Source organism: Rufibacter ruber, from assembly GCF_014138425.1.
Taxonomy (GTDB): Bacteria; Bacteroidota; Bacteroidia; order Cytophagales; family Hymenobacteraceae; genus Nibribacter; species Nibribacter ruber_C.
This window is the reverse complement of sequence record NZ_JACJIQ010000001.1, coordinates 461,103-518,773: the sequence shown is the minus strand read 5'-3', so window position 1 is coordinate 518,773 and position 57,671 is coordinate 461,103. Positions and strand designations below refer to the sequence as shown.

The window sequence follows — 57,671 nt, the reverse complement described above, 5'->3', positions numbered from 1 at the left end:
AACTGTGAAGACCCGCAGGTAGAGTAACAAAAAGAAACAGTTCGTTTTAGAGCAGTACTTTCTCTAAAACGAACTGTTTCTTTTGCCTTACCCATAGCTTGTCTTACCGGCCTGGGGTGCGTGTCTGGCTATTTACCGGGAATATCAATATACCAGACTTTCAGCGTACCGGGGGTGGTATCTGTCAGTTGGGCAAAGAAGCTTTTCTTTTCTGACCCGGGCTCCGGCACAAAGTCATAGATCAGGATCTTACCGGCTACGTTGCTGGCCATCACCCTAGAGTTCAAATCTTTTGCGCGGTAGTCATACGGGTCATGGGAGCCTTTGAGTTCAAAGTAATTTTTGTGGTCGTCTCCTTTCACCTCTTCTACTTTCTTTGCCAGTTTCCCCAAGGCACCTAATTTGCCCGTGATGCTACTCTCCAGCGCCTGGAACTGTTGCAGGTCAGCACTAGAGACGTCTACAGACACGGTATCTGTTTGCTGAGCATCTAACGGGGTAAAATAAAGAAGCTCCTTTTTCAAAGGGTCATACCGCTGCCAGTAGGTAAGGTAAGGGCGGGACGTACCCTGCGCCGTGAACCGGTAAGGGAAATACCCGTAGTTGTTCAGGATGTTCGCCAGATTCAAGCCTTTCCTCTGACCTATGTACGATAGGTTTCCCTGCTCCTGGGTCAGCTTCACCACCGTGACCGCGTTGGGCTTGTCTATTTTTCTTACTCCTGTGAATTTGTTCTGGGCGTCATAGTCAATCAATACAAACTCTGCCACCGTCACCGCTTCTTCAGAAGGCTCTCCCCCACCACTCAGGTCTGTAACTTTCAGGGCTTTGGAAGCAATTGCCAACCCGTTCTTTGACTGTTCCCCGGCCAGGTCACTGTCACCGCGGCGGTAGTTCTCCCCAATCAAGGTATAAGAGCCGTCTGGTTTCACCACCAGGTCATGCATAAATGTTTTGGTTTTGCCTCCCCACATGGCCGCCGTGCTTTTGTCTTTCACCACGTTTTTCACCTGGTCCCAGTTGGTATAGCTAAAGTCTAACGTGCCGTCTGGCTTCATCTGGGCGGCAAAGAAACCGTCTGAGTTGGCCTTCTGCACTTTGGGAGAGTCAAAATACATTCCGCCGGTCACAGCACCGCCGTTGGGGGCCGGTTTTACAAACGTGGCAAACCCAAAGGCTTTGCCGTCTGCACTTTTAAGGTCCTGTGATTTCAGCAGGCTCCCCGTAGCCAGGTCAAAGGCCGCCAAATGGTACTCAAAATAGTCACTGGCATCTGCGTCTACATACTCCAGCACGTACAGGCGGTTGCCAGACAGGGTGTAGTCAACCGGGTAGATTTTTTTCTTCTCAGGAATCTGCAGCTGGCTGTACTTACTTTCCAGTTTCTCATCAAAGCGTTCTACACTGTAGCCAAACTTTTTGTCCTTCACATAGTTGATTACCAGAAAATCTGCAGCGCCAACCGGTTCAATGGCTGAGGATCTTCCTGCCGTACGGTAGGGCAGCTTCTCTATTTTCTTAGTGGCAATTTCTTTCCCTTGCTTATCTACCACCTTCATGGTGCGGGTTCTGGCCAAAGGGTTGCTGTAAATGACCATGAAGTTGCCCCCGTTAAAGGCCACATCATCTACAGTCTCATTGGGCGAAAGCTCCAGCACAAAGTCTGAGGCAATTTTTAACGGATTATCCAGAATGTAGAGGTGCAGCAATTGCTTGGCAGTTTTCCCAGATCCCTTAGCCCCTTCAATGAACTGCAGGTAATACCCGTTTTTGTCTAACGGCTTCAGCCCTTCAAAGCCCTGCCGGGTAACATTTTTTAACTCTAAGGTCTGTGCGGCAGTGGTGTTAGAGCCAACACAGCCCAAGAACAGCAGCAAACCAAGCACCAGGTGCCCTGCTTTTTTCTTTCTCATAAAATTCAGTGATAAGGGTTTAGAGAATTAAATATTTCCAATAAATGTAAGAAAAATTAAATCAACAGAAACTACCCTTTCCATATTTCTCTCTGTTGCAAATGGCTCTGGTCACCAACACATGCCCCTGTTTCTGTTTTTGACCTGTTTTTACAAAAACAGCTCTAAAACAGGAACTTGGCTTGCCCCTCAGGCAGGAAACTGACCCAGACAGTTCTGATACAATTCTGCTTAGTGCCCCCGCCTGCTTTGATCAGTTTGTGAAATTTGCCCAAGACCTGTACTTTTCATGCATGAAACCCATCATCACTCCTCAGGAACTCCTGGGGCTATCCAAGCAGCCTCATCTGGTATTGGTAGACGCCCGCACGGGCCCGCAGGCGGCTACCCAATTCATGGCTGAACATCTAGCCCACGCAGTGTACGTAGATCTGGAGAAAGACCTGGCGGCTGTTCCGGACAACGCCGCCCACGGCGGAAGGCACCCATTGCCTCCGGTGGAGGCCTTTGCCGCGCTTCTGGGCCAACGGGGGATTTCCCCCGAGACCCACGTGGTGGTCTATGATGACAAAGGCGGTGCCAACGCGGCCGCCCGTTTCTGGTGGATGCTCAAAGCCGCCGGCCATACGCAGGTGCAGGTACTAAGCGGAGGCATACAGGCCGCTCTGACAGCAGGTTTCCCCACTGGGCACGGACCAGCCACCAGCACCGCCCTGCCCTCCTACCCCTTTACCCAGTGGCAGCTCGCTACCGCTGACCTGGAAGAAACGGCACAGGCCAGCCAAGACCCTCACCGGTTGGTCATTGATGTGCGGGATGCCTACCGTTACTTAGGCGAAAGCGAACCCATTGACCCGGTAGCCGGTCATATTCCCGGGGCGGTGAATGTCCCTTTGACGGAAAACTTGCAGGAAAACGGCCAGTTTCAATCCCCTGAGGCACTTGCAGAGAAGTACCAATCACTACTGGGCGATGTGCCCCCAGAGCAGGTCATTGTACATTGCGGCTCCGGCGTAACCGCCTGCCACACCCTTTTGGCCCTGGAAAGCGCCGGTCTAACGGGTGCCAAACTCTATGTAGGCTCCTGGAGCGAGTGGTGCCGCAACGGAAAGCCTATGGCCGTGGGCGAAGAAAAATAATCTTCCCCTGTGAATGCTCCCTTACGGCCACAAACCCTGCAAAACCGTTGCTGTTATTTGTGCTTTGTTTTAAGGGAATCAGTGGAGCGGGTATCTACTCCTCATTTGAAGGACAGCAGAAAACCAAAATCAATCATGCTTTGCCCCGCGAAAGAATAAGTTATCAAAGGCCTCTTTTATACCTTAGTGCCTGCAACTGACTAGAGCATTTACAACTGCCGGGCCAAGGGTACTTTGGAAAGTATTTCACCTTTCCCTGATTCCTGTTTTCGGGCTATTTTTCTGAAAACAGCCCGAAAACAGGAATCAGGGAGACATTGCGAAGGGACTTTTTCAAAACTTGAAACAGCTTCTTCGTTTAACGTTTACAGCAGAAATGGGAACAATCTTTTTCTAAAGAAGCCCTTTTTGTAGAGCTATGCAGCGCACCGTGAGAAGAAGCAAATCCATTTTTTCTGTGGCCCTGTTGCAGCGTATAAAAACAAATTTGACCATGCTCTTACAGCACCCTTTTTTCACGTATGAAGATGTGTAGCGTTTTTCAGTTTTCTGCATTTAGAGGCTCCTGGCTGGCGCAAGCGCACACTTGTGCCCACGTTTTGGGGCTACTTTCACAAAAACAGCCCAGAAACAGAAACTTGCTTACCCTAAAGACGCTTTCGCCAGGGACTAAAAGAAATCTCTAAACAACATCTTATGCTTGATTTCAGATTAACCTCACCAAATGTTTGCCTTTCTTTCCTGATCGTACTGCTGTTCTCAACCATTGCCTGTGAGCAGAAAAAACCAGAGACGCCTGCAGCACCTGCGCCAGTGGCCCCGCCTGCCCCTCCTGTTCTTTCTGATTCAACCGCCCCAGACTCCCTGGCGGCCTACGCGAAGGCCCACCCCCATGATACCCTTGTCCTGATCAGTACCCCCAAGGGGGACATCAAGATCAGGCTTTACCATGACACCCCGCTTCACCGGGCCAACTTTGTGCGGCTGGCCGACTACGGCTTCTTTGACAAAACCGTGTTCTTCAGGGTGGAGAAAGACTTCATGATTCAGGGGGGAAGGTCAGATTTCCAGGATATGAAAATTGGGGTTTACCGCATCCCCGCCGAGATCAAACGGCACCACTTCAACAAGCGCGGCGCCGTGGGCATGGCCCGCTACGGAGACGACCAAAATCCGGAGCGCATGTCTTCTAACCGAGACTTTTACATTGTGCAGGGCCACCCCTACAGCGATTGGGAGCTGCAGTCTACCATCAAAGAATTCAACCTGCACATGACGCCCGAGCAAAAGAAAGTGTACCGCACCCAAGGCGGCGCCCCCAATCTGGATGAGCAGTACACGGTTTTTGGTGAAGTGGTGGAAGGAATTGAGGTGGTAGACAGCATTGCCGCCGTCACTGTAGACCAGCAGAAATGGCCGGTGAAGGATGTAGGGATGAAAGTAAAGGTGATTAGGTAAATTCCGTTTCTGTTGGCAGGCTTGCCCAATACCTTCCTTTTTGGCTTTTGTTCCTTTGGCGTTTAACAGAGTTTGATAGTCCACGGCTGCTATCTGTCATTCTATTGCAGTGCAGGATGGCCTGGCTAAAAAAGGGGCCTCTTCTCCTGCAGGTACGCGTGGTCTGCTGTTCCGCTGGCGGTGGCGGTTGCTGCTTCCTGAGTTTGGCAACTTCCAATTGCCGCCGCTGCCGTGGACAGCCTGTTGCTCACTGATGTATTGCTGCTGAAATGCGTTATTCGCTGTTCCCTTGGCGGTGCTGTTTAATGCTGCAGGGCAGTACGTAGTCTGTTAATCCCCTGGCTTTGGCGGTTGACGCGGTGGTTTAGTAGCTGCATTGTTTCATCTTTTCCGGTAAGCGCTCACGGCCGCGGGGCCCCGTCCTGCCGGTTCGCACTGCTGTTAAAACTAGGCCCTCCGGCCTTGCCTTCGGCACCGTATGAACAGAGGCGCTCACCCCCAGGACTGGTTTAGATTCCTCTCCTGTAACTGCTTGTGCTGTTATGTCTGCCTCTGCAGGTAACCGCTGCTGATCCGCTAGCCTGAGATGAGCCCGTGCTGCGCACATCAGCCAGAGGCAGAAGTGCTAATTAACAGAGGTGCCACTAGCAGAAGTGTTGTTTACTTATTGCTGCTTGTTTGCTGCTTTCTCTGGTTCAGGTTTCCAACCTGGACCTATGGTGGCGGAAGCTTTCAGCTTCCATGAGGCGGCAGCCTCACCTCTGCCCTCTCTAGCTCCTCTATGGCGCGGAAGTTTCTTCCGTGCCTTCTAACGCTACCTGGTTTTCCGCCTTGGACGGGGCGAAGTGGGATTCTCCCCACAGCATTCCCCAATCAGGAATTTTAGGGAGCGGGCGAGGCGAATAAAGGAAAATTCACCTACCACTTCACGCATGGCTGAGGCACGGGCCTATGGATTAGATCTGTACAGATGGCAGATAACTTCAGGCTCATGCACCTCTGGCCCCGCGGGACCACCTGCTCAGTAGGCCCTCCCAGGCTGCCGTGCTCTCACGAGCGTCTGCGTCAAAGCCTACCTGCTGGCGCATAAAAAAACGCACCCCGTTGCTGAGGTGCGTTTTTGACTTGTTTTCTGAAAATCAGCCCTAAAACAGAACTACCAGATGTTCACGCGTTCCGCCTCTGGGCGGTACATTTTGTTGCCTGGGCCACACCCGAAGGCTTTGTAGAACTGTGGCATGTTAGACAACGGACCGTTGATCCGGAACGAGGCCGGGGAATGCGGGTCTGTCAACACCTGCTGGCGCAGGAACTTCTCCGTGGCGTTGGTTCTCCAAATCTGCGCCCAGGCCAGGAAGAAACGTTGCTCTGGCGTGAAACCGTCAATCTTGCCTATATTTTTGTTGGCAATGGCTTTTTGCAGTGCCGTGAAGGCTATGTTCAAACCGCCAATGTCTGCAATGTTTTCACCCATAGTGAGTTTCCCGTTCACAAACACGCTGTCTACCGGTTGGAAGGCACTGTACTGGCGGTCTACCAGATCTGTACGTGATTTGAACTTGGCTTTGTCCTCAGCGGTCCACCAGTCCCGCAGGTTGCCTTGCGGGTCATACTGGCTGCCCTGGTCGTCAAACCCGTGGGTCAGCTCGTGGCCAATAACCGCCCCCATGCCCCCGTAGTTTACAGCGTCATCGGCTTTGGGGTCAAAGAAAGGCGGCTGCAGAATTCCGGCGGGGAACACAATCTCGTTCATAGACGGGTTGTAGTAGGCATTCACGGTTGGCGGTGTCATGCCCCACTCCGCGCGGTCAACCGGTTTCCCCAGCTTGTTCACGTTGTCCAGGAATCCCCATTTGGAGGCGTTCAGCACGTTCTGCAGGTAAGAGGCGCGGCTCACCGTCAGGCCCTGGTAGGTTTTCCAGGTATCTGGGTAGCCAATCTTTACCGCAAAGGCGTTCAGCTTGTTCAACGCCTGCTGCTTGGTGGCCTCGCTCATCCACTCCAGGTTTTTCACGTGTTCCTGAAAGGCGGCGCGCAGGTTGTTCACCATTTCCAGAGCCTTGGCCTTGGCTTCTGGCGAGAACGCTTTCTCTACGTACTCCTGGCCCAGGGCCTCGCCCACGGTGGCATCAGTCATGCGCAGCACGCGCTTCCAGCGGGGTTGCATTTCCTTGGCACCGCTCAGGAACTTGCTGTAGAAGTTGAAGTTCTCCTGTACAAACGCCTGTGGCAGGTAGGCCGCCGAGGTGCGGGCCAGATGCCAGCGCAAATACGTTTTCCAATCAGACACCGGCACCGCCGAAAGCATGGTGTTCGCTTCTTTCAGGAAGGCCGGCTGCGCCACAATCACCTCTTTGGCACCGGTCACGCTCAGGTTCTTCAGCAGGGTGGGCCAGTTGAAGTTAGGCGACAGCTTCTGCAGTTCGGGCACCGTCATCTTGTTATAGGTGGCGTGCGGGTCACGCTGCTGCACCCGGGTCATGGAGGCCTTGGCCAGCCGGGTTTCCATCTCCAGCACCTTGGCCGCATTCTTTTTGGCTGCGGCCTCAGTGTCTCCCAACAGCTGGAACATGTTGGTCATGTGTTTCTGGTACTCGGTTCTGATCTCCTGAGAGCGGGCATCATCTTTCAGGTAATAGTCACGGTCTGGCAGGCCCAGGCCGCTTTGGGTGATATTGACAATGTACTGCGTACTGTTCTTGTCATCCTGCCCCACATAGAACCCAAACACACCGCCACGGCCAATGGTCTTCAGGTGCGCCATGGTGGTGAGCAGGTCTGCGCGGTTCTTCATGGCATTGATGCGGTCCAGCTCTGGCTTCAGGGGGGTGAGGCCGGCTCTTTCAATGGCGGCAGAATCCATACCGGCGGCATAGAAGTCACCCACCAGTTGGGTAGAAGACCCTTGGGCGGTATTGGTCTGGGCTACGGCCGACTGTATTACCTCGCGGAGGGTGGCATTGTTCTGGTCAGCCAGCTCATTGAAGCTGCCCCAGCGGCTCTCAGAGGCGGGAATTGGGTTGCGTTTCAGCCATCCGCCATTGGCGAAAAGGTTGAAGTCCTCACAGGGCGAGACGCTCCGGTCCAGGTTGTTCATGTCCAGCCCAATGCCTTTGACCGCAGGTTCAGACGCAGTCACCGCCGCAGATTCTGTGGCAGAGGCAGATTGCTGCACGGCAGGCTTACTACACCCAAAGGCTACCAGCCCGGTGAGGGCAGAAGCCAACCACATGTTTTTGGTTTTTTGCATATCGTGTTTGAAAGTTTTGTTTAGAATTCTCTGCCAGGCAGAGGAATGGCAATTTACACAAAAGCCGCGGCAATGCCTGAAGAAAAGCGAACATGCGTTTGCCCCGTTTGCTTAGGCCTGGGCCAGGCTGAAACAAGCGGGGCAAACGTTTAACGGGTCACAGGGAAACGCCGTTTTAGGCCTGTTTTTCTCAAAACAGGCCTAAAACGGCGTTTGATCCGTATCCTTCCACTCATAGAACGTGGCGAACGGCTTGGGCTGCAGCGGCTCCCCAATGGCACGGGCGTACACCCGTGTAAAGCACGCCCCAAAAAAGAAGATCATGGAGGAGTAGAAGATAAACAGCAGCAGCACCACCACAGAGCCGGAGGTGGCGTAAATAGAGCCCAGGTCACTGTTCACCAGCAGCCGGGCCAGCACCAGTTTCCCAATCAGAAAAAGAAGCGCCGTAACGGCCGCCCCTACCCAGATGGCCCGTTGGGGCATATAACCGAAAGGCAGGTACCGGAAGATAATGGCAAACCAGGCGGTCTCCACCACCAGGCCCACCACGCGGTTCACCACCTGCATGAGGTGCAGCTGAAAATGCTCGTCTAAAATAGTGTAATGGTCGTTGATGAAGGCAAAAGAAGCGTCAGTGACCAGCGAGGCCAGAAACAGCAGACCGCTGGAGTAGATGATCAGCAGGGCCCTGAACCGGTTGCGCAGCGCGTCTTTCAAATGGCCTTGGCCGCGCAGCCTGATGCTCCAGAGCTGGTTAATGGAGTTCTGGATCACGCTGAACAAGGTGGTGGCCACAAACGTGAGGAACAGAAAGCTCAGCACCGCCGCCCAGCCGTTGCCCTGCAAATCCAGGAAGTTGGTCAGGATCAGCTCCACCTGGCTCGCCACGTTCTCCCCCACCACGGCCGACATGTGGTCAAACAATTCGCCGGTGATCAGGGCGTCATTAAAGACAATGCCCAGCACAGACACCAGCAGCAGCAGAATGGGCGGCAGGGAAAACAAGGCGAAAAAAGCCGCCGAGGAGGCGAGCCGCAAAGGGTCATTCTGCCGGAAAAGCAGAAACGCTTCTTTGAAAAGGACCAGAAACGGCTGAACCCGTGACAGAACGTGGGTAGGCATAAGAGCAATCATCCCGCCCTATACGTAATCAACGAAATTCTGGCTGAAGTTTTCGCCGCCAGCAGACGGTGCTTTTCCTGTTTTGGGGCTGTTTTTCTGAAAACAGCCCCAAAACAGGCATCACTTCAAGTGCCGCACCATCAGTTTGAGCTGCAGCCGCACAATATCACCCATAGACTGGCACTGGTAAAAATCCTGGTTCTGGTGGTGGGCGGCCAGTTCATGCCGCAGCTGCTGCACCTTCTCAGGGGTGGAGATCACGTCTTTACGCAGGCAGTCAATCAGGTCCTTGAGCCGGTAGCGCGCAGACCTGATGCGCCGGAACAGCAGGGTGCGCTCCTCGTTCTGGTACTGCTTCATGGTTTCTGTGTGCAGCCAGCGGGTACACAGGGCTACTATGGGGTTGTTGTCTTTGAAATACTGGGGCAGGTACATGCTCTTTCGGCCTTCATAACTTTCCTGGTCAAAGTCAATGGGCCGCACGCGGTACTGCTCATCCTCAAAATCTGGCGTCACCACCACCACGTAGTTGTACGAGCGCATATCACCCAGCAGCAGCGCAAAGCACCGCTCATTGAATTTCACAAACTCCTTGGCTATGCGCACCTTGTTCAGGTTGGGGCGGTCCAGGTAGCTCTTGATGAACTCGTCGCCGGGAATGCCGGCAATGTGCTCCTCAATCAGGGAGCCGTCCTGCACCAGGTAGTTGATGCGGTTAGGCGACAGCACGTGCTCCAGCTCCAGGCCGTAAATACGGGAGGCGTCTGCCTTCTTGAAGTAGAAGTAGTCATAGTTATCATTGAGCAGGTTCACTATCCTGATCCGGAACGGGTTAGAATTCCCGAAGGTGCAGTAGTCTACCCGCTGCACAGACAGCTGCTCCAGCACGCTCTCACCGCCCCCAGACTTGAGCTGCACGTAAATGCGCAGCAGACCGTTGTAAATCAGGGGCATCTGGCTCTGGTCATACACCACCGTCTGCCAGAGCGTATCGCGGCCGTGGCGGTCAAACAGCGGGTAGGCATCTGAGAAGTGGAGCAGGTCCTGGTAGCTGATTGGCAGGGGGGCCGCCCGGTCATATTCCCGCAAATAGCGCCGCAGCCGCTCATTGACCGGGTAAAACTGCTTCTTCTTTGAAATTTTGTTGGGGTCTGGGGTGTGGGGCATGAATTCAGACAATATACAGGGAAACATCAGGGCCAGCAACGTTACTGTTCTCCATCAGCGTGTTCACAACCCTTTCTGCGCTTACCGGCCCGGTCACAGAGACGGTACCCGGCGGCGGCAGGGTATGAGAATTGCGGGCAATGAAGGCAATTTCAGGAGAGGATTCCTGTTTTGGGGCTGTTTTCCGGAAAACAGCCCCAAAACAGGAATCCTCTCCACCAGCACTACAGCAACTCTTTGGCCGGGTCCCAGAACAGCCTCTTAAACTCTACCACCTGGCCGTCTTTCACCTCCACCCCTTCCTGCTCCAGGTATTCCTGCATGGCGTTGGGTGCGTCATAGTGCTGCCTGCCGGTGAGCAGCCCGTTGCGGTTCACCACCCGGTGCGCCGGCACCCCGTGCTGGGCATGGGAGGCAATGAGAGCCCAGCCCACCATTCTGGCCGAGCCTTTTGAGCCCAGGTACGCGGCAATGGCGCCGTAAGATGACACCCGCCCCGGCGGAATAAGTTTGACCACTTCATAAACGTCTTGAAAAAAGTTGGCTTTTTTATCTGGAGCAGCAGGAACAGGCATGATTATTGTATATACAACGGTACGGAAATTAAAGAACAGCAGCGGTAAAATATTTACCCGCCCTTTTAAACCTTTGCCTAGGTTTGGTGTCTATTTTTTAAAATTAGGCAAAAAACGCAATAAATTTACCCGCTGCCGTTAAGTAGAGGTTGGTTCAGACCATCTACGCGGCAGCTTATACGCATTTATTCTACTCTAACCCCTCTGCGGAATGAAAGAAACGCTCTTACCCCTGATGGCTCCCCCCCTAGCGGCTCTCAGGATTACAGCCAACCTTCCACCTGTTGTCTCCCATCTCCTTCCGCAGGAAAGTTATCCTTAGCACCTGTTTTCCCTAAGAATTCCTTCTAAGTTTGCCAGTTGCTTCCTTTAGCCGGAACTGCTTCTGGCTATTCTTATGTTTTGCCTCCTTAACACATGTAGATACATGAGCGTGGGTTCCATAGCCCGGGCTTTCATTCTTTTAATGCTTTTACCACACCTATGAAAATCAAACACATTGTTTACGCGCTGCTCGTTGTTGGACTGGGAGCTTTAGTCTATTACAGGATTTCCAGCAATAAGGAACAGGCGGGCGGTGGCCCGGGCGGCGGCGGACGGGGCCCGGGAGGGCCAGGCGGTCCCGGCGGGGCTCCGGCCATGCGCGTAAGCGGCGTTGTCCTGGCTCCGCGGCAGTTCGCCAATTCCCTGTCTGTCACGGGTTCAATTGAGGCCAATGAGCAGGTGGAAATCAGAAGCCAGGTGTCTGGCCTGGTGCGCAGCATCAATTTCCAGGAAGGAAGCAACGTGCGCAAAGGCCAGGTGCTCCTCAAAATTGACGACTCTGAGCTGCGGGCGCAGTTGTCACAGGCGCAGACCAGAAGAAACCTGGCCGCCGAAAACGCGCAGCGCGCCAAGCTCCTCCTGGAGAAAGAAGCGATCAGCCGGGAAGAGTACGATATTGCCAGCGCTGACCTGAGAACGGCGCAGGCCCAGATTCAGTTAATTCAGGCGCAGATGGCTAAAACCTCTGTGGTAGCGCCATTCTCCGGCAAAGTGGGCCTCCGGAACATCTCTATGGGCAGTTATTTGTCACCAGAAACTGTGGTGACCACGCTGGTGAGCTCAGACCCGGTAAAAATCACCTTTGCCGTTCCTGAGAAATATGCCGGCCAGGTTAAACAGAATGCAGAGCTTACCTTTACAGTGGCCGGTTCACAAGACAAGTTCAAAGCGAAAGTCTACGCCATTGAGCCCAACATTGAAGCCAGCACCCGCACTCTGCAGTTACGGGCCAAAGCCGCCAACCCCAACGGCACGCTGCTGCCGGGTTCTTTTGCCAATGTACAGCTGCCGCTGGCGGTGATAGAGGGCGCGCTCTTAGTGCCCACAGAGGCGGTCATACCCATACAGAACGGAAAGAAAGTATTCATTGCGGAAGGCGGAAAAGCCAAAGAGGTGATGATTGAGACCAGCACCCGCACTGAAGATGATTTACTGGTGACATCAGGATTGAATCCCGGGGATACGGTGTTAACCACGGGTGTGTTGTCTTTGAAACCAGGAAGCCCGGTGCGCATTGCGCTGGCTAAACAAAAAAACTAAATCAGAAAATGAGTTTATCCACCACCAGTATAAAACGCCCGGTCTTCACGATTGTGCTCAACCTGCTCCTGATGCTGTTCGGGGTGATTGGGTACACGTTCCTGGGCGTGCGGGAATACCCCTCTATTGACCCGGCCATTGTGTCTGTGCGCACCAGTTATTCCGGGGCCAACTCAGACATCATTGAATCTCAGATCACTGAGCCCCTGGAGAAGGCCATCAACTCTATTGACGGCATCCGGAACATTTCCTCTACCAGCAACCAGGGCTCCAGCAACATCAACATTGAGTTCAACCTGGAGAAAAACCTGGAAGAGGCGGCCAATGACGTGCGGGACAAGGTGTCTCAGGCGGTGAGGAGCCTGCCAGAAGACATTGACGCCCCACCGGTTGTCTCCAAAGCCGATGCTGACTCTGAGCCCATCATCACCATGACGGTAAGAAGCGATGTGCGGGACCAGCTGCAGCTTTCTGACTACGCAGAGAACGTGATTTCCCAGCGCCTGCAAACCATTCCGGGGGTGAGTAGCGTGCAGATCTGGGGGCAGAAGCGGTACGCTATGCGCCTGTGGCTGGACCCTATGAAACTGGCCTCGTACGGCTTAACCGTGGGAGACATACGCACTGCGTTGAATCGCCAGAACGTGGAGCTGCCTACTGGTAAAGTAAGCGGAAGCAATACAGAGCTTACCGTTAGAACCTTGGGGAACCTCTCTACTGCAGAACAATTCAACAACCTGATTCTTTCCTCTAAGGGCGAAACCATTACCCGGTTCAGTGACATTGGCCGGGCCGAACTAGGTCCGGAGAATCTGGAAACCAAAATGACGGAATCTGGCAAACCCATGGTGGGGATGGCCATTATCCCGCAGCCGGGCACCAACTACCTGGAGATTGCCGGCAACTTCTATGACCAGTTTGAAAAGCTGAAAACCGAACTGCCCAAAGACCTGCAGCTGGACATTGTGATGGACAACACGGTGTTCATCAAGAAATCTGTGACCGAGGTAGCCGAAACCATCCTGATTGCCCTGGTGCTGGTGATTATCATCATTTACCTGTTCTTCAGGGACTGGGGTATCGCCTTCCGTCCGTTGATTGACATCCCGGTGTCCTTGATCGCCACGTTCTTCATCATGTACCTGTGCGGCTTCTCCATCAATGTTCTGACCCTGCTGGCTATTGTACTGGCTACGGGTCTGGTGGTAGATGACGGGATTGTGGTGACAGAGAACATCTACAAGAAGGTAGAAGAAGGCATGTCTCCCAATGAGGCGGCCATCAAAGGCTCTAATGAGATTTTCATTGCGGTTATCTCCATCTCCATCACGTTGGCGGCCGTGTTCCTGCCGGTCATCTTCCTGGAAGGGTTTGTGGGCAGGCTGTTCAGGGAATTTGGCGTGGTGATCGGCGCAGCCGTATTGATCTCTGCCTTTGTCTCCCTGACGTTAACGCCCATGCTGAACGCCTACCTGATGAAAGGGGGCACCCACAAACGCTCAAAATTCTATGACTGGACAGAGCCCTTCTTCCAGAAAATGAACAGCAGCTACGCTGAATCACTGGGCTCTTTTATGAAGCGGAAGTGGGTGAGTTTCCCCATCATTGCCGTGTGTCTGGGTTTGATTGTGCTGTTTTACACCACCATGCAGAAAGAAACCGCCCCCTATGATGACCGCAGCATGCTGCGGGTAATCTCTACCGCCCAGGAAGGAGCCTCTTATGAGTACATGGAGCGCTTTATGGAGGAGCTGACCCAGTTGGTGAATGATTCCATCCCTGAAAAACAGGTGAACCTGGTCATCACCTCGCCTGGCTTTGGCGGGGCTGGTTCTGTGAACCGCGGCATGATGCGCCTGGCCCTGAAACCGGCAGAAGAACGGGAGCGTTCCCAGGCCGACGTTGCAGATTACCTCAACAAGTTGGTGAGGCGGTACCCAGAGGCGCGTACCAACGTGACCCAGCAGCCTACCATCTCAGTGAACCGCCGCGGGGGGCAACCCATTCAATACATTATTCAGGCACCCAACTTTGAGAAACTGCAGGAGAAGGTGCCCCAGTTCATGGAGGCGGTCAACAATGACCCTACTTTTACCATGGCAGATGTGGACCTGAAGTTCAACAAGCCTGAGATCAACATCACCATTGACCGCGAGAAGGCGCAAAGCCTGGGCGTGTCAGTGATTGACGTGGCGCAGACGCTGCAGCTGTCTTTGAGCGGCCAGCGTTTCGGGTATTTCCTGATGAACGGGCGCCAGTACCAGGTAATGGGCCAGTTTGACCGCCCAGACCGCAATGACCCAATGGATTTAACGTCCCTGTTCGTGCGGAGCTCTACCGGCCAGTTGATCCAGCTGGACAACCTGGTAAAGATGGAAGAGCGTAGCAGTCCGCCGCAGCTGTACCACAACAACCGCTACCTGTCGGCCACGGTTTCGGCCGGTTTGGCCCCGGGCAAGAGTATTGGCGACGGTATTGCCGCCATGGACCGCATCAGGGACCAGGTACTGGACAAAACCTTCTCTACTGACCTAGGCGGGGAGTCGCGTGACTTTGTGGAGAGCGGGTCTAACACCATGTTCGCCTTCGGGTTGGCCTTGCTGTTGATTTACCTCATTCTGGCGGCGCAGTTTGAAAGCTTTATAGACCCGTTCATCATTATCTTAACGGTGCCGATGGCGGTGGCCGGGGCTATGCTGTCCCTGTGGCTGTTTGGCCAGACCTGGAACATTTTTAGCCAGATTGGGACCATCATGTTGATTGGCCTGGTAACGAAGAACGGTATTTTGATTGTGGAATTTGCGAACCAGCTCCGCGAAGAGGGCAAACCTAAAATGGAAGCCATTCTGGAAGCCGCTGAAGCCCGTCTCCGGCCCATTCTCATGACCAGTTTGGCCATTGCCCTGGGCGCCTTGCCCATTGCGCTGGCCCTGGGGGCTGCCGCACAGAGCCGCATGGGCATGGGGATTGTGATTGTGGGCGGAACCATCTTCTCCCTCGTCCTGACCCTGTTTGTGATCCCGGCCATCTATGCCATGTGGTCACGGGAGCGTACCCACCACCCAGAGTTTGACCATATTGAAGAGTATGAGAAGGCGGTGGCGCATTAATTTAATTCCTGAATCAATTTTAGAGATGACATACCATAAAAGCAGGCTCCTGGGCCTTCTACTCCTCTCCCTCCTCATTTGCACGGGAAAGGTGCAGGCCCAGGAACTTCTTACCTTAGAAGACGCCGTTAGAATTGCCCTGGAACGAAACTATGACATTAAACTCGCCAGCAATGACGAGCGCATTGCCGAAAACAACGTAAGCCGCGGCAACGCGGGCATGCTGCCAGCGGTTACCGGCACCTTAAACAATACCAACACCCTCCAGAACAACTCCCAGACCCAACAAAACGGAGATGTGCGGGAAGTAAGCTGGGGCCGTGGCTCCAACCTGAATTACGGGGTGGGGCTTACCTGGACTGTCTTTGACGGGTTCAGGATGTTTGCCCGGTATGAGCAGCTCCAGGAACTGGAAAAGCTGGGCGAGGCCAACCTGCAGCAGACGGTGTTGACCCGCGTGGGTGATGTGATCAGCACCTACTACGAGCTGGTGCAGCAGCAACAGCAGTTACGCGCCTATGACACCGCCGTTTCCCTGTCCAGGTTCAGGGTAGAGTTAGCGCAAAACCGGTTCCAGATAGGAAAAGCCGCCCGCCTAGAGGTATTGAATGCCCAGGTTGATTTTAACACTGACACCACCAACCTGTTAAGACAACAGGAGCTGTACCGCAACACCAAGATCAGGCTGAACGAGATCATGGCCCGTGACGTGAATACCAACTTCAGCGTAGCAGACGGCATTACCATAGATGACCAACTCACCCTTGGTCAACTGTCTGCGCAGGTAGAGCAGCAGAACCCCGCCCTCAAAGCGGCCGTGCTCAACAGAAGAATAGCCGAACTGGAAGCCAAACAGGTACGGGCGGGCCGTCTGCCCACCCTAGGGGTGACCACCGGGTACAGTTTCTCCCGAAACCGGGCAGCTCTGGGGTTCTCCACACTTTCCACGGGGAACGGCCTTACTTACGGCGTGAATGCTTCTATCAACCTCTTCAACGGGTTTAACCAGCGCCGGCTGGAGCAAAACGCCAACATAGGGATCAACAGTGCGCAACTGCAACTGGAACAGGTCAACCAAAGCCTGAACGCACAGCTGGCTTCTGCTTACCAGACCTACCTCACCAACCTGACCCTGGTGCGCCTGGAGGAAAACAACCAGCGCATTGCCCGCCAAAACCTGGACATTACCATGGAGAAATACCGCCTGGGCAGCATCACCACTATGGAGGTTAGGGATGCGCAGCTGAACTATGTAAACGCTACCGTGCGGTACAGCAACGCGCAATATTTAGCCAAAATAGGCGAAGTTGCCTTAAAGGAAATTGCGGGAACGTTGAACCTGTAGTAGTACTGCCTGTTTGAAGGAAAGCGTTTTGGGGCTGTTTTTCTGAAAACAGCCCCAAAACGCTTTTATCCTTATTGTGACTTGATTAGAAGCCGCCAAGGTCAGCCGCCTCACCCCGCTCTGCCACAGATTTCAGCGATTAGTAGAGTCACCCGTAGGGTTGGCCTCGCCCATGCCCCCGCATTTCAATTCCACTTTGGTGCAATTAGAAGTCCAGCTCCTCGTACAGGTCAGGGGCCAGAACGGGTTATTTCAATTCCACTTTGGTGCGATTAGAAGCACGGCGGCGAAGAACACCAATGTTAGACAACTTGGAATTTCAATTCCACTTTGGTGCGATTAGAAGTCACCGGCCAGGAACTGGAATTTAAAGACTGAGGCAATTTCAATTCCACTTTGGTGCGATTAGAAGTAGGCGACTTCTTCTCCAACGTTGGGGACGCCATCGGATTTCAATTCCACTTTGGTGCGATTAGAAGGCGGCGGACTGAACGGCATCTTTGACACCTTCTCTGATTTCAATTCCACTTTGGTGCGATTAGAAGTAAAAACCTTCGCCCCCATTATCATGCGATTATGTTATTTCAATTCCACTTTGGTGCGATTAGAAGCATTAAAAACTCCAATGAACTCCAGGAACTGGATTTGAATTTCAATTCCACTTTGGTGCGATTAGAAGCAGCGTGCAGGTGTTCGCCGGGGCCGTGCCTTTCTTATTTCAATTCCACTTTGGTGCGATTAGAAGCCGTGTTGGAAGCTCCCGCTTTCAGTTCGTTCGGGTTATTTCAATTCCACTTTGGTGCGATTAGAAGTCTGATCTACGTTAACGGTTCCTGTAATCTGGTCATATTTCAATTCCACTTTGGTGCGATTAGAAGGTACCAGGTTGGCATTTTTTATAATCGGCTCCAGGTATTTCAATTCCACTTTGGTGCGATTAGAAGCATTAGGGTTGAAAACGGTTCCATTATCATTGTCAAATTTCAATTCCACTTTGGTGCGATTAGAAGAGTTATGAAATTTAGAACTTTAAACAACTAATAATAATTTCAATTCCACTTTGGTGCGATTAGAAGCATCCGGTCTACTATTACCGCTTGCTCCTCCGCACTATTTCAATTCCACTTTGGTGCGATTAGAAGGTCTTCTCAAACCCCGCCTTCAGCAACCATTCTTCTGATTTCAATTCCACTTTGGTGCGATTAGAAGCAGCGCATCGTCCTCGTTAATTGCGTTACCAAGGAAATTTCAATTCCACTTTGGTGCGATTAGAAGCAGGCCGCACTAATTACCCTTGTTATATTAGTGCTAATATTTCAATTCCACTTTGGTGCGATTAGAAGTCACCTCCCCGTCTGTCGCTGTGTAGAGTGTGGCCGATTTCAATTCCACTTTGGTGCGATTAGAAGGAGTAAAGGTTTATTGGTTATTGGTTGTTTAGCCAAAATTTCAATTCCACTTTGGTGCGATTAGAAGCCTCTAATGCTATATTTTCATAAATGGAGTAGAACAATTTCAATTCCACTTTGGTGCGATTAGAAGAGTACGGCGACAACGACAAGCTGCCGCACGAGATCCTATTTCAATTCCACTTTGGTGCGATTAGAAGCCTATCAGGTAGGCGAAGATGTAAGCTCGTTGGATGCATTTCAATTCCACTTTGGTGCGATTAGAAGCAGTGTGATTACGCTATAAAAAACACCTATTTAAACGAATTTCAATTCCACTTTGGTGCGATTAGAAGTGAAAGTCAAAACAATACTCCTTTCATGTTTTCTTTATTTCAATTCCACTTTGGTGCGATTAGAAGTTCAACTGCGCGTTTACGTCCATATATTTAAATTCGATTTCAATTCCACTTTGGTGCGATTAGAAGTTTTACCCTCACGGAGAACAAAGGTAAAAGGCTCATACATTTCAATTCCACTTTGGTGCGATTAGAAGGCTGCAGCTGCACCAATGATTTAATGCGCTCTGGCGATTTCAATTCCACTTTGGTGCGATTAGAAGCAGTAGGCGGTGCGCTCCATATAATCCAAAATACAGATTTCAATTCCACTTTGGTGCGATTAGAAGTCATACTCACGTCCATCTACGGCTATATCTAAGCGTTATTTCAATTCCACTTTGGTGCGATTAGAAGAAGCACCACCGAAAAGGCGGTTAAATTGCCTAACAAATTTCAATTCCACTTTGGTGCGATTAGAAGCCGTACTTGGTTATTCTTTGTGTGCCGTAAAGGTCTTATTTCAATTCCACTTTGGTGCGATTAGAAGTTAAGCGTAAACTGCCCAGGGAAGATCTAAAGCACATATTTCAATTCCACTTTGGTGCGATTAGAAGTGCACCAGGACAAATATGGCCGTGTTGCCCTTTGGGAATTTCAATTCCACTTTGGTGCGATTAGAAGAAAGCCCAAAACGCCGTACTGCTGTTTCAAACCCTCATTTCAATTCCACTTTGGTGCGATTAGAAGTAATGTGCCTCCCACTAACCGCCGTTTCAGTTATGCATTTCAATTCCACTTTGGTGCGATTAGAAGGCCGGTTGAGCTGGGGGGAGCTGTTCCTGGCGCTTTATTTCAATTCCACTTTGGTGCGATTAGAAGAAAGCCCTCTTTGCTTGCCCAAGGTGCTTCATCAAAATTTCAATTCCACTTTGGTGCGATTAGAAGCGGGCACGGTGCGGGTGAAGCCTATCAACGATGTGGCATTTCAATTCCACTTTGGTGCGATTAGAAGCCAACACTAACCCTATAGCATCCGGTAATACTTACTTATTTCAATTCCACTTTGGTGCGATTAGAAGGGAGGTAGAGGTTTATACAAGGTCTAGGGGTAATTCATTTCAATTCCACTTTGGTGCGATTAGAAGTATAAAACCCTAGAAACCATTCCGGTTTACGCAACCCCATTTCAATTCCACTTTGGTGCGATTAGAAGCCAAAATGGTTTCAGGTGATATTGGCCGCTTCAAGCATTTCAATTCCACTTTGGTGCGATTAGAAGTAGACGCAGAGGTGAGGGTGGCGATCATCTCCTCAGATTTCAATTCCACTTTGGTGCGATTAGAAGGTTCAATGTTTGGGGCAACAGCAACCCTAAGCAGAAGAATTTCAATTCCACTTTGGTGCGATTAGAAGCCTCCCTGATCATTCGTAATAAGAATATCGGTAGTAGGATTTCAATTCCACTTTGGTGCGATTAGAAGTCGCGCTCCTTATCTAAGAGCGTTTCTAATTTTCCCAATTTCAATTCCACTTTGGTGCGATTAGAAGGCGGTCATCCCGCCAGCTCCGTTGCCATAGACAAGAATTTCAATTCCACTTTGGTGCGATTAGAAGTTGCGCGAGATGTCAGCCTGGTGCCAAGCTAACATTATTTCAATTCCACTTTGGTGCGATTAGAAGGGCATTTTGCGGACGGCCTTAATCCGGTGGAAGACAATTTCAATTCCACTTTGGTGCGATTAGAAGCCGTTTGATATGGCATGTAAAAATAGCGTTTCTAGAACGTAATGGTGGTATGGGAGACCTAAAAATGTTAATGAATGGTGCCTTGGAAGCGTCGGTGGGGAATGCTATGATTTTACTGGGAGACTGACAACCGCGTTTTTGGCCTGTTTTCGCAGAAATGGGTCAAAAAGACGGGGTCCTAGGAACGACAACCTCCCTAGAAAAACCCCACTGACAACTTCAGATAAAATTATCCAAGCTATTTAACTCTTTTCCAAGCACTTGCTTGTCCAGCCATTTTTCGTCGCGGGTGGAGAAAATGATGAGGCTGTCTTCCTCGTCGTTCATAATTTGAGTAGCCCTCAGCTTGAGTTCTTTCAACTTCACCTCTGTGATCTCACCCTCAAACACCGAGTTCTGAATCCAATTCAGGTAGCGGCGGCACAGCTTCAGCATACGTCCCACGCGTTGTTCCCCTATATCATATACCAAAATTACATACATTCTGTTGGTGTTTAAAGTGTGGGGGCGCTGGACCAGAGGTGTTATGCATTCCGTACCAGTCTCTTACCACCAGATTTTGAATGGCTTGTATTCTTCTATGCGCAGCAGGTGCTTGCTCAATTTATAGCACTCTAGCCTAATGAGGTGTTTGTAACTCACACTCTTTTTGAGGGTACGGTGTTTAATGGTTTCCAGCAACCGCTCCTCAAAAGCTTTGACAAAAATCTTCTTTCCGCTTTCCTTCAGCACGCAGCTGTTGAGCTTGTTGTCAAAGTCTTTGGCCTGCAGTTCCCGCTTATTTAAAAGTTTGAAGATAGGCCGGTCTACCAGAATAGGCTTGAATATTTCGGCCAGGTCAAGGGCCAGGGAATACCGCCGCGCCCCTGGCTCATGCAAGAAGCTGATGGTGGGGTTAAGTTGGGTGTGGTAAATCTGACCAAGGCAAACGGCATAGCATAGCATGTTCCCAAACGAAATAAGCGCATTCAATTCATTGGCAGGCGGACGTTTGCTGCGCCCCTCCAGCATGAAGTCATTCACAATGATGTCAAAGGCACGGTAATACACTTGCCTGATGTTGCCTTCAATGCCCATCAGTTCCGGTACTTGGGTGGTAGAGCTGATTTGCGTACTTAACTCCTCAATGGCGGCAATCTCGGTAGACAGTTCGCGTTCGCGGTTAGCGTAGTACTTCAGGTTTTTGAGCATGTTAAAGGCGGCTCCCTCCACAAACTTCTGGGCAATCTCAATGCGTTCCTGCGGGTTAAGGTAGTGCAGCGTCTGGTCTATCTGCATCTTGCCCGCCAGCAGGTACTCTTTGGACATAAAAGAACCCGTGTAATGCTCATAGTAGTCAAAGAAGTGTACGTTGATGTGCTGCTTACCCAGGAAATTGAGCAGGGCGCTGTTCACATCCAGACTCCCGAAACAGTAGAAATCAGCCGCGCTTTCCACCGGAATGTATTTAGGCGTACCCTCCCGCCCGTCTTCGCCCACAGGCGTGAATTTGAGGGTATTGTCTTGCCTGCTCAGGCGGCCAGGATTGAAGAGGTAGTAACTTCTTTTCATAGGTAACAGGTAAAGCCAACTAATAGCCGCCGAAGAGACAAACGGCTTGTTCAAAATCAAATGACTCCTCTTTATTTCCTTGCATGGGGAAACGGTTCTATGCGTTTTGGAGCTGTTTTTCTGAAAACAGGTCCAAAACAGCTTTCCTCCTGTTAAGTATGCCCTCAACCTTATCCGCTTTCAGCAGAGTAGCAGAAGTCAAAGTAGCTGCACCGCTGGCAGATGGGTTTGTTCAAAAGGCCAGGGCACTCTTTGCGCGCCAGTATCAGGTCAATGTCGGTGAGCCAGTCCATGATATCGGAGCGATCCTTATCGGTAAGCACCACCTGTTCGGTCTGCCGGAGCTTGGGGTATTCCAGAATGCCGGTAGCCCCTTCTACGCCGTTTTCCTCCAGCAGCCAAAGGTAATATTTCACCTGCGCCAGGTGGGCGCGCTCGGCTTTGTCTGATTTCTTCACCTCGTGCACCACCTTGTTTCTGGCATCATAGAAGTCAATCTTGCTGCCGCCAATCTCCAGTTCAGTGTACTTTTCGGGGCGCTGCTGGTAACTGGTATTGCCAATGAGTTTGCCCTCATACACCGTGTCTGAGGTATGCTCCATCCTGATGCCCTTGGCATGCAGCCACAGCTCCCGGTGGCAAATGTGGTACAGGTTGATGAGGGTGGCGTTGACGGGCATGGGTGCAAGAGTTTAAAGGAAGTAGTTTTCTACAGCGTCAAACTGGTTTTCTAGCAAGCCTGCTTCTTCTGAGTACACCTGGTCATGATGAAGCAGGTAATAATAGCCATATGTGAGGTCTGCATTCAGGCAAAATTCTTTCAGCCTGGGTATCATCTTTGAGAAGGAAACCAAAGAGAAAGTAAACTTTGCCATGATACTCTGCAGAATTTTAAAGTTTACTTTCTCTTTGATATGAAAGCCTTTGCTTTGATTTTGAATCAGAGAGACATATAATTCCCATACTTTACGGCCCGCCACTTCTGCGTCTGTGAAAGAGAAACTTCCATGTCGTTCTAAAAACCGCAACTCTTCTCCAGTGAAAACTGCTTCTGTGGTACCAGAAGCCTCATCACCTATAGAAACCCCAAGAGCAACGGGTACGAAAACAGACGCACTCTGCTGGTCTATTATTTTAAAGTTAGCGTTTATCTCCCTAAAGCTCAATCTTTTTAGCGGCGATAAAATATCTCCTTTAAAGTTGTCTGCGTAAGGCAAGGCATTCTTGTTATTCAGATTCAGAAACACTTCATTGTAAAGATATTCAAAATCTTTTTCCCGCAACACCCGCTCATATTGCTCCTGATTGAGCTTCTCTTTGTCTCGGGTTACCTTAAATCTTTCATCAGCTTTGTAAAGTACTTTGGCATCATCTAGTTTAAAGAGATAAACTTCGCTGGTGGCCTTGTCTGCATTTCGGTTCACTCTACCGGCCAGCTGTTCATCACTGTCTACCAATGAAACATTCTTAAAACCCAAATCCATATCAATATCCACGCCGGCTTCCACTACCTGCGTAGTGATAAGCAAAATGTTTTTAGAACGGTTATTAGGGTTCTTCAGAAAGTTGATGATGAATTTGCGCCTTGGTTCCAGAATGGTGCCGGAAAGCACAAACACCTCATCAAAAAAATGGGGCTGGTTATGTATATGTTGCTGAAACTCTGAAGCTGACTTTTTGTAGATGAACTCCACAATGGTATGGACGGAGGCATGCTTTTGATTAAAGGCGGCATATACCTCTGATTTTTGCAGCACAAAAGCAGCCAGACTTTCCTGGGTTATCTCCTGGTCAAATAAATCAAACCTGAAGGTAACCCTCTCTGCGAAGTTGGGGTTCTGCAGGTACCTTTTGGCATTAGGCAGTAAGTCTGTAAAATGGGGCTGGTGAAAAAGCCCAATGTTGAGCGCACTAATCTTAGGCAGGGTAGCCGACATCAACACAAACTTTATGTTGAAACACTCGGCATACTGGCTGATAAAATACAGCATCTTATCCCAGATAGCCGGATTGTAAGACTGCAATTCATCAATGATGACTACTGAATTGGCTATGCGGTGCAAAAGATAGTTTACTTCTTTCCGGTTAGACTTGAGTATGTCAAAGAACTTCACGTGTGAAAGCACCGTGACCGGGTAAAGCGCGAATAAATTGTCTATGAAGTCTTTTTTCTCATTGCCGTACTCCCCGTCTTTGCTGGCTTCTTCTTTACTCTGGAAAGCAGCTTTTGCGTGTAGCTGCACCAGCTCATGGGGTTGTAAACCTAGCGTCTCTTGCAGGGCTTTATAGGTTTGGGTGATGAGCGTGGTAAAAGGAAAAACGTAGTAAAACTTGGTAAGGCTTGGGTTCTGCTCCAACAACTCCGTCACGGTAATCATTGACAAGTTAGTCTTGCCCCCTCCAGTTGGCGCCTCTATATAATACAGGTTCTTCTCTGGGTGCCGCCTAACCGATTGGATTAACTCCACCGCCATTTCCGTGCGGAGCTGGTTCAGATTACTGAAAGATTTTTCTGTTGGGTGCTCGAACTGGAAAGCAGCTAAACTATCAAATGTAGCTTTATTGTGCTTGTAGAAGCGCAGGTTTGCCGTGATTTTAGTAATTCTTTCTCTACTGCTGAATACGCCAAAGTCTGTGGTGGGAGTATCTGCCATGTACTCATGGGTAGCCAGATAGTCTGCGCCGGTAAGCAATGAAAACTGTAACTTTAGCAGAGCAAAGAGCGGGAATTCTACTTTCAATATTTTGTCAAACCTGTCAAAATATTGCTTTTGCCACATAGGCGGCATCTTTTCTTCTAAACCAGGATGTACCTTAAACTGATACAGCTTCAGGTATTCTTTCATGGCTTTTACCTCTTCCTTGAAAGAAATTTCCCCGGCAACAGGTTCTGCTAACTCTGGTGCATGATGTTTAAAAATGCAGTACGAAAATAACAGGATCAGCGTATTCAGTTTTGTCCATGCCTCATTACTTAAATTCATCTTAGGTGGCACCGTCTCATTCATTTGGGTAACCACAAAAAGATACGCTCCCAATGCTGAATGCGAAGAACCCAGAAGATTGTCAGGCACCACCTTGAACAGCGGATTATTCATCTTCTTCGGGTCTGCCTGAAAGTTCTCATTTACCTTCCCGAAGTCATGGAAATGAATGGCTTGTACAAAAAGCACTTTCAGGGTTTGAGCTAACGTAGCTCGCTCTGATTCCTGGAAATTCAGCTCCACCACCGCTGTAATTAACTTATCAATTATAGAGTCAAGGCCATGCACCTGGCACAACTGCATAAAGTAGCTATCAACCAGCATCACATGCGCCGCAAACTTCTCTGACTCTTTGGCTGAGTGAGTATGGGCTAGATACCTTTCTGCCCCAACTAACCACTCTCCTAGTGCCGGAATAGATTTGCTGATTTCTGCAACGGATTTAAGCGAGTTGGACATACCCCTGCAGCTCTGGCAAAAAATAAAGATTAGGCAACTGCACCCCCTTTTTCAAAGGGAAATTGGAGTATGTAAAATCTTCCAGGTGGTATTGGAACAGTTGGGCATGAAACCCGGCGGGCAACCGCTCAAAGTATGCAAAGGAGGTAGGGGTGAATACAAACTCAAATGGATTGCTAGCCGACATAAAATCGTCTTCCACTCTTTCATATTTTAAGGTGATAGTCTTTCTAAAAGCAGTAAGAATTTTAAGGTCAGATGATGAAGTAGCCTCTAGCTGGAACTCATATTCTCTGAATGTGATATTCCCCTCCCCGTCTAACCACCAGGCATGGTATTCATTCTTCCCTAAATAAGGCACAAATTCTGCCTGCCCAGTTTTTAAATAATCATACAGCTTTGCCTGTGCGGGCTTCTCAAGATTTAACAGAAGAAAACAGCGGTAAGCTGGTTTAATCAGCATGGTTTCCTCTACCAGCAGGTTTCCGTCTTTGTTGGCGTAACCAACGGTGTTAGAGTACTTGACAGATGATTTAATGAAGTTACCCTTCTCGTGACTGCCCTCTAAGGGTGCAATGCCAACGGGTATGTCATTGAGTACCTGATAGTACTCCGGCAGCTCTCCTTTCTTCTGATATCCACCTAAACCTATGATGGCACCTAAAATACCGAGCAGGGCGGGCTTATGCAGCATGTTATAAGACAGCAGCATGCCTTCATTGTAATCTGGTTTCTTCAAAAAACCAAAGTCACCCCGTAAGTCAATGGATATTAGTTTTTCCTGGCTCATGTATAGAATATGGTATAGAAGAGAAAAAATAGAAAAGACTACTCCGGCCATAGAAGAGCCGGAGTAGCTTGTGTGTTAGCACAACTCCAGTTCTACCGCGTTGGCAGGCGAGTGTAGCACGTTGGTAATGGCTTTGTTATAGTAGAGTTCTACCTTTTCAATCTGGCTTTGCACATGCTCTTTGTTTAACACATCGCTCACTTTGCTCAAATCTATAGCACGGTCAGCGTTTATGCTCACCAGTTCTACAAAAGAAGGCAGCACCAGTTTAGAGTCTTCTTTTAACTGAACCCAAAGCAACAGTTCGTTTTCTGTACCAGCCTTAGCCGCTGAGTCATAAAAGGTAACACCGCAGCAAAGGGCTTCTTTCAGTTTGGTAATATCATCAGCCGTTACGCCATTGCTCCCTACCGCCGCAGCCATATCTTCCAGGTTTCTTGGGTTCACAGACAGGTGATGTACATAGTGGCCCTCCTTTAATTTGAATTGAGTACCTAGCGTGGTCTGCATAGATTCAGCACTCTTTTCATTGGAGTTTCTGAACGGAGAGGAAATTTGCTCTGAATAGATGATGCCTTCCACAAAACGGTTTACCCCGTGTGTGAACTGCACCGTGCCATGTAGGGAAAGATTGGCGCCTTCCTCGGCAAACGTGCCTCCAAACAACCGTACATCAATGCATTTCAGCAGGTTCTCTAGAACTACCTTTCTGGCTTTCACAGCCTCTTTTTTGTCAACCTTAGGAAACTCGCCAAAGTATTTTATATAAGTTTGCTTTAAATCCCTGGGCTGCATCTCAGCGCTTAGACTTTTAAAATAGAAGATTTTCTCTTCGGGGTAATGCTTTGTCATGTAGTTGCGCACGCTGTATTTCAACGTCTTGTCAGTGGCGTAAACTGTACCATCTGGCAACGTACGGGGCTGATGCGAGAAATCAGCATTGTAGTTAGAGTTGATGGATTTAATGATGGCGCAGCCAAATACTCTGTTTTTAAATGAAGTACTCATTATTTATTTTCTTTATAGTTTTAGATTAAGCAATTGATTCCTCTTCTTCTACTTGCACGGCCACTTCCTGGTACTCCTTATCACTGAAGAGCTCATTTTTGGAAAAAATACCTGCCAGCATTGAGGGCATAATATCACGCAGGTTTTTCTTAGTCTCATAATCCATCACCTCAGCAAATGGGTTTCTAAATTTGTTTGAAAACGTCTCATGCTTATATGTATCAAAAAGACGGGCAATGGCTTTATTCAGCTCAGCAGCGTGCACCTGTTGCAAGAAAGGTTCTAACCTTTTATAGCTTCTGTCTGCGGTTCTGCTTTTACTTAGCAGATAGTAAATTACCTGACCTACCGCAAAAGCGTATTGGTCATCGGTTTGAATAGATGCTTCGCCCTTGGCGAGGGCTCTCATAAAAGCTCGGTGCTCTTGTAATTTACTAGCCATTGTTTCTTTTGCTTTGTTTTGGTGGAGGTTAAATTTTTCAGATAGACTGAACCAGATATTTAATTTCTGCCGGATATTTCGTTCATGGGAATGGTGGTTATTCTTGATTTCATCTAGCCGCACATCTTCAAGCACACTGGTCTGTAAAATGTGGTTGAATGTATGCTGCGTGACCGCCTGCCGCTTTGATTTATAAATGAAATCATAAAACGCTTGCCGATAACTCTGCGCAAGCACTAGAATACTTACTGATTTACTCTCTATATCACCAAAGTATCGGTAATAGATACCTGTTTTGGTCTTTTCAACAATTGACTTTCCAAACACCGCATCTATAATTGTGTGTTGTATGTCAAATACATTCTCCAGATTCCTTTTATAATCTATAGAAAACCAATCTCTTATTTCCCAAGCCTCACCTTCTTCATCCTTCAGTTCATATTCAAACTTGGAAATGAAATCAAAGTCTTTGATTTCTCCTTTTCTTTGGTCATAGAAAAGAAGGTAATAATTGCCTAATTCATCTTTATGCTCTTTGTACAATTTCTCAATGATAGCCTGATACCCGATTCTAACCCCATCTTCTGCAGAGGTCTTAAAAACTCTGATTGCTTCATCCTGCAACTCATCTCCAAACACAAAAACAGGAAGGGGATTAGGAAGGGTTTCCTGTTTAAGCAAATCCTTAAATTCTTTCAATTCTTTAGCAGTATTCTTGTTTATTAGCCCTGAGTAATCAAAAGGTGATGTACAATGCTTAAGAAAAGGTTTATCTTCATTAAAACCATTAAAGAAATTACTTACTCCTAACTCTTCACCTTCACCATAGAACCTTTTTTTATTATTAAAGATATAGCTATTCAGGTACTGCGAATAGGCACCATCATAAGTACCAATGGGTAGGTCTAAATACAAAATAACATGTTCTTCTTCCCCCATATCTGCAAATTCAGGTATGGTCAGTAGAAAGTTTTCAAAACTGCTCCAATTAGAAAGATAATTTAATAACGCTTTACGATACTCGTCACTCTTAATATCAGTTATTAATTTCTTAGTATTTGCAAAATATCGCTCAACACGCTCATTAATTTTCCTCTTGTCTTTATCATACTTCGTTCCATCCTTAAGCGATTTTCTCTTTGTTGAAAAACAGTATGGAGAAATTGATAGAATTCCTTTTTCAGGCAAATCAAAACACTTTTGATAATAAGGTTTGATTTCAAAATCTAATGTCCATGATAACTCTTGAAGTATTATACAATGCTTTAAAAAAGGAGAAATGGTTTCTCTTTTCTTTTTAAGATAATACTCATATTCAGCCTTATCATTCTCGACTGTTATCCCCCCTTCTTTACTCTCCTGTATTTTCAGAAGAATGTGCAATCCATCCTTTGGCTTGGCACCTAGGCTCTTGAACTCTGGAGGGAGCTCCTTTACAAATTCTGTAATTTCTTTAATCATTGAATCTACTAATTAATATCTATCATCTAAATCATTTCATCTCTTCCATATTCAACAACCTCCGCCACATCTTCTCTAAGTGGCTCTGGCAAAGCTTCCAAAATATGAGCTACCGTCATGCCAGTGGACAGATAACCTAAAATATTACCTGCCGCGTTATTATCAACCTTCTTATAAAAGATTGACCGCTTCTTTTCCCTGGCTCTTGGTGATTATTAAAGTTGACATGGAGATGAGTGATGAATATGTAATTAATAATATAATTTTTCACCTTTAGATGCAATACCAACACAGGAAATACCTGATTTTTAGTAGAGCCTACTAGATTACTACCCCACCACCTCCACACACCCAAACCCCAAACTATTCTTCTCCCCCAGCCCGGCGGCGTACCCCAGCTGCAGCAATGCCTCTGGGGCCTGCAATTCAAAATCGAAGAGGAAGCCGCGTACTTTGGTTTCCTGCGGTGTATTGGCTTTGATGGTTACTAGTCTGGATTTTGGTTCTGAGAGCACCTTGAATGCGAATTCCCCATCGGGCCGGAGAGGTGGTAAAGGGAAATGTCCATGTGCTGCTGTGTACTTGTTTAGCAAGTTCTGGAGCAACAGGTTCTCATAGCCGTCATCAGCTGGGTGGTGATACAGCGGCATGATTTTACCGTAATGCTCCCGGCTGGAACTCACGCACAACGGTGAGAGTGTCCTAAACCGCAACTGGCTGCCTTCTGCCAGCGTGGGAGTAGGCATGGCCTCAATCTGCTGCACCTCCAAGTCTACCTGGCTTTGCCGGTCACCAAGAGAAAACCGCTGCTGCTGGAACAACCCTTGTATGAAATGCTGCGCAGATTGCTCTAAAGCAAAAGTAAGTTGCAAAGAGAGCGTATCGCCTTGCAGCAAAAGGCGGTCGCCCTGTATCTGGAATTTGGGGAGTTTCAGGTTAGAGAAAGTGAACAGCTTGAACCCTTTGCCGTTGGCCAGGTAGCCTCTGTCATGCAGAAAAGACACGAAGGCAGAGTCTGACCGGTGAATGGTCTTGTAAATCCAAGAGGCCAGTTCATACTGGTAGTTGAGCGGAAGAGTCTGTTTTTGACCTGTTTTCCTGAAAGTAAGGCTAAAACGCATAGAGATAACGCTGTTTCATTCTACTATTATATTTGTTATAAGAGGCTGAACAAAAATAGGTTTATCTTCCTGATTCAAGGAAGCTATTTAGAGCTTGTGTAAATTTGTCTTTTCCGCTGCAAAACGAAATGTAAACAAGCTCTTATACCTTTCCAAGCCCTACTTTCAACTTCACAATTTTTGCCAATTGCATTTCTTTTAACCGCCCCCCTTGAAGGCCCGGGATGATGAGGGCCGGAGAAGAACCGGATTCCATGGGTAATTGAAGATAACGAGAGGCTTCAGGAGTGCAATACCAGCAACCTGCTCTGCACGGGTGAGCGTCCCGGGCCTTCAAAGGGGGGCGAACGGGTAAACTGTCAAAATAGTGATTACTGAAAGCCTCTATCTTTGCAAAGCAGGTTGAAGCCACGGCTTGCAAATATCAGAAACACCCTATACAGGAGGCAATAGGCAAATTACCCCAGTTTTATAAGCTAAAGTTGAGCTGAGAGGGAAAAATACCTTTAACGCTTATCAGAACCTATTTGCAGCGAAAAAGATAATTATAAACACACCCTAACCAGCTTCAAAAATGGCAACCTCACTCAGTCTGCCACCTGTTTTAGGTTTTAAGCTGTTTAGAGTTTTCCCCTTGGTCTCAGGCGCAAGCACTCTGCGGGTGTCCTTAGTTGCATATAACTTCTGTTTTGGGCCTGTTTTTCAGAAAACAGGCCCAAAACATGGTCATCAGCCTACGCTGTAGCCAGATAGAATGAATGATAGGCCGGCTAAATAAAAACTCTAAACAGGTTCTATGTAAAACAGGTGGCAGAGCACTGGAGGGGTGGGCATCAGGGGTTGCGCAGGCACCCTTAGGCCAACACGCGCCCATCTGGCTCTTCCCGCACCTGTTCCGTAAACCTTGATTGCCTGGATTCTTCTGCGGCAAGAATGTTTTCAATGCCTTTGAGCAGGGCATCTGGGTTAAAGGAGATACTGTCAATCCCCTCTTCCACTAAAAAAGAGGCAAATTGGGGGAAGTCACTAGGTGCCTGGCCACAGAGGCCTATTTTGGTGTTCGTTTCCCTGGCGGCCTTAATCACCATTGAAATCATGGCTTTGGGCGCCTCATTGTTTTCGTCAAACAAGTCACTGACAATTGAGGAGTCACGGTCTATGCCCAGGGTGAGTTGGGTCAGGTCATTAGAGCCTATGGAAAAGCCATCAAAGTGTTGGGCAAATTCCCGGGCCAGCAGCACGTTACTGGGAATCTCAGCCATCACGTACACCTCCAGGCCATTGTGCCCCCGCTGCAAACCGTAGTCTGCCATCATCTGCAGTACCTTCTCGCCCTCGGCCACCGTGCGGCAGAACGGGATCATGACCTTCACATTGGTGAGTCCCATGTCATCCCTCACCATTTTCATGGCCCGGCATTCAAGCCCAAACCCTTCACGGTACCGGGAATTGTAATAGCGGGACGCTCCCCTAAAGCCCAGCATAGGGTTTTCCTCCACAGGCTCAAACTCCCTCCCCCCAATCAGGTTGGCATATTCGTTCGTTTTAAAATCGCTCATGCGCACAATCACGTCTTTGGGATAAAAGGCCGCGGCTATGGTGGCTACTGACTGGGCCAGTTTCTCCACAAAATAGTCTTCTTTGTTGCGGTGATGGTGGGTGAGTTGGTCAATGAGGGCTTTGGCGTTCTCATCTTGCAGCTCATGGTACTTTACCAGCGCCATGGGGTGTATCTGAATACTGTCATTGATCACGAACTCAAGCCGCATCAACCCTACCCCATCGTTGGGATAGGCAGCGTATTGAAACGCTTTGTCCGGGTCACCCAAGATGAGCATGGTCTGCGTTTTTGGTTTGGCCAGGTGGCTGAAGTCAAGCTCCTCTTCCTTCCAGGCCAGCTTGCCGGCGTATACCAGCCCATTCTGCCCATCAGCGCAGGAGATGGTGAGCAGCTGCCCATCTTGTAGAACCTCAGTGGCATTTCCTGAGCCCACTACGGCCAGTGCCCCCATTTCACGTGCCACTATGGCGGCGTGGCTGGTTCGGCCTCCTTTGTTGGTGATGATGGCTGATACTTTCTTCAGGATGGGGTCCCAGTCAGGGGTGGTGATGTCGGTGACCAATATCTCGCCGGGCTGGAGTAACGCGGCGTCTTTGGGCGAATCCAGGATTCTGGCCACCCCGCTAATGATGCGTTGCCCAATCCCTTTCCCGCTCACCAGCAAAGGGCCCTTCTCCAGTAGGGTGTAGGTGTGCACTTTCAGGGCGTTCCCTTGTTGGCTGTGAACGGTTTCCGGGCGCGCCTGCACAATGCTGATTTCCCCTGTAACACCGTCTTTGGCCCATTCAATGTCCATGGGTTGGCCGTAATGCTCTTCAATCTTCAGGGCCCAGTTGGCAATCTGGGTAATCTCGGCATTCTCCAGTATATACCTCTCCCGTTGGGCTAAAGGAGTCTCCACGTTCATAATCCGGCGGCCTTCTTGTTCACCAGGGTTTGTATATACCATGGTGTGGGCTTTGCTGCCTAATTTTTTGTTGATGATGGCGTTTTTACCCTCCCGCAGTGTGGGCTTGAACACGCAGAATTCATCTGGGTTCACGGCACCCTGCACAACATTTTCCCCCAGACCCCAGCTGCCGGTTACCAGTACCACCTTCTCAAAACCAGATTCAGGGTCTATGGTGAAACAAACCCCCGCACTGGCGAGGTCCGAGCGCACCATTTTCTGAATTCCTACGGAGAGGTACACCTTTAGGTGTTCAAACCCGTGGTCATGCCGGTACTTGATGGCCCGGTCTGTAAAGAGGGAGGCGTAACACTGCAGGCAGGCAGCCAGAACATCTGCCTCCCCAGACACGTTCAGGTAAGATTCATGTTGGCCCGCAAAACTGGCACTTGGCAGATCCTCTGCCGTGGCGCTACTCCTGACAGCCACCTGTATGGGCAGGTCATATTGGGCGCACAATTTCCCGTAAGAAACCTTAATGGCCTGGACAACCTCTTCAGGAAGGTGGCTTTGTAGAAGTAAGGTGCGAATCTGGTGCCCAATGGCAGGCAGGTTAGAAAACTCCTGTGTATCCAGGTCCTTTAACAGCCCCTCAATCTCCGGGATAAGCCCATTCTCCTCTAAAAATAGCTGGTACGCCCAAGCTGTTGTCGCAAAACCGTCCGGAATGTTGATCTGGAGGCTAGACAGGTGATGGAACATTTCACCCAATGAGGCATTTTCCCGCCCACCACTGGCAGGTGCTGCAGGTTGATTTCAGAGAATGGAAGAGTGTACGTTTTCATGATACATTATTTTGGAGAAGTATAGGCAGTAAAACAGGTCACTCAGCAAAGGCGGCTTTCTTAAGAAGCGCTACCGCCCCTACGTTCTCCAGGGGCACGGCGTGGTTTTGCTGAAAGGAAAACAGCAGGGCAGGGAGAGGTATCTGAGAGCACTGCCGCAGAGGGGTAAGGGAGGGATTAACGCCTGAAATGCACCAGCAGCATGGGCAAATAGGTATGGCAGGCCATTTCCTGGGTGTAGTTTCCTGGCAAAAGGTGCTGCCAGAAACTTCTTGGGTGAAAGCCCAGTACCAGCATGTTGGCATGGTGGTCACGGCAGAACCGGCTGATTCCTTCTTCTACCTGGGCTTCCTCCACTACATGGAGTGAGGCGTTATGGTATGCCAAGCGTTCCCGAATTGCCTCTAACGCACTTTGCGCCTGTTCCCTTTTTTCTGGGGAATCTTTTGTCAAAATGTGCAGGAACATGATTTCCGCCCCAAACAGACCGGCAATTCTGGAGACAAAAGAAACATCACCAAAGGGCTCTCCGGTTAAATCAGTGGCAAACACTATTTTACGGACCGGTTGGAAGGCCGCTTTCACCGGAATGATGAGTACCGGGCAAGCGGCTTCTTTTATTACGTGGGCCGCAAGTGAGTGCTGTACAATTTCCTCCAGGCCCTCTGCCTCTTCATGGCCCATGACAATCAGGTCAGCCCACAATTGCCGGGCGGTTTCCGGAATGGCTTCCCGGGTAACCCCATGGCTCAATTTGATCTGGAAGGGCACCGCCTCCCCCTGTTCTTCGTCTTCAAACACCTTCTTAAGTGACTCCAGCTTGCCCTGCACTGACCGCTCTACCTGCTCGTCTCTCAAGGGCACAGAAGAGGCGCCTGCGTCCAGAGTGGTTTCCAGCACGCTTGGCTCATACAGGTTATAGTAAAGCACTATTTGCGCCTTCATGCGCTGGGCAAGTTCATTGGCATACCTGACCGCATTTACTCCGGCGTCAGAAAAATCAACGGGGCATAAGATAGTTTCCATGATTGCTTTCTTTGATAGGAAATGTGATGCACAAATAAACCAAGGCCTTCTGGTAGCACCTATGATGGGCATCATGCCAAGACATGATCTACATCAGATTTAAAGGTGCAACTGGTTAAGGGCATGTTTAGAGCTTGTTTACATTTTGATTTTGCAAGTGAAAACGGGGAGCGCAAGGTTCTTCTATAGCGTTTTTTGAGCAGCATAGTAGCGCTATGGTGCGACAAAAAGGCGAAGTCAGGTTCTTTAGATACCCGTCTCCAGCGCAAAAGACAAACTTAAACCTGCTCTAAGAACCACCAGAGGCTAACAGCCTTTTACTCAATATAATAAACCCTGTCATTTTACTCTTACCCAGGAGCATATCAAAAACTAAAAAGAATCCCCATTGAACCTGTTGAGAGGTATCAAAGCCGACCACATTTGGCTGGATGGCCTACTGCTGGTGGCAACCCCGGCCCAGTGCATACCACAGGCTCTGGTCATCTGAAAGTTAGGCCAAGGCCGAAGGCACCTTTGAGAAACAGGAAGAATCCCTGTTGCAGCAAATGTCGTTTTCGGCCTGTTTTCCTGAAAACAGGCCGAAAATGACATTTACTGGCTTACCTACTCTTTACCAGCCACTTACGCTGCACTGCTGTCTACAGTTGGGTTCCAAAACACGCGTGCGGAAATTATTAATCCGGAAGAGCAAATGGTGGCAGAAGGGTGGGGAAGGCAAGGTTTACATTCGGCGAAAGGAAAACGAGCACATCTGGGTGCAAGCGGACGCTGGCGCCATGAAAGGCCCAAGAAGGGCTTCAGAAAAATGCCGCTAAACCTGGCATTAGCAGCAACGCAGGGCTATGGCCGCCGCCTGTACTATGCGGCAGGCAAGGCTCTACAAACAAAAGTGCGTTTTCGGCCTGTTTTTAGGAAAACAGGCCGAAAACGCACTTCAATACCAACTGGAAAACTACCCTGCCTTCGGCTGCGCCGAGGCTTTCATCTGCTCGCGCAGCTGCTTCACTCGGTCTTCAAACAGCGCCGGCGTCTCCTCTTTCACCGCCACCTCGTTGAACAGTTCCATCAGTTCGGGCTCATGGCTGGCGCGTTCGTTCTTGCGCACGTCAATGTAGATGAACTTCGTCCAGAGCACCGACTTCAGCCGTTTCTTCTCGGCGTCAAACATAAGGTGTTCCACCAACATACTGGTCTCGGTCACGTGCCGGATGCTGGTCTGGATGGTCACCAATTCCCGCACCTGCGCCGGGTTCAAATACACTATCTGGTTCTGCCCCACCACCCAGGCGCGGCCGGTTTTCCGGAAGAACGCGTGAATGTCAAGCCCATAGGCCGCCTCTACCTGGTCTTCGCGCTCGTTCTGGAAGTAGTTGAGAAATGCGCTGTTGTTCAGATGCCCAAAGGGGTCGCAGTGGTCAAACCGGATGCGGGTCTGGCTTTCCAGCACGGCGGGTTTGGGTGAAGTGGTTTGTTCTTTCATAGTTTCAAAATAGACCAATTGGTTTATGACGGGTTAAAAAATTTTAGAAGCTGCCTAACTCCACCCTCAGCCACTGCTCCAGCTGGTCCAGCACCACCTGCAGCGGCCGTTCTTCATCATACGCCTTCCCCAGCAGAATAGCACCTTCTACCGTGGCAATGAAAAAGGTGGCCAAGGCCTGGGCGTTCGCCTGCGGCCGAAAAACACCTTGCGCCTGTCCCAACTCCAGCAGTTTTCTCACGCCTTTGTGCAGACGGTTGAGCACGTGCACCACGCGCTGGTGCAGGGCGGGCTGGTTGTCATCGGCTTCTACGGCGGTGTTGAGCAACGGGCAGCCACCGGCAATCACGGGGTTGGCCAGGTAAGTGCGGTAGAAGTGCAGCAGCGCCCGCAGCCGCTGCCCGGCATGTTCATACGGCGCCATCACGGCACCCAGTTTGTCAATAAGCAGCTGCGCCGCGTACTCAAAGGCCGCCACGGCCAATTCTTCCTTGCTGGCAAAATGACCATACAAACAGCCCTTGGTCACGCCGGTGGCGGAAATCAAATCCTGGTAAGACGTACCCGCAAACCCTTTCTGGTTAAACAGCACGGCCGCCCGCTCTACAATCAGTTGGCGGGTTTGTTCAGCTTTAGAGGTTGGGGTTTGTTTCATGGCAGCAAAATAAACCAATTGGTTTATTTTATCCAAATCATATTTCCCTGCACGGAACCGCTTTCCTTTCCTGTTTCCGGGCTGTTTTCAGAAAAACAGCCCGGAAACAGGAAAGTGTATGTTCGGTCAAATAAAAGTGCCATACCCCTAAGGAATAGGGTTCTTTTGGATCACGAAGTAGTCACAAGAACTCTTGGTTTAGCCAGTGAAACCGAAGTAATTTTATTTGCCGTTTTCGGGCTATTTTCTGGAAAACAGGCGGAAAACAGGAATTACATTACTTCGCCAGTAAGCCGTCTAAGGTAATGGCCACATAGTATAAACCGCCAATGGTAGGCCCGGCCGCGTACTGAATGTAGCGCTGGTTGAAGAGGTTGGTGCCGCCGGTCTTGAGGGTGATTTTGCTTTCGGGTACGCGGTAGGTCACTTGGGCATCTACAGTGCTGTAAGCCGGCACGGTACCGTTAGCCAACGGACTCTCCCACAGGAAAGAATCCTGCCAGCGCCACACCACATTGAAGCCCAGGTTCTTCACCACCTCACGGTTCCCAAACGACACGTTGGTGATCCAGTTAGGGGTGTTGAAGGCCGTCACGAAGATGTCTTTCTCGGCGTTTGTCTCAATGGCGTTGTAGTTCACGTTCCCAGACAGAGTGAATTTCTCATAGAAGTTGTACGTCACGCCCAACGACGAGCCATAGTTGTTGTACTTGTTCTTGGCATTGGTGTACACACGGTAGCGGGTTTGCTGGGCATTGCGGTTGGCGGCCAGCATGGCAATTACGGCTTCATCGGTGCCCACTTGAACGGTGTTGTTTTTGGGTACACTCACTTCCACCTGACCCAGGAAACCGTCATACACGTTGGTATAGGCATCAATGTCAATGACCAGTTTGCTGTCAAACAACACGCTCTTGTAGCCTACTTCAAACGAGTTGATTTGCTCCGGCCGGGTGGCCGAAAGGCTGGTGATCTGCAGCACGTTCCGGTTCTTCAGCGCGGCGTCATTGGCGGTCATGCCGGCAGTCACGTCTTTGTTCACCGCCGCGTTAAAATCGTTGACTGAAGTGAGCGTGTAGGAGTTATCCAGATAGCCCAGTCCTTCATTAATGTACCCCAAACCGCCCACGCGCCGCACGTTGCCGTTGTTCACGTAAGACACCGCCTCAAACAGCGCCGGGAACCGGAAACCGTTCTGGTAAGAAACCCTAAAATTATGCTGCTCAGACAACGTGTACACGGCGGCAACCCTCGGGTTCAGTTTCGGGTCAAACTCTGGGTTATAGTCCACTCTCAGAGAACCGAAAACTTTCAATTTATCACTGAAGAAAGTCTTAGTCAGCTGCCCAAACGCCCCGAATTTCTTATAGTACACGTTGTTGCCGCCGGGCAGGGTGCGCTCATTGATGGGCCGGGAGAAATCCACGAAGTTGTTGCCGTCCGGGATGACTTCGTACACGCGGGCATCTGCGCCCACTAAAAGATTGGCGAATTTAATGCGGTCTTCAAAATTGTATTGGGCATCTGCGTGGTACAGGCGGCTTTCCTGTTTCAGCCACGCACCACCGGTCTCTGGCCCACCGGCCACCACTTTGCCGTGGTCCCAGTTATTAATGCCCCGGATGGTGTTTTTCAGGGCGTTAAACTGCGGAGTGCCGGGTTCTACCCTGCCCGCATCGGCAGCCTGACGCGCCCGTTGCATGGCCGTCACCAGATCAGTGCCTGCGTTCAGTTGCGTTTGCAGGGCCGCTTTAAATTTAGCACCCCATTCGCTGTTGGAGCCGCCACTGGTAATGTCCAGGTTGTCTACCATGGGCTTCACGTTGTAGGAATCACCCGTGTTCTCCAAAGAGACATAAGACCGGATAAAATAATTAGCGCCTTTGAGCTCTAACCGGTGGTTCTGCACCACCACGTTGTCCAGCTGTATCTTGTTTCCGCGCTGGAAAACACCGTCCATCTTACCTATGCGGTAGCCGTAGGCCAGTTCGGCGTTGTCGCCTAAGCGGTAATGTAAAGCAGCGTCAAATTTCAGGTTGTCTACCCGCGGGCTTACCACGTCTTTCTCCCAATACCCGGTGCGGCGCACCAGAAACGTCTGGTTTTTGCCTTGGTAGTTCACCCCGCTCACGGTCACGGCGTTGTTGTTCTCATCACCGTACTTGTTCCAGGCATCATAAGCAGGATTGTTGGCTCCGGCCAGCTCAGGAAAATTAGGATTGGCGGTGTTCAGCGAGTTCGGGTTTTGGTCTGTGGTGGTGTTGGAGCGCCAGTCGGTGCCGTTCATGTAGCTGGCGTTGATTTTAAAGGCCCATTTGTCATGGAAAGCTTTCGCGTAGCGGAAAGCCAACTCTGACAGAATGCTGGGCTCCGCGTCTTTGCCGTCTACGTGGTTCAGCCCGGTTTTCTGGTACACACTCAGGCCTTGGTACAGGAAAGGGCTTTTGGTAATAAGATTGGCCATGCCGTTGATGGCGTTCATGCCGTACAGCGCCGAGGCCGCGCCCGGGGTTATCTCCACGCTTTCAATATCCAGTTCGGTGGGCCCGATGGCATTGCCCAGCGGTACGCCTAACGTGGCGGCCTGCATGTCTACACCGTCTACCAGCTGCATGAACCTAAAGTTGTTGGGAATGTTGAATCCGCGCGTGTTAGGCACTTTGAAGGTGAGGCTACTGGTGGTCATTTGCACCCCCTTCACGTTTTCCAGCGCGTCATAAAAGCTGGGTGCGGGCGTTTCTTTAATGGCCCTGATGTCCAGTTTCTCAATCGCCACCGGCGATTTCAGGATGCTCTCCTCCACCCGTGACGCTGAGATCACCACTTCTTTGCCCAACAACGTTTGGGTAACCAGGGCGATGTCAAGCCTAGAGCCGGGTTCTTTGATTTCAAATTCCTGAGGCTGGTAGCCTACCAATGAAATCACCAGCGTGAACGGGAATTTTAATCTGGTTTTCAAGCTGAAGTCTCCGTTGGCGTTGGTAGAGGTTCCGGTGACGGTGCCGCGCACAAACACGCTCACGCCCGGCAGCGCTTCTTGGTTGGCCTGGTCGGTGACTCTGCCCGTGATTTCAACCAGGCTGGTTTCCTGCGCGTGCAGGGAAAGGAAAGGAAGCGCGAATAAGATAGAAAAAAGTAAAAATTTGAGGTTCATGATTTTGATGTTGAAAAAAGTAACATTGAAAAGAAGGTTGCTGGCAGATTAGCGGCAACAACAACAGCGGTGACGTCTGGGCAGGCGGCACATTCGTTGGCTTTTCAGGCTTACTTTTAAAACATCTGGTTTCATGGGTATGTATTGATTTGGTATTCTCCGGTAAGGCCGCTTTCCGTTTTGGGCCTGTTTTCTGAAAAACAGCTCCAAAACGCCTTCCCCACGTATTCACTAGCGGCACTTGTGCACCTTCATATCCGGTAAGATGCGCTGCGGTCACGGGCGGACTCGAACCGCCGTAAAAGACTTTGCCGGTCTTTGCCTAGCCACTCAGCCACACGACCTATTCACTTCTAGATTATTCCTTAAGAGCTGGTACAGACTTTATCAGGGTCACCCTACAAGACAAGATAGAAAAAACCTGCACTATTACTCTTAATCTCTATAGAATTAGTAGACAAATAGAATAGTTATTCGTGAGCCTGCCAAACAATTATTAGGAATTTTTAATATTAATTCTTCAATGGATTGAATAACAATTAGTTATTCAAAACAGCATCTTCCCTAAAAAACTAACCATAGGCGATCAGGCAGATTAGGCGAACAGAAAATGATGCAGTAACCCCGCTAATGCACTCACACCAATCCAGGTAATCATACTTATTTTGAAGCGGTACATGGCCAGAAAAGAGATAAGAATCCAGGCCAAGGCGAAGTAGTCCAGCCTCTGGAAAGAAATACCATTGGGGAACAGAACAGCCGTCCCGAAATACACGGTGAGGTTCAGCACCACCCCTACCACCGCAGCCGTGATGACACCTAAAATAGATTTCACGGCTGTGTTACCGCGGGTGCGCTCTATGAACGGGGCACCGGCCAATATAAAGAAGAAACAAGGCAGAAACGTGTAAAAGGTGGTAGTAAACAAACCTACTGCGCCCATCGCCAGGGAGCCGCCGTACTGGTTAAAGCCTGCCATGAAGCCCACAAACGCCAGCACCATAATAAGCGGACCAGGCGTGGTTTCGCCCAGGGCCAGGCCGTCAATCATCTCCATTCTTGACAGCCAGTGGAATTTCTCAACCGTTACCTGCGCCGCATAGGGCAACACGGCATACGCCCCACCAAACGTCACCAAGGCCGCTTTGGTAAAGAAGGCGATCAGGTTCTCCCAGAAAGAATACTGGCTGGTGAGCAGGTAAAACAACGCCAGCGGTACCGCCCAAAGCACCAGGGTAACTGCAAAGCGCAGGAGGCTGCGGCCAAACGTGACGCCCTCCCCCACCACTTCGCTGCCGGCGTGAAGGTAATAGCTTTCTTCGTCCTCGGCCTGTTTTTTGGTGGCTTCTTTTTCCTGCAACAGGGCCGGGAATGCTTTTCTCACCACCAACGCCAACAACACCGCTGCCAGAATGATCAACGGGAACGGCACTTTGAAAAAGTAAATGGCCACAAAACTGGCGGCCGCCAACGCGTAATGGAACCAGCTTTTCAAAGACTTACCCGCAATCTTGATCAACGCCAGCGCCACAATGGCCACCACCGCCGGTTTCAACCCGTAGAACAGCGCCGCCACCCACGGAATAGTCCCGAAGCTCACGTAGACGGCACTCAGCCCCAGTAAAATAAACACACTAGGCAGCACGAAGAAGATACCGGCCACCAACCCGCCCCGTACCCCGTGCATAAGCCAGCCCAGGTACGTGGCCAGTTGCTGCGCCTCTGGCCCGGGTAAAAGCATGCAATAGTTGAGCGCGTGCAGAAACCGGGAATCTGACACCCACCGTTTTTGCTCCACTATGAACGAATGCATGATGGCAATTTGCCCGGCCGGGCCTCCGAAACTGATAAAGCCCAGCTTAAGCCAAAACAGAAAAGCCTCTCTGAAAGAAGGCTTCTCTGGAGCGGTCAATTTGTGGGCAGAGGTGGTCTCAGGTGTCTTGGTTTCCATAGTGGCGTATTAGTCAGTACAAGAATACGGCACCAGCGAAACTGAGGCTAGCACAGAATTTACCTTTTGGATGGGTTTTACTTTTTGCGCAAACTTTTCCGGTAATCAGACGGGCTTTGCCCCAGCTGCTGTTTGAAAATACGGGTAAAATGGCTCTGGTCAGAGAAGCCGGTGAGGTAGGCTATTTCGGCGAGGGTGTAGCCCGAGGTGTGCAGCAGGTTCAGGGCTTTCTCAATGCGCAGTTTCCTGATATATTCGCCGAAGGAAAGATTGTCAAAGTACCTGGAGAATGCTCGGGAGACGTATGCCGGATTCACGTCCAACGCCTCTGCGATTTCCTTCAGGTTCAAAGTGAGGTTGGTGTCAATCTGGTCCTGGATGATCTCTTTGAGGTGCTGCGCCCAGGCCGGTACTTTCTGCGGCGCGTCTTTTTTCTCCTCCAGAAACTGGTGGTAAGCCTGCAGGAAAATCTGTTCAGTAGGGTGCGTGGTGTGTTTCTGTTTCTGCAAATGCTTGGCCCAGCTGTACAGGCCATCATAAATGATCATCCCCTTCTCCAGCAGTTCCTGGTCATCAGAGATATTAAACGCCATGCCATGCGAGATAGCCCATAGCCCCGCCGACTGTGCCGCCAGCGTGTGGTCATCGGTATCGGCACCACGCACAATGAGCGCCAGGGTCTGCAACGCCGGGTCTTGGTGCAGCTGGTGCTTCTCCAGGAAATAATCAAAGGTGCAGCGGTCCTGGTAATGGCTGTATTCCACGCCGGGTATGTCAAACGGAATGGCGTTGCGTTCCTTGGCCTGGTCCAGCACCTGGTTTTCGGGCACGTAAATGATTTCCGCCGTGGCGTCTATGAAGCGTTTGATAAGCCACGGACAGGCCAGGCGGTCAATTTTAGGACGTTCGCGGGTAATCCATTTCATAAGAAAAGAAACTGGTGGGGCACCAGCGAAAGGTACTTAAAATTCATTTCCTATTTTCGGCCTGATTTTCTAAAAACAGGTCAGAAACAGGAAATATTCCTTACGGTCTCCTCCTGATATCTTTCTGTTAAATTAGTAACTCCTGTATAACCACGCAAAGGCGAGTGCGTATAGGTACGCATTCGCTGAAAAGGGCACCCACACTTCCCCATCAATCTTCATCAAAACCGAAGGAAACACCATGGAACAGCTGCGTATTGCCATTATAGGCGGAGGTTTAAGCGGTACCCTCACGGCTATCCATCTGCTTCAAGCTGCCCGGGAAGCGACCACAGTGTACCTGCTGGAAAAAGACGAGCAGAAATGGTGCAGAGGGGTGGCCTACAGTAGCCGTTTGCCGTTTCAGCCCCTGAATGTGCCCGCTTCACGCATGACGCTGTTTCTAGACAAGCCGAATGATTTCCTGGATTGGCTGCGGGCCCACCAACACCGCTTCCCGCAGGAGCTTCCCCACCCGGTCACCGGCGAAGATTTTATCCCGCGGCATATTTTTGGGGAATACGTGGAGCATTCTTTACAGGCCGCCGAAGCCAATGCCCGCCCGGGCGTTCAGTTCATCAGACTCACGGCAGAAGTGGTTTCGGTTAGTCAGGTTACCGGCGACTCTGGTTTCTTGGTGGCGTTAAACGATTCGAGCACTCTGCAAGTGCAGAAAGTGGTGTTAGGCTTGGGAAATTTGGCACCGGCGCCCGTCCCTATCCTGAACACCCGTTTTTACCGCAGTTCCCATTACGTGGATTCGCCGTGGTCAAACAATCTGCCGGAAACCTTGCCCAAAGACGCGTCTCTACTGCTGGTGGGCTCCAGCCTGACCATGGTAGATTTGGTAGGTAGTCTGCTCGCTCAGGGGCACGAAGGCCAGGTTCACGTAGTCTCGCGGCACGGTTTGCTCCCCCAGCCCCACGCGGTTGATGCCCCGGCCTACACCTTGCGCCACTTGCCACAGCAGCCCCTGACTCCGTTGGCTGCGCTCCAGTATGTACGGGAAGAAATAAGGCTGGCGGCACATGCAGGCAACCCGTGGCAAAGCGTCATTGATGCGTTGCGCGACCATGTCCCGGTGGTCTGGCAGAATTTCACGTTGCCCCAGAAAAAACAATTCCTGCGCCGCCTCAAACCGTACTGGGAAGTGCACCGCCACCGCATGCCGCTGACCTCGCATCTAGTATTGGAGCAGTTACAGCAGAACGGGCAACTGCACCGCCTGGCCGCCCACGTGCTGGACATGCAGCCGCAAGACGGAAAAGCGGTGGTCACCCTGCGGGAACGCGGAAAAATAGCGCCTACCCAGCTGGTAGTAGACAAAGTAATCAATTGCACCGGCCCGCTGGGCGATTACCTGAAAAGCAAAGAACCGCTCCTGCAACAACTTCTGCAGCAAAACCTCATCGCCCCTGACCCGCTCCACCTGGGTCTGGCTGCCACTATAGACGGCACCGTGCTCAATGCCCAGGGCGAACGGGTAGAGCATCTGTTCACGTTGGGTCCGCCGCTCAAGGGTATCTGGTATGAGTCAACCGCCCTGCGGGAAATCAGGCAACAGGCCGCTGCCCTGGCGGGCTTGCTGCTCTCCAATGAAACCATGTTGACAGCGGCGCTATAAGCCTCTGTTTTGGGGCTGTTTTCCAGAAAATAGCCCCAAAACAGAAACTGTCCTTCTCCTGCCCCTTCCGTTCCCGGTTTATCCAGTTCCCCTGTTTTGGAGCTGTTTTCAGAAAAACAGCTCCAAAACAGGGGACATTTCGCTGTTTGCCTCTTTGGAAAGGCACCTCTTTAAAAGAATATAGCTTTTTTACAATGATGATGGTCATCTCCCAGACTGCCATTCCCCCTATTCCCCAAAAAAGGGAAGTGCCTACCTTGTGCGTCGGTTCCCTACTTGGACCCAATACCCATTTCGCATAGCAAAAACATGGCTTTTAACACCCTGCATTCGTTCCATATTCCGGTCATGGGACTGGCCTTTTCTATTGATTCCCCGCTTAAAGTAGCCCGCTACGGCATCTCCTCGGTACTTTCGCTTGCCGATGACAAGCTGCTGGAGGAGATGCGGCAGTACTACACCGCCCTGTATCAGCGCCCCTACGTGCCCATTTCTGAGAAACAGGAAGACTACCGCGCCCAACGCGTGACGGCCTACCTTAACCTGGTAGACGAACTGGTGCAAGAGCAGCTGGAGCGGGTGCGCCAGGAGGAATTCGCCCCCGGCACCCAGCTCACCAAATACTTTGAGATGCTGCCAGAAAAGTTACCGTTGCGCAAACTTTATGAGCAAATGCTGAAAGCAGACAGCCAGCCATACCGGGAATTTCTGCAGGAGAAACTGCGCGCAGCCATTCAGCCGGGCGCTATTGACGTGAACATCATGACCAAGCTGGACAAGACCAATTACTCCGCAGATGGTTCGCCGCTGCCCGCGGAGTATTCAGACGCACTGGCGGCGTTGCGCGGATTTGCCAACAGCACCGTGCGCTCGTCTATTGTATTCTCAGCGGGCATGAACCCGCGGCTGTTCAGTTATATGGAGCAGTTCCCGTGCTTCTTGCCCAACGCCCAGGGCGAATTTGAAAAGACCGTCATCATCAAGGTGAGCGATTACCGGTCGGCGGCGGTGCAGGGCAAGATTCTGGCCAAGAAAGGCATCTGGGTGTCTGAATTCAGGGTGGAATCTGGTTTGAACTGCGGCGGACACGCCTTCGCCACCGATGGGTTGCTGCTAGGGCCTATTCTGGAGGAATTCAAAACCAACCGTGACGCCTTGAAAGCCGAACTCTGGGTCCTATGCCAGCAGGCGCTCACCGCCAAAGGTTTGGAGATTCCTGCTGCGGCTCCCGGGCAACGCCTCACCGTGCAAGGCGGCATCGGCACCGCCCAAGAACATACGTTCTTTTTAGAGCATTACGGGTTTGACGCCACCGGCTGGGGCACACCCTTCCTGCTGGTGCCCGAAGCCACCACCGTAGATGCCGAGACCCTGACCAAACTGTCATCGGCCACCGCCAAAGATCTGTACCTGAGCCCTATTTCGCCGTTAGGCGTACCCTTCAACGCGTTGCGCGGCACCACCAGCGAGCAACTGACCCACGCCCGTATAGACAAAGGCAAACCCGGCAGCCCCTGCGTGAAAAAGCACCTGGTGTCAAACACCGAGTTCACAGACGAGGCCCTCTGCACCGCTTCGCGGAAATTCCAGCGCCGCAAACTGGAGCAGCTGCACCAGCAAGGGCTGTCAGAAGCCGCTCTACACGCCGAAGAAGCCAAAATCCTGGCCAAGGAGTGTCTCTGCGAAGGGTTGGCCAACACGGCGTCGCTGCTGTATAACATGGGTAAAAAAGCGTTGAGCCGACCGGTGGCCATCTGCCCCGGCCCCAACCTGGCGTTCTTCTCGGGCATTTTCAAGCTGCAGGAAATGGTAGACCACATCTACGGCCGCTTCAACGCCCTGAACCAGACGTACCGTCCGCACGTGTTCATCAACGAGCTCAAGCTGTACATTGACTACTGGAAAAACAAGAAAGCCGAACAGCTGGACACCCTTACTGATAAGCAGGCCAAATACCTGAACACCTTCTGGCAGAACCTGCAATCTGGTATCAGCTACTACAAAGAACTGCTGCCCATGCTGTTCTCTAAAGACGAACTGGAGAAACGGTACATCATGCTGGAAGAACTGCTGGAGGCCGAAGACCAGCTATTAGAAGCGGCGTTGGTGCGGGTACAGGCGTAAACCAGATTCACCTGAGGCGGCCTGGCTTTCTCTGGATTTTCCTGGATTTTGAATGGCTGTTAAGGGTACCGCTCGCTGGTTCCAACGTTGCAGTGTAACGCTCTATGGTCTGGCCTCTATGGCGCGGAAGTTACTTCCGTGACTTACTTTCAGTAATTTCAACACCAGAGGCAGGGCGTTGCAAGCAGCACCTGACCAGCAACTTTCCGGCGCAAGCGGACTGTACTGAGCAGCCATATGTTCGGACACAAGCGGACGCTTGCGCCAGAGAAAGCCTTAAAAGGTTTAAAGACAAAATATTACCAGACGTTTTCGGGCTAATTTTCTAAAAACAGGCCGAAAACAGAAAAGCCGTAGGCCGCCGCCTGCGCACGTGACAGAACCATGAACCGAATCAGATTAACGCGCCGCTTCACGTTTGAGGCGGCGCACGCGTTAACCCACTATGACGGCGCCTGCCGCCACATTCACGGTCACTCTTACAAACTGGAGGTCACCGTGATGGGCACCCCGCTGGAAGAGGACAAACACCCCAAAGACGGCATGGTGCTGGACTTCGGGGATTTGAAGAAGACCGTGAACACGCACGTGCTGCACCTGCTGGACCACGCCCTGCTCCTGCGCGACACCAGTTCCCGCGCCCTTATCTCCCTCTTGGAGGAACAAGGCCACAAGCTGCTGCTCACCGCCTTCCAGCCCACCTGCGAGAACCTGCTCCTGCACATCAAAGACCAGCTCCAGCCCCAGCTACCAGCCTATGTGCACCTGCACAGCCTCCGGCTTTGGGAAACCGAGAATGCGTTTGCAGAGTGGTATGCAGCCGATAATGAATAATTTCTGTTTTAGAGCTAGTTTTTGGAAAACAGGCCGAAAACAGGAGCGGTTAGCCCTCCCAGGTATTTTAACCTGGGAGGGCTTTTTGTTGGCAAAGGCAGCTGGCACAGACGCTCGCAGGTCCTCCGGACGCTACGAGGTCTTTTCTAATTTGCTGATTGTGACAATGGAATGGAGCTGGCGCGAGTCTCCAGACTCGTGACAAATGATGCTGCGAGTCTCCAGACTCGCCGGAAACCATGAGACTAGAACATATCAACTGGAGTCTGAAGACTCCGTTCACCGGGCGGCACGAGTCTGGAGACTCGCGCCAGTGGAAAGGAAGTTCCTGTTTTCGGCCTGTTTTCAGAAAAACAGCTCCAAAACAGCAAAGCCTCTCCAGGAGGAAAGGCTTTGCTGTTTTAATGTGTGTTTCGCAAGTTGAAAACTTGCGGAAATTTGTCCCACAAGTTACGCTGGAGCTAAACTTGCGGGAGTTTCATTGAATTTACTTCTTCAGTGCCTGCCACAGAATCTCAGCGGGGTGCAGGGCTTTTTTGGCGGTGCCGTCTTTGATCTGGTGGCGGCAGCTGGTACCGGCGGCGGCGATGAGGGTTTCCGGGGCGGCGTTCCGAACGGCCGGGAACAGCACCAGCTCGCCAATCTGCATGGAGACGTCATAGTGCTCTTCTTCATAGCCGAAGGAGCCGGCCATTCCGCAGCACCCCGAGGGAATCATCTCCACCTCATAGTTCTGGGGCAGCGACAGGATTTTTTGGGTAGGCGTAAGCACTTGCAGCGCTTTTTGGTAGCAGTGCCCGTGCAGTTTGATCTGCTTCTTCTCCTGCGTAAAGGCAGCGGCGGTGATATGTCCGTTTTCGGCCTCTTTTTGCAGGAACTCCTCTAAAAGGTAAGAGTTGACGGCTACCTGTTGGGCGGCGGGCACTAAGTCAGCGGGCACCAAATCCAGGTACTCATCGCGCAGCGTTAAGATAGCCGAAGGTTCAATCCCGATGATGGGCGTTCCGTTGGCCATGGCTTTGCTCAGAAGCTGCACGTTTTTGATCGCGATTTCCTTGGCATCACGCACCAGGCCTTTGGACAGGTAAGTACGGCCACTTTCCAGGTGCTCCGGAATCTGCACCGAATAGCCCAACGCCGATAATAGTTTCACCGTGGTTTGGCCAATTTCTACGTCGTTGTAATTGGTGAACTCGTCGCAGAAGAGATAGACAGGCTTTCCGGTTTTGGCGGCGATGGCGTTCTCTTTCTGCCACTTTTTGAACCAGCTTTTGAGGGTGGTTTTTCCAACTTCGGGCAGAGAACGGTCCACGGCAAAGCCTACGGTTTTCTTGATCAGTTTGCTGGTGACGGGGTTACTGATCATGAAGTTGTAGACGCCGGGCACCACGGAGGCCAGTTGCTGCATCTTGGTAAAGTTGCCCACCATGCGCGTGCGCAGCGGAATGCCGTTGGCGTCATGGTAGTGCTGCAGGAACTCGGCTTTCATTTTGGCCACGTCTACGCTGCTGGGGCACTCACTTTTGCAGGCCTTGCAGCTCAGGCACAGGTCCATCACCTCCTTGATCTCCTTGTGGTCAAACTTGTTGACTTTGTCAGAGTTAGTCAGGAACTGGCGTAGGATGTTGGCGCGGGCGCGGGTGGTGTCTTTCTCCTGGCGGGTGGCCATGTAGCTGGGGCACATGGTGCCGCCGCTCACATGGGTCTTGCGGCAGTCGCCGGAGCCCGAGCATTTTTCGGCGAGCCGAAGGATTCCCTCCTGGCGGGTGAAGTCAAACAGCGTCTCCACCGGAATGAGCTGCTGGGCCGGGCGTTCCTCGTAGCGCAGGAACTCGTTCATGGGCGGCGTGTCCACAATCTTGCCCGCGTTGAAAATATGCTTCGGGTCGAAAATCTGCTTTACTTCTTTAAGTAGTTCATAAACTTCCTGCCCCAAAGCCTGTGGAATGAACTCGCCGCGCAAACGACCATCGCCGTGTTCACCGCTCAAAGAACCGTTGTATTTCTTGACCAAGGCCGTGGTGTCAGCGAGCACTTCCCGGAAAACCCGCTTGCCTTCATTGGTTTTGAGGTTGATCATGGGTTCAATATGCAGCTCCCCGGCCCCGGCGTGGGCGTAGTACGAGGCCTGCAGGTTGTATTTCTCCAGCACCTGTTGCACATCGGTCACGTAGGCGGGCAGATCCTCGGGAGACACGGCGCAGTCTTCAATGAGGTTCACGGGCTGGGTGTCTCCGGGCAGGTTCCTAATCAACCCAAGGCCGGCTTTGCGCACGTCCCACACGGGTTTGGTCATCGCGCCGCGCACCACGGGGTAGGCGTAGCCCAGACCAGCGGCTTTGAGGTCGGCAATGAGGGCATCAGCTTTAGCCGTGATTTCGTCCTGACTGTCGGCCATGAACTCTACCATGAGCAGGGCGGCCGGATCGCCTTCAATGAAGAAGCGGTTGGCGTCATAGGTGCGGTGGCCCTTGGTGAAATCCATGATGTACTTGTCCACCAACTCAGATGACATGGGGTGGTGCTTGAGAATGATGATGTTGGCTTCCAGCGCCTCCAGCAAGGAGGTAAAATGAACGCACACCAGCCCTTCTTCTTTGGGAGGCAGCGGTAGCAGGTTCAACTTCGCTTCGGTCACAAAGGCCAAAGTGCCTTCAGAGCCTGCCAGCAGTTTACATAAATCCAGCGTGGTCTGGCCTTCTTCGCCCGCGCCTTCGTCTACCAGAAAATCCAGGGCATAGCCGGTGTTGCGGCGGGTCAAGGTCTTCTTGGGGTAGTTTTGCTGAATGAGCGCGCGGTTTTCCGGGCTACTGATGAGGCCGTAGGTTTTGCGGTAAATCTCGCCTTCCAGGTTGGGCAGCGCCAGTTTCTGCTGCAGCTCTTCATGGGTGAGCGGCTTGAACTCGGCTTCGGAACCATCGCTTAAAAGTACTTTGGCCGAGAGCAGATGCGTGCGGGTATCACCCCAGACAATGGAGTGCAGGCCGCAGGAGTTGTTGCCAATCATGCCGCCCACCATAGCGCGGCTGGCCGTGGAGGTCTCGGGTCCGAACAGCAGCCCGTGCGGACGGAGCGTGGCATTCAGATCGTCCCGGATGACACCCGGCTGCACGCGCACCCACTGCTCCTGCGGATTCACCTCCAGCACTTGGGTGAAGTATTTGGAGATGTCTACCACCAACCCGTTGCCCACCACCTGTCCGGCCAGAGACGTACCCGCCGCGCGCGGAATCAAGGTAATCTGATGCTCATTCGCGAAGCGGATTAAGGCTTTCAGGTCTTCCTTGGTTTTGGGGATAGCCACCGCCGTGGGCATCTCCTGGTACACGGAGGCATCTGTGGCGTACACCCGCCGCTGGGCCTGGTGCAAAGAAGATTCTGTATTGTAAAACAACTCGCCGGTGAGAGAGGCTTCCAACTCAGCAAAGGCAGATGTTGATGGGGCGGAAATCATAGGGTATAAATTGTCAGGCAAATATAGAAAGCCCAAAACCGGAATTCTAACATCTTTTACTATGTAACGGCAGAGGGCAAAGCTCCTGTAAAAGAAGCAGATCTTTTTCTTCTGTTTTTGACCTATTTTAACAAAAACAGGTCAAAAACAGGAATGGGTAGTATGACTGGCCGGGGCTATCCCTGGTGGTTGCCCTGCCTGACTGGTCAACGCAATGGGCAATGACCCGGACTGCCCCTACCCCACAAACTTTATCAAGCACCCAAAAGACAGCTTGTGCACCTGCTGGGCGGTCTTGGGGTTCAGGAGCAGGATCTTGCCCTGGGCTTTAAGCTGTTCCATGGCCGTGAAGTAGTTGGCTTTGCAGTAGTTCGTCTCCACGTTGTGCTTTTCGTAGATCTTCTCCAGGCTCAGGCGGTTCAGCCGGGCGGCCTGCTGCGGCAGTTCCTGCACCAGTTTGTGCAGGGAGAACGGCAGGTACCGGGCGTACTCCGGCACCAACAGCCGCACCGGCTTTACCCCGGCGGCCATCATGGGCACCCCGTCCTCCTGATATTCACTGTAGTCTAACAGAATCTCTTTGAGCCGGGTACAGAGCGCTTCACTTTCAGAGGCGAACAGCAGGTACTGGTACGGCTGTTCTTTTCCCGGCAAGCCGAAGGCAAAGGTGACGGTTCTGTACCCTTTTTCCCGCAGGCCCAGTTCCAGGCTTTTCAGCAGAAACTCCTCCCGCTTTTTGCTCTGGCTTGTCCGTTCAAAGAAAGGCGCAATGGCCGCCGCCTGTGAGCCGAAGAGCTGCTGCACCGGGTCTGATTTGTCTAGACTTTTGGCTGCTGCTTTCAATTTACCCGCCTCAAACAACAGGAACAAGTCTGCGGCGCTGTTCCCCAGTGCCTGCGCCAGCACCTCCTGTGAGAATTTGTACCCAAACGGGTCCAGCGCCAGCAGTGCCGGAATCTCAGAGTGCATTCGCTCCTTGAACGGCAGCTGATTTTCAGGCCCGTTCACAAACCCGGGGGCGTTGCCTAGTTCCGCGTAAAACGGAAGCGCCGGCACCGTCTGCTCCACCGCGGCCAGGGCTGTTTTATTGGCATCGGCGAAAAAAGTATGGAAAGCTGCGTTCAGGTTCAGCCGAGCCCCGGAATTGGCAAAGATGGTTTTCAGTACTTTAGCAGGGGCAGTGGTGGCAGGTTGCACTTCCTCCCCCAGCGGAATCCCCGCATTCAGATCCGCAAAGAGTAAGGCAGGCGCTGGGGAGTCTTTCTGGGCGGCCAGCTTCCCTTCTCCCCAAACGGGTAAGAACTTAGGCAACAGCTCCCCCTTGGTTTCAGAAGGGCTTCTCTTCTGCTGAAAGAAATTATTTGGCTCAGTACCTGTCACTACTTCTTCTCCGGCTATCACTTTTGCTCTATCCGCCTGTCAGGCATGTTTCCCCAACAGGAACTCTGAAACGGAATACAAAGGTACTGCTGTTTTTGGTCTGTTTTTCTGAAAACAGGCCAAAAACAGCAGGAGAATATGGGCGGGAAGAAGTTGGCTGAACACAATGCAACAACAGAACCTATTTCAACGGCTCCTGCTCATTGGTGATAAAGAACATGCCCGTGTTAATGCCGTCTACCAGGGTTTGAATGGTTTTAGCGTTAAACGTCTTGAGCAGCTGCTCCCGGTACAGTTTGATATCATTGTGCAACGGACACGGGTGGGTATCTGAGCAATGCTTCATGCCCATGCCGCATTTTTTGAAAGCCTCCAGCCCGTCAATGGTGCGCACCACCTCCAGTATGCTAATATCGGCCGCCGGCCGATGCAGGTAAAAGCCGCCGCCTGGGCCTTTCATAGAAGCGATCACTCCCTTGCGCACTAGGTCCTGCAGAATCTTGCCAATGAAATGGGTTGGCAGATCCAGTTCCTTTCCAATCTCTTTAATGCCGGACCGGTGACCATTGGCGTCATTCAGGGCAATGTAGACGATCGCCCGCAGGGCATATTCTGTGGTTTTTGATAGCATCTGTTTTCTCTTACCTCTCTATACGGCTGCTAAGATATTAGATCTGTTCCAGTTGACGCCTTCCTTCTTCGGTAATCATTTCAGGAGACCACATGGGCACCCACACCACTTCCACCTGCACATCATACCGGGGGAATCTTTTCTGCAGGATCTGCTGCGTGGCCGTGGTAATGGTAGCCCCCATGGGGCAGCCGCGGGTGGTGAGGGTAAGCTCTATGTACAACCGCTCCTGGGTGAGCTGCACACTGTAGACAAGGCCAAGGTCAACAATATTCAGCCCTACCTCTGGATCTATGATGTATTTTAAGGTCTCCAGCACTTGCTGGCGAACCTCAGGGGTGGGCGTTTCCATAGGGGAAGGGCTTTAGCTCATGCACTTTGTGCAGCAACAGGTGAAACACGTTGGCGGTGAACAGTACCGCCGCCAACGTTAAGGCTATGGCACCGGCTAAGATGAACTGACGCTCCCTTAGCAGCACCCCCGTCACCAGCACCGCAAACCCCAGCAGGTAACTTATGTTCTGCCAGCGTAACAGGGAATGGTTGTAGAGGTCCTTTGGTAAAGGGGTTTTGTAACGGCCCACCAGATCTTCATAGGCATGCATCCAGACTATGAACGGCAGCGTCTTAAACGTCTGCCCCAGAATTAAAGCCGTAATGAAACCCAGGAAAACAGTGAGGCCATACACCAGGTACAGGCTGGAAAGCAGCGGCATGGGTAACGCCACGTCACTGCCCACCACCAGTGCCAATACAAGCGGAAGCACCAGCAAGCCCAGTGCCACAAACGTCTGCTGCATGCCCAGATCCAAATCTGCCCGCTGCCGGGTTTTCTTCGCCTCCCAAAGAAAAAGTAAAAAGGCGCCCACCCCGCCGCTCACCAGTAATGCATACAAGGGCAGCAACGGTGTGTGCAGAAACAGGTGGTCAATGATAAAGAGCCCCAGCCCCGCATTAATCAGGTTATAGGACCAGGTCAGTTGTTTGGTGCCCTCTACGTGCGCCAGCAGAAACATGGGAATCAGTTTAGCGCCCACCCCTATAATCAGAAGCAGAAACCAACCCGCCATGCCAATGTGCGCGTGCAGCTGGAGGTAGTGCACGTGGTCCTGGGGCAGGAACGGCCTGGACAAGTTTACCGACATCAATAAACCAATGAATCCGGTGAGCAGCAGCCAGACAGCCGAGGTTACTATAAAATCTGCCTCAATGGTCCACTTAGGGGCTTTTCTGGCGGTTTGTATGAGATTGAGGTTGAAAAGCAGGAAAGAGAGAAACAGGCAGCAGGCCGCCAGGTGCATGGGCAGGCCCACCTTGAAAAACCAGAAACTGTACGCCAGCAAAATAGTACCCGTGCCCAGAAACGCAAACGTGCAGAGGGCAAGCTTCTCACTGTACAACCTGCCCTCCAGCACCACCGGCAGTAACTGGTAGAGTGCCCCAAAGATAACCATGGTGGCCCAGCCCAGTACTGCCACATGGGTCAAGGTTAAGAGTTTAGGGTGGAAATAGTGTCCGCCAAAAGCATCTGTTGAAAGCAGCAGCAACAGGCAGAGCCCCAGAAAAGAGACAGCTGAAAACGCGTAATGGGGTAATACCACCCATTTACTGGGGGAATTAGAGGCAGTTGCGGTGCTCATCTTCTTACAGTTTATAAATCAGCAGATAGGTCTGGTGAGGGCCTGCGTCTTGAATAGCTACCTGAAAGCCCCGGCTCTCCAGTTGCGGCAAGAGAAATTGGGGCACCCGCTTATGGGTCACGTGCAGTGCCTGCCCCGTAGGGAGCCACTCCAGTTCATTCAGAATGGTTACCATAGGCTGCGGCATTTCCAGCTGACGTACATCTACCCGCTTCATATTGCCTGAGAAACGGGTCAGCACCTGGTTATATTCATCCGTTTCTGGAGTGACCTCTTCAATATTAGCCACTTCTTCCGTTTGGCGCCAGAAGTAGGTGTATACCAGTTCCGGCTCTTTCTCATGGGTGAAGTTCAAAAAACCGCGTTTTTGCAAAATCTGGAGCAGCGGGGTGGGTTCAAAGGTATTGATCAGAACCAGGGCCTGCTTCTCATTCAATTGGTCAACGGCTTGCATAATGCGCAGAAAAGGGTAATTGCCCATGGCTATGTCTTCTCGCACGTCCAGGTAGGTGAAGGCGTTTTGGGGCAGTTTTTTCAAAAACAGCGGAAAAACAGCCGGTGCCTGTGGCACCTGCGGGACCGGCCCCTCTTTTTCTTTCTGCACCACAAACCCCAGGGGTGCCAGCCTTTCAAAGAAGGTTTCCACCCCACAGCCCCCAAGGCGGGCTGCGTCTGCAATGGTTACCCGGGCTGCCAGAATCTTGCGCAGAATGGGGTTCCGGAGTTTCTCAAAATGCCGGTTGATGGAAGCAATAGCCTCAATGGCGGCCGGATTGGCTTTGATCAACGCTGAGATCTTTGTATGGGCTCCTATTTCCATGGGGTAAAACATAATTCCTCACCGGCTCTAAGGAGACCGGCTCAGGTACTTAATCATAAAATGCGTTAGCGGCTCTTTTCCGCCACAAGTAGGCCCTAAGCCGCTGTGGTTTTGGTATTCCAGAAGTCTGGGCTGAAGGCATCTTCCCGGGGGGCATGGTTGTGGGCCAGGAGCTTTCCCGCCAGTTCCAGTTCCTCTGCGGGTACCAACGTTTGCAGGTAAGGGAACAGGTCCCGCTCTTCCCACCTAATGTGATCAGTGAGGTCTCTGTCCAGCACTTTAAAAAGATCTCGGTTAAGGGGGCTGCCTTCCTGAATGAGATCTATGAGCTTCTGCAGGAGGCGGTGTTCCTCTTCCAGCCGTAGGCGTACTTCGTGGTCCTGGGGCAGCAGGCGGGCCAAAAGCCACTCCTCTTCGGCACAATGGGGTTGGAGCAGGTTCTTCCAGAAATACTGCACATACGCCCGTAGCACTCGCAGCTGGGTGCCATTCTTCAGCCCCTGCCTGATCTTCCAGCAGAACAGCAGCCCGAAGTGGTGTTCACGGCTCAGGGGAATCAGGCTCTTGTCTCTCTTTTGGGGAGTCACGGTGGTTTTCATGACAGTAATGGGCAGCGCCCGGTTTAACTAGTGGGAAAGCGGACGGGCAAATCCTGTACCCGCCCCTTTCTCCTTTTTATAACACTTCTTTTTCCAGCTCCAGCGCCTTGGGGAACAGGATGTTGTTCTCCAGGTGAATGTGGCGGTGCAGATCTTTCTCAAACTCCTGTAGTTTGGCAAAGGCCACACGGTAGGTGGCGCAGGCGTCTTCAGGCAGGGTAAAGTCATTGGTCAGGGTTCTGATGGCCTCCAGTTCCCCCCCGGCCGCCTCATGCTCCATCTCCATCATGTTTATGGGGTTCTGGATAGAGCCAAAGGCCGCAGGTGCCAGTTTAGCCCCCTTCTGTTTGGCCTCGTTCAGCTGCTTTATGTAGGGGAAGAGCACGCGCTCCTCTTTGGGCATGTGGCTTTCCAGTTCATTGGCCACATTTACAAAATGGTTTGCCACCTGCACCAGCTCGGGGTGGCGGCTCCCGTGCACGCGGGCTATCTTATTGGTGTACTCGTACAAAGCCGGGATGGCCTCCCGCACATATTTGTGGTGGATGTTCACAATGTAATCTGCCAGGAAAGAAGGATCCCAGCTGGCAAAATCGGTCTCGGCCACGGCCGATGTGTCTGGCAGGGCGCCCAGCTCCCGCTCTAACTGCTCCTGGCTCACGCCTTTCTCCTCACAGGCCTGGGCAACCGACTTCTTGCCGCCGCAGCAAAAGTCAATGCCGTACTTCTTGAAGACCTGCGCCTTCCTGAAGTCTTTGGCCACCAACTCCCCCACGGTTTCCCCTTCGGCGGGCGCCAATTTGGTAATTTTCACTTCCCACACCTCCGGGCCCTGCCCCAGGTACTCCCACTTAAAGACGTTGCCCCGCTCGCCCAGCAGCTGGTAATACAGCGGCTTGGGATCATGGTCATTATGAATGATAAAGGCCTCGCCCCCGCCCAGGCGGTCAAACCGGTCAAAGATGGTGGGGTGTTTCAGGCGAGGCTCAAGGAGGGTGACATTTAAGATGTCTATGTTTTCTGTAGTAATCATGGCTGCAATAGTTTATGTCTTTCTTCAATCAATCACCGGGGTAAAGGTAAAAGGGCGGGACGAAAAATAAAAGACAAAAAGGTATTTTATTATTTTAAATCTGTTTTACCTTTACCCACCAGGGAGCCGCGCCCCCTGCTTCTGAACAGGCACCAGCACTGGTCTTCCGCCCTCTTGCTGCCACCATAAGTTTACTGCAACAGAAAGAGGAAAGGAATGACCGAAGTTCTGTGAACACATGATGTTGATCATGTCAACAGCCTTGCCGGTACGCTAGCTTGCCGGGCCTCGCCACCTGGCTGTCCGTTTCCATGCACGCCTGAGTTTCTGTTTTCGGGCTGTTTTCTGAAAAACAGCCCGAAAACAGAAACTAGGCGCGGGAAAGGGTGAATTGCCCTGGTATGGCACAGGTTATTACCGTCAAAACTTCCTCACATATATACTAAGATTATCTACCCATGAAAGAACAACAGCTAAAGCCGCCGGGGCTCTCCTTCTCCCGCCGTTTCACCCGGGAGGGTCTCTCCCCTTTTGACCAATACGCCTATGAAAAGCGAACCTCAGTGATCAAGACCCCCGGCGGAGACGTGGTGGCTGAACTGAACAATGTGGAGGTACCCTCGCAATGGTCTCAGATTGCCACTGATATCCTGGCCCAGAAATACCTGCGGCGGGCGGGGGTGCCGCAGCCAGACGGCAGCCTGGGAGCGGAGCATTCTGTAAAACAGGTGGTGCACCGGCTGGCCAACTGCTGGCGCGTCTGGGGCAGCCGCTACGGTTATTTCCAGAGTGGGCAAGACGCGCAGGTGTTTTATGAGGAGCTGGTGTACATGTTGCTGGGGCAGTATGCCGCACCCAACTCACCGCAGTGGTTCAACACCGGCCTGTTTGAGTTTTACGGCATCACAGAGAAATCTGAGGGACATTTTTATGTTGACCCAGACTCTGGGGAGCTGCGGGAGTCTACCTCCTCTTATGAACGTCCGCAACCACATGCCTGCTTTATTCTGTCTGCTGAAGACAATCTGACTCTGAAAGGGGGCATC

Annotated in this window: 37 protein-coding genes, 1 tRNA gene, 1 pseudogene and 1 CRISPR repeat array (2 of these 40 cut by a window edge); of the genes and pseudogenes, 10 read left to right on the top strand and 29 right to left on the bottom strand. The window is 51.2% G+C overall.

All coding sequences use genetic code 11. The features are described 5' to 3' along the window. Positions 1-27 carry the end of an exodeoxyribonuclease VII small subunit gene (gene xseB / locus FHS90_RS02035; protein WP_066837366.1) on the top strand. 186 nt of this gene lie to the left of the window's left edge, so 27 of the gene's 213 nt are visible here — the last part of the coding sequence; its start codon lies beyond the left edge, outside the window; it ends in the stop codon at positions 25-27. Between the two features lie 101 nt (positions 28-128). On the opposite strand, the gene FHS90_RS02030 is transcribed toward xseB, so the two are convergent. Further along, positions 129-1,913 carry a DUF6770 family protein gene (locus FHS90_RS02030; RefSeq protein ID WP_182511381.1) on the bottom strand — a complete coding sequence of 595 codons (1,785 nt, stop codon included), beginning with the start codon at positions 1,911-1,913 and terminating at the stop codon, positions 129-131. A gap of 293 nt (positions 1,914-2,206) precedes the next feature. Here FHS90_RS02030 and FHS90_RS02025 point away from each other — a divergent pair, with 293 nt between their 5' ends. Both FHS90_RS02025 and FHS90_RS02020 read left to right on the top strand, forming a co-directional pair. Beyond that, complete coding sequence (locus tag FHS90_RS02025) at positions 2,207-3,052, top strand: sulfurtransferase (protein WP_182511379.1); 846 nt, start codon at positions 2,207-2,209, stop codon at positions 3,050-3,052. Between the two features lie 696 nt (positions 3,053-3,748). Next, a complete protein-coding gene (locus tag FHS90_RS02020) occupies positions 3,749-4,510 on the top strand; it encodes a peptidylprolyl isomerase (protein WP_182511377.1) in 762 nt (253 codons plus the stop codon). A 1,156-nt stretch (positions 4,511-5,666) separates the two neighbouring features. On the opposite strand, the gene FHS90_RS02015 is transcribed toward FHS90_RS02020, so the two are convergent. The 4 genes from FHS90_RS02015 to FHS90_RS02000 form a co-directional block, all read right to left on the bottom strand. Next, positions 5,667-7,760, bottom strand: coding sequence for a M13 family metallopeptidase (locus tag FHS90_RS02015; protein ID WP_246386563.1), 2,094 nt, complete (start codon positions 7,758-7,760; stop codon positions 5,667-5,669). A gap of 201 nt (positions 7,761-7,961) precedes the next feature. Next, on the bottom strand, positions 7,962-8,885 hold the full coding sequence (locus tag FHS90_RS02010; protein WP_161947779.1) for a YihY/virulence factor BrkB family protein: 924 nt from the start codon (positions 8,883-8,885) through the stop codon (positions 7,962-7,964). A 120-nt stretch (positions 8,886-9,005) separates the two neighbouring features. Beyond that, positions 9,006-10,079: a hypothetical protein gene (locus tag FHS90_RS02005; RefSeq protein WP_246386561.1), complete on the bottom strand. Its 1,074-nt coding sequence runs from the start codon at positions 10,077-10,079 to the stop codon at positions 9,006-9,008. A gap of 197 nt (positions 10,080-10,276) precedes the next feature. After that, complete coding sequence (locus tag FHS90_RS02000) at positions 10,277-10,627, bottom strand: MGMT family protein (protein WP_066837376.1); 351 nt, start codon at positions 10,625-10,627, stop codon at positions 10,277-10,279. Positions 10,628-11,110: 483 nt separating this feature from the next. Between FHS90_RS02000 and FHS90_RS01995 the strand changes: the two genes are divergently transcribed. From FHS90_RS01995 to FHS90_RS01985, 3 genes are read left to right on the top strand one after another with little or no spacing between them, the layout of a single operon-like run. Further along, on the top strand, positions 11,111-12,211 hold the full coding sequence (locus tag FHS90_RS01995; protein WP_182511375.1) for an efflux RND transporter periplasmic adaptor subunit: 1,101 nt from the start codon (positions 11,111-11,113) through the stop codon (positions 12,209-12,211). A gap of 8 nt (positions 12,212-12,219) precedes the next feature. Beyond that, on the top strand, positions 12,220-15,321 hold the full coding sequence (locus FHS90_RS01990) for an efflux RND transporter permease subunit (RefSeq protein ID WP_182511373.1): 3,102 nt from the start codon (positions 12,220-12,222) through the stop codon (positions 15,319-15,321). A gap of 25 nt (positions 15,322-15,346) precedes the next feature. Continuing rightward, on the top strand, positions 15,347-16,666 hold the full coding sequence (locus FHS90_RS01985; protein ID WP_182511371.1) for a TolC family protein: 1,320 nt from the start codon (positions 15,347-15,349) through the stop codon (positions 16,664-16,666). 182 nt (positions 16,667-16,848) lie between these two features. Further along, positions 16,849-20,141: a CRISPR direct-repeat array (repeat unit 30 nt; unit sequence ATTTCAATTCCACTTTGGTGCGATTAGAAG). 219 nt (positions 20,142-20,360) lie between these two features. Here FHS90_RS01985 and cas2 read toward each other — a convergent pair. The 16 genes from cas2 to FHS90_RS01905 form a co-directional block, all read right to left on the bottom strand. Further along, on the bottom strand, positions 20,361-20,624 hold the full coding sequence (gene cas2, locus FHS90_RS01980; protein ID WP_182511369.1) for a CRISPR-associated endonuclease Cas2: 264 nt from the start codon (positions 20,622-20,624) through the stop codon (positions 20,361-20,363). A gap of 63 nt (positions 20,625-20,687) precedes the next feature. Further along, on the bottom strand, positions 20,688-21,692 hold the full coding sequence (gene cas1b / locus FHS90_RS01975; protein WP_182511367.1) for a type I-B CRISPR-associated endonuclease Cas1b: 1,005 nt from the start codon (positions 21,690-21,692) through the stop codon (positions 20,688-20,690). A 170-nt stretch (positions 21,693-21,862) separates the two neighbouring features. Continuing rightward, positions 21,863-22,372, bottom strand: a complete 510-nt coding sequence (cas4, locus tag FHS90_RS01970) for a CRISPR-associated protein Cas4 (protein ID WP_182511365.1) — start codon at positions 22,370-22,372, stop codon at positions 21,863-21,865. A gap of 12 nt (positions 22,373-22,384) precedes the next feature. Continuing rightward, positions 22,385-25,135: a CRISPR-associated helicase Cas3' gene (cas3, locus tag FHS90_RS01965; RefSeq protein WP_182511363.1), complete on the bottom strand. Its 2,751-nt coding sequence runs from the start codon at positions 25,133-25,135 to the stop codon at positions 22,385-22,387. Next, positions 25,119-25,925, bottom strand: a complete 807-nt coding sequence (cas5, locus tag FHS90_RS01960; RefSeq protein ID WP_182511361.1) for a CRISPR-associated protein Cas5 — start codon at positions 25,923-25,925, stop codon at positions 25,119-25,121. The genes cas3 and cas5 overlap by 17 nt, the downstream gene beginning before the upstream one ends. Before the next feature lie 75 nt (positions 25,926-26,000). Then, entirely contained in the window at positions 26,001-26,933 is a 933-nt protein-coding gene (locus FHS90_RS01955; RefSeq protein ID WP_182511360.1) for a type I CRISPR-associated protein Cas7, read from the bottom strand. Between the two features lie 25 nt (positions 26,934-26,958). Next, positions 26,959-28,836, bottom strand: coding sequence for a hypothetical protein (locus FHS90_RS01950; protein ID WP_182511358.1), 1,878 nt, complete (start codon positions 28,834-28,836; stop codon positions 26,959-26,961). A 329-nt stretch (positions 28,837-29,165) separates the two neighbouring features. Beyond that, positions 29,166-29,957, bottom strand: coding sequence for a CRISPR-associated endoribonuclease Cas6 (gene cas6 / locus FHS90_RS01945; protein ID WP_182511356.1), 792 nt, complete (start codon positions 29,955-29,957; stop codon positions 29,166-29,168). An 854-nt stretch (positions 29,958-30,811) separates the two neighbouring features. Continuing rightward, complete coding sequence (ppsA, locus tag FHS90_RS01940) at positions 30,812-33,169, bottom strand: phosphoenolpyruvate synthase (RefSeq protein WP_220482958.1); 2,358 nt, start codon at positions 33,167-33,169, stop codon at positions 30,812-30,814. A gap of 260 nt (positions 33,170-33,429) precedes the next feature. Then, on the bottom strand, positions 33,430-34,278 hold the full coding sequence (locus FHS90_RS01935; protein WP_066837384.1) for a universal stress protein: 849 nt from the start codon (positions 34,276-34,278) through the stop codon (positions 33,430-33,432). Between the two features lie 955 nt (positions 34,279-35,233). Further along, a complete protein-coding gene (locus tag FHS90_RS01930; RefSeq protein WP_066834762.1) occupies positions 35,234-35,761 on the bottom strand; it encodes an acyl-CoA thioesterase in 528 nt (175 codons plus the stop codon). 43 nt (positions 35,762-35,804) lie between these two features. After that, a complete protein-coding gene (locus FHS90_RS01925) occupies positions 35,805-36,416 on the bottom strand; it encodes a TetR/AcrR family transcriptional regulator (protein WP_066834764.1) in 612 nt (203 codons plus the stop codon). A 277-nt stretch (positions 36,417-36,693) separates the two neighbouring features. Continuing rightward, positions 36,694-39,570 (bottom strand): TonB-dependent receptor, encoded by a 2,877-nt coding sequence (locus tag FHS90_RS01920; protein ID WP_182511353.1) that lies wholly within the window; start codon positions 39,568-39,570, stop codon positions 36,694-36,696. 273 nt (positions 39,571-39,843) lie between these two features. After that, positions 39,844-39,914: transfer RNA gene (locus tag FHS90_RS01915), tRNA-Cys, on the bottom strand. A gap of 251 nt (positions 39,915-40,165) precedes the next feature. Next, positions 40,166-41,521 carry a chromate efflux transporter gene (chrA, locus tag FHS90_RS01910; RefSeq protein WP_182511351.1) on the bottom strand — a complete coding sequence of 452 codons (1,356 nt, stop codon included), beginning with the start codon at positions 41,519-41,521 and terminating at the stop codon, positions 40,166-40,168. 77 nt (positions 41,522-41,598) lie between these two features. Beyond that, entirely contained in the window at positions 41,599-42,447 is an 849-nt protein-coding gene (locus tag FHS90_RS01905) for a chromate resistance protein ChrB domain-containing protein (RefSeq protein WP_066834770.1), read from the bottom strand. Positions 42,448-42,688: 241 nt separating this feature from the next. Here FHS90_RS01905 and FHS90_RS22825 point away from each other — a divergent pair. From FHS90_RS22825 to FHS90_RS01890, 3 genes and pseudogenes are all read left to right on the top strand, one after another. Further along, a pseudogene (locus FHS90_RS22825) lies at positions 42,689-43,171 on the top strand (FAD/NAD(P)-binding protein); the annotation flags it as partial. 1,248 nt (positions 43,172-44,419) lie between these two features. Beyond that, the gene (locus tag FHS90_RS01895) at positions 44,420-46,234 is read left to right on the top strand and encodes a hypothetical protein (RefSeq protein WP_066834774.1); all 1,815 of its coding nucleotides are present in this window, start codon (positions 44,420-44,422) and stop codon (positions 46,232-46,234) included. A 384-nt stretch (positions 46,235-46,618) separates the two neighbouring features. Further along, positions 46,619-47,068, top strand: coding sequence for a 6-pyruvoyl trahydropterin synthase family protein (locus tag FHS90_RS01890; protein ID WP_066834776.1), 450 nt, complete (start codon positions 46,619-46,621; stop codon positions 47,066-47,068). Positions 47,069-47,555: 487 nt separating this feature from the next. Here the strand turns inward: FHS90_RS01890 and FHS90_RS01885 are convergent, their stop codons facing one another. The 8 genes from FHS90_RS01885 to ric all read right to left on the bottom strand — a co-directional run bounded on the left by FHS90_RS01885 (position 47,556) and on the right by ric (position 56,625). Beyond that, entirely contained in the window at positions 47,556-50,522 is a 2,967-nt protein-coding gene (locus FHS90_RS01885; protein WP_182511350.1) for an FAD-binding and (Fe-S)-binding domain-containing protein, read from the bottom strand. A 237-nt stretch (positions 50,523-50,759) separates the two neighbouring features. After that, complete coding sequence (locus tag FHS90_RS01880; protein WP_182511348.1) at positions 50,760-51,923, bottom strand: class I SAM-dependent methyltransferase; 1,164 nt, start codon at positions 51,921-51,923, stop codon at positions 50,760-50,762. 160 nt (positions 51,924-52,083) lie between these two features. Next, complete coding sequence (locus FHS90_RS01875) at positions 52,084-52,533, bottom strand: RrF2 family transcriptional regulator (RefSeq protein WP_066834780.1); 450 nt, start codon at positions 52,531-52,533, stop codon at positions 52,084-52,086. A gap of 37 nt (positions 52,534-52,570) precedes the next feature. Continuing rightward, the gene (locus FHS90_RS01870; RefSeq protein ID WP_182511347.1) at positions 52,571-52,885 is read right to left on the bottom strand and encodes a metal-sulfur cluster assembly factor; all 315 of its coding nucleotides are present in this window, start codon (positions 52,883-52,885) and stop codon (positions 52,571-52,573) included. Further along, positions 52,866-54,173 (bottom strand): hypothetical protein, encoded by a 1,308-nt coding sequence (locus FHS90_RS01865; RefSeq protein WP_182511346.1) that lies wholly within the window; start codon positions 54,171-54,173, stop codon positions 52,866-52,868. The genes FHS90_RS01870 and FHS90_RS01865 overlap by 20 nt, the downstream gene beginning before the upstream one ends. 4 nt (positions 54,174-54,177) lie before the next feature. Next, positions 54,178-54,993: a DUF2249 domain-containing protein gene (locus FHS90_RS01860; protein WP_182511345.1), complete on the bottom strand. Its 816-nt coding sequence runs from the start codon at positions 54,991-54,993 to the stop codon at positions 54,178-54,180. A 95-nt stretch (positions 54,994-55,088) separates the two neighbouring features. Next, positions 55,089-55,592: a hemerythrin domain-containing protein gene (locus FHS90_RS01855; RefSeq protein ID WP_066834786.1), complete on the bottom strand. Its 504-nt coding sequence runs from the start codon at positions 55,590-55,592 to the stop codon at positions 55,089-55,091. Between the two features lie 76 nt (positions 55,593-55,668). Continuing rightward, positions 55,669-56,625, bottom strand: a complete 957-nt coding sequence (ric, locus tag FHS90_RS01850) for an iron-sulfur cluster repair di-iron protein (RefSeq protein ID WP_182511344.1) — start codon at positions 56,623-56,625, stop codon at positions 55,669-55,671. 458 nt (positions 56,626-57,083) lie between these two features. Here ric and FHS90_RS01845 point away from each other — a divergent pair, with 458 nt between their 5' ends. Continuing rightward, positions 57,084-57,671, top strand: partial view of a vitamin B12-dependent ribonucleotide reductase gene (locus tag FHS90_RS01845; RefSeq protein WP_182511343.1) — the beginning only. The gene runs 2,700 nt beyond the window's last position; only the first 588 of its 3,288 coding nucleotides appear in the window; the start codon lies at positions 57,084-57,086; its stop codon lies beyond the right edge, outside the window.

What these genes read in the sequence shown, in the direction of transcription:
- FHS90_RS02010 (WP_161947779.1), bottom strand. Translation starts at nt 8,885, where the DNA reads ATGCCTACCCACGTTCTGTCACGGGTTCAGCCGTTTCTGGTCCTTTTC.
- FHS90_RS01955 (WP_182511360.1), bottom strand. Translation starts at nt 26,933, where the DNA reads ATGAGTACTTCATTTAAAAACAGAGTATTTGGCTGCGCCATCATTAAA.
- FHS90_RS01950 (WP_182511358.1), bottom strand. Translation starts at nt 28,836, where the DNA reads ATGATTAAAGAAATTACAGAATTTGTAAAGGAGCTCCCTCCAGAGTTC.
- FHS90_RS01935 (WP_066837384.1), bottom strand. Translation starts at nt 34,278, where the DNA reads ATGGAAACTATCTTATGCCCCGTTGATTTTTCTGACGCCGGAGTAAAT.
- FHS90_RS01890 (WP_066834776.1), top strand. Translation starts at nt 46,619, where the DNA reads ATGAACCGAATCAGATTAACGCGCCGCTTCACGTTTGAGGCGGCGCAC.
- FHS90_RS01875 (WP_066834780.1), bottom strand. Translation starts at nt 52,533, where the DNA reads ATGCTATCAAAAACCACAGAATATGCCCTGCGGGCGATCGTCTACATT.
- FHS90_RS01905 (WP_066834770.1), bottom strand. Translation starts at nt 42,447, where the DNA reads ATGAAATGGATTACCCGCGAACGTCCTAAAATTGACCGCCTGGCCTGT.
- FHS90_RS01990 (WP_182511373.1), top strand. Translation starts at nt 12,220, where the DNA reads ATGAGTTTATCCACCACCAGTATAAAACGCCCGGTCTTCACGATTGTG.
- FHS90_RS01985 (WP_182511371.1), top strand. Translation starts at nt 15,347, where the DNA reads ATGACATACCATAAAAGCAGGCTCCTGGGCCTTCTACTCCTCTCCCTC.
- ppsA (WP_220482958.1), bottom strand. Translation starts at nt 33,169, where the DNA reads ATGTTCCATCACCTGTCTAGCCTCCAGATCAACATTCCGGACGGTTTT.
- FHS90_RS02020 (WP_182511377.1), top strand. Translation starts at nt 3,749, where the DNA reads ATGCTTGATTTCAGATTAACCTCACCAAATGTTTGCCTTTCTTTCCTG.
- FHS90_RS01870 (WP_182511347.1), bottom strand. Translation starts at nt 52,885, where the DNA reads ATGGAAACGCCCACCCCTGAGGTTCGCCAGCAAGTGCTGGAGACCTTA.
- FHS90_RS01995 (WP_182511375.1), top strand. Translation starts at nt 11,111, where the DNA reads ATGAAAATCAAACACATTGTTTACGCGCTGCTCGTTGTTGGACTGGGA.
- FHS90_RS01855 (WP_066834786.1), bottom strand. Translation starts at nt 55,592, where the DNA reads ATGAAAACCACCGTGACTCCCCAAAAGAGAGACAAGAGCCTGATTCCC.
- FHS90_RS02000 (WP_066837376.1), bottom strand. Translation starts at nt 10,627, where the DNA reads ATGCCTGTTCCTGCTGCTCCAGATAAAAAAGCCAACTTTTTTCAAGAC.
- FHS90_RS02015 (WP_246386563.1), bottom strand. Translation starts at nt 7,760, where the DNA reads ATGCAAAAAACCAAAAACATGTGGTTGGCTTCTGCCCTCACCGGGCTG.
- cas2 (WP_182511369.1), bottom strand. Translation starts at nt 20,624, where the DNA reads ATGTATGTAATTTTGGTATATGATATAGGGGAACAACGCGTGGGACGT.
- cas3 (WP_182511363.1), bottom strand. Translation starts at nt 25,135, where the DNA reads ATGTCCAACTCGCTTAAATCCGTTGCAGAAATCAGCAAATCTATTCCG.
- chrA (WP_182511351.1), bottom strand. Translation starts at nt 41,521, where the DNA reads ATGGAAACCAAGACACCTGAGACCACCTCTGCCCACAAATTGACCGCT.
- FHS90_RS01895 (WP_066834774.1), top strand. Translation starts at nt 44,420, where the DNA reads ATGGCTTTTAACACCCTGCATTCGTTCCATATTCCGGTCATGGGACTG.
- cas6 (WP_182511356.1), bottom strand. Translation starts at nt 29,957, where the DNA reads ATGCGTTTTAGCCTTACTTTCAGGAAAACAGGTCAAAAACAGACTCTT.
- FHS90_RS01865 (WP_182511346.1), bottom strand. Translation starts at nt 54,173, where the DNA reads ATGAGCACCGCAACTGCCTCTAATTCCCCCAGTAAATGGGTGGTATTA.
- cas1b (WP_182511367.1), bottom strand. Translation starts at nt 21,692, where the DNA reads ATGAAAAGAAGTTACTACCTCTTCAATCCTGGCCGCCTGAGCAGGCAA.
- FHS90_RS01930 (WP_066834762.1), bottom strand. Translation starts at nt 35,761, where the DNA reads ATGAAAGAACAAACCACTTCACCCAAACCCGCCGTGCTGGAAAGCCAG.
- FHS90_RS01920 (WP_182511353.1), bottom strand. Translation starts at nt 39,570, where the DNA reads ATGAACCTCAAATTTTTACTTTTTTCTATCTTATTCGCGCTTCCTTTC.
- cas5 (WP_182511361.1), bottom strand. Translation starts at nt 25,925, where the DNA reads ATGAGCCAGGAAAAACTAATATCCATTGACTTACGGGGTGACTTTGGT.
- ric (WP_182511344.1), bottom strand. Translation starts at nt 56,625, where the DNA reads ATGATTACTACAGAAAACATAGACATCTTAAATGTCACCCTCCTTGAG.
- FHS90_RS02025 (WP_182511379.1), top strand. Translation starts at nt 2,207, where the DNA reads ATGAAACCCATCATCACTCCTCAGGAACTCCTGGGGCTATCCAAGCAG.
- FHS90_RS01860 (WP_182511345.1), bottom strand. Translation starts at nt 54,993, where the DNA reads ATGGAAATAGGAGCCCATACAAAGATCTCAGCGTTGATCAAAGCCAAT.
- FHS90_RS01885 (WP_182511350.1), bottom strand. Translation starts at nt 50,522, where the DNA reads ATGATTTCCGCCCCATCAACATCTGCCTTTGCTGAGTTGGAAGCCTCT.
- FHS90_RS02030 (WP_182511381.1), bottom strand. Translation starts at nt 1,913, where the DNA reads ATGAGAAAGAAAAAAGCAGGGCACCTGGTGCTTGGTTTGCTGCTGTTC.
- cas4 (WP_182511365.1), bottom strand. Translation starts at nt 22,372, where the DNA reads ATGCCCGTCAACGCCACCCTCATCAACCTGTACCACATTTGCCACCGG.
- FHS90_RS02005 (WP_246386561.1), bottom strand. Translation starts at nt 10,079, where the DNA reads ATGTTTCCCTGTATATTGTCTGAATTCATGCCCCACACCCCAGACCCC.
- FHS90_RS01925 (WP_066834764.1), bottom strand. Translation starts at nt 36,416, where the DNA reads ATGAAACAAACCCCAACCTCTAAAGCTGAACAAACCCGCCAACTGATT.